This is a genomic window from Thiohalospira halophila DSM 15071 (genome assembly GCF_900112605.1).
GTDB classification, from domain to species: domain Bacteria; phylum Pseudomonadota; class Gammaproteobacteria; order Thiohalospirales; family Thiohalospiraceae; genus Thiohalospira; species Thiohalospira halophila.
Window position 1 is genome coordinate 1 of sequence record NZ_FOMJ01000012.1, and the last position, 46,749, is coordinate 46,749.

The following is a 46,749-nucleotide window of genomic DNA, read 5'->3' on the forward strand; positions in this document are numbered from 1 at the left end:
GGCAAGATCGTGCTGCCGGAAGAGGTCATCCACTACTCCGAGTGGGTGCACGTCATGCGCAACCGGATTGCCTCGGAGCTGCAGACCAAGGACATCTCGCACATCCGGGCGACGGTCCATGCGGCGTGCCACTACTACAAGATGGTGCACGAGGATGCCATCTACGACCCGGAGGTCATGGGCGGCAACCGCACCGCGCCGGGCTCCTCGCTGGTCCAGGCGATGGGTGCGCAGCTCATTGACTACTCCACGTGGTACGACTGCTGCGGTTTCGGATTCCGGCACATCATTTCCGAGCGCGAGTTCACGCGCAGCTTCACCATGGACCGCAAGATCCGGGTGGCGCGCGAGGAGGCGCAGGCGGACGTGATGCTGGGGATTGATACGGGTTGTATCACGACCATGGACAAGAACCAGTGGATCGGCAAGGCGCACGAGCAGGCGTACAGCATGCCCATCATGGCGGATGTGCAGTTTGCGGCGCTGGCGTGTGGTGCGGACCCGTTCAAGATTGTGCAGCTGCAGTGGCACGCCTCGCCGTGCGAGGAGCTCGTCGAGAAGATGGGCATCAGCTGGACGGACGCCAAGAAGGACTTCGAGGCGTATCTCAAAGAAGTTGAAGCGGGGAACATCGAATATCTATACAACCCCGAACTGGCGATTGGAGGCTAAGCGTGATGCAAGACACGGTTTTGGTGGTAGGTGGCGGCCCGGCGGGGCTGTCTGCGGCGTCCGGCGTGACCGCGGCGGGGAAGAAGGCCGTTCTGGTGGAGAAGGAGGACGTCCTTGGTGGCGCCCCCATCCTCTCCGGCTACGGCAAGCTGGTTCCCTCCGGCGAATGGGCGAGTGACGCGATTGGTCGCATGGTCAGCAATGTCGAGAACGACAACGGCGTGACCGTGCACAAGGGCACGAAGGTGTCCAAGCTCGACGGCGAGGCCGGCAGCTTCACGGCCACCCTGTCCAACGGCGAGACCGTTGAGGCCGGCTCCGTGGTTCTCGGTACCGGCTTTACCCACTTCGATTCCATCAACAAGCCGGAGTGGGGCTTTGGCACCTATGAGGACGTGATTACCACGACCCAGGCCGAGCAGATGATTACTGCCGGCAAGGTGTCCTGCCCCTCCGACGGCCGCGTGCCGGAGCGGGTCGCCATCCTGCTCTGCGTCGGTTCTCGTGATCGCCAGATCGGGCGGGAGTGGTGCTCCAAGATCTGCTGCACCGTCTCCACCAACCTGGCCATGGAGATCAAGGAGATCTCCCCGGAGACCGAGGTGTTCATCTACTACATGGACATCCGGACCTTCGGCCTCTACGAGGACAAGTTCTATTGGAAGTCCCAGGAGGAGTTCAAGACCAAGTTCGTGAAGGCGCGTATCGCCGAGGTGACGCGCTCCAACGACGGTCGTCTCCTGGTGAAGGGCGAGGACACGCTGGTCAAGCGGCCCATCGTCATCCCCTTCGACATCGTGGTTCACGCCATCGGCATGGATCCCAACGAGGAGAACCCCGAGATCAGTCGCGTCTTTGGTGTCGGCCTCGAGCGGCACGGCTACCTCGACCGCTCCGAGCACTACACCAACACCAACGGCTCGACGCGGCCGGGGATCTATGTGGCCGGCGCGGCCCTCGGCCCGGAGACCATCGACGATTCGATCTCCCAGGGCCGTTCGGCTGCCCTGCGTGCGGTTTCGGACCTGAATGCTCTGGTTCAACAGGCAAGCTAAGGGCAACGCCTCCGGCAAGGAGGTCGTCGAGCCGACTACCTTAGAGGTGTCGTTCGACGAGAACATCCTTGCCCTGAAGGTGGGGCAGCTGATGGAGGCCGTGAATGATCACGGCGGCCTCGAGGCCTTCGTAGAGGCCATCGAGACCAAGCATCAGCTCTTCGCCCGGGGGCTGACCCCGGAGGCGCTGGATACCATGGACGTGGCGGCGGTCACCACGCTGCTGGAGACCGTCTTCCCGTCCCGCCGCCGGCTGCGGCCGGTGGTGGCGTCCATGGACCAGGAGGCCCTGGTGGGCGCGGTCCGCGAGCTGATCCACGGCCGCGGCCAACTCGGCGACCGGATGGCGGCCTTCGTCGAGGCCTTCCCGGTTGCCGAGGACAAGAAGGCCCGCCGGGCGGCGGCGGATTTCGGCGCCGAGCTCCTGCACTTCCGCGACCCGGAACGCTATCCCCTGATGACCCGCTGGGTCTGGGATGTGAACACGGTTAGCGGATCGGCGCGGGAGTTCATCGCCGGCAACGACACCATGACGGAGATCCCGCTGGGCTCGGACCCGGGGACCTACGAGGGGATTCGTTCCGGCATCGCCGAACTGCTCACCGGCCAGGGCTTCTATCGCGACCTGCCCTACCTGGTGGACCTGGTGCTGGCCTGGGCCTACGCGGATTACATGCGGGCCATGTCGAGCTCCATGGGGCTGATGAAGTCCGAGTTCGGCGGGGATGATGACCCCACCGAGCCGGCGCGCAAGCTCCTGGGCATCGATGCGGGGCCCCAGCGCCAGGAACCGGAACAAAACGAGACCGTGCACTAAGACTGCACTTCGATCGCGGAGACAGACATGGCGATTCACGAGAAGTCACTGATCGATGACGATCGACTGCTGACCCACGACTCCCTGGTCGTGGACGGCGTCGATGTCTCGGGGCACTGGAACACCATGATTGCGCCCCGGACCCTGACGGACTACGACGACCAGTTCGAGGAGACCATCCAGGCCTACGCCGGGGGCGAGAACGTCCATCGGTGCTGGCAGTGCGGCTCCTGCACCAACTCCTGCTCGGTGTATGCGCTGAACACCGATTTCAATCCGCGCTACTGGATCTACCTGACCCGGCTCGGCCTCAAGGACGAGATCATCAAGGACAAGGAGATCATCTGGCAGTGCGTCTCCTGTAACAAGTGCACCAACATCTGCCCCAAGGACGTCCGCCCCGAGGGCGTGATGAAGGCCCTGGCGCACTGGATGGAGCACGAGGGGATCACCGAGGAGAAGCCCTCCACAACCTTCGACCACGTCTTCTGGGAGCAGATCGAGGAGCGTGGCCGGATCGAGGACACCCACGTCCTCATGGAATTCTTCAAGAAGACCAAGCAGTCCCTCTTCCAGGGCTGGGTCATCGAGTTCGGCAAGCGGCTGATGAAGCATCTGCCGGTGAAGATGGGCATCAACTCCGGCCTAAACATGGTCTTCCGGCCGAAGACCAAGTCCTGGGGCCGCACTGGTGACGTCCTCAAGCAGTACGTGCAGGAACAGAAGGAGGCCGCTCATGGCTAAGGTTGCTTACTATCCCGGCTGCGCCCTTGAGGGCACGGGCGGTCCCTACGATCGCTCCACCCGGGCGCTGGTCAAGAAGCTCGGCCTGGAGATGGAGGACGTCAGCGACTGGAACTGCTGCGGCGCCATGGAGGTGAAGAACGTTCACCCCATGCTGCAGACCTATCTCTCCTCGCGCGTCATGGCCATTGCGGCCGAGCAGCAGGGTTTCGATACCGTCATGGCCCCCTGCAACGGCTGCTATCACAACCTCAAGAAGGCCGAGTACGAGACCGCCACCTCCGACGAGACCATGAATACGGTCCAGGATCTGGCGAAGAAGTCCGACGACCCGGTCTACAAGGGTGATGTCCGTACGGTCCACCTGCTCGAGTGGCTCATGGAGGAACTCGGCCCCGAGGGTATCAAGGGCCGGATGAACAAGAGCCTCAACGGTATCAAGATCGCCAACTACTACGGCTGCATGTACACCCGGCCGCGGCAGATCTTCCCGGAGAAGGACCAGGGCGAGGGCTCCGAGTCCAGCTACCAGCCGCACTTCATGGACGATCTCCTGGGTGCCGCCGGCGCGGAGAATGTCGAGTTTCCGCTGAAGACCGCCTGCTGTGGCGGGGCGCACACCCTCTCCGATGCGGACACCTCGACCCAGCTGGTGCTGAACCTGCTGCAGGCCGCCGAGGATGCCGGCGCCGAGGTCATCGCCACGGAATGTCCGACCTGCCATACCGGGCTGGAGATGCACCAGGTGCGGGCCGAGACCGAATTCGGGATCCAGACCGGCGTGAAGGTGCTGTACTTCACCCAGCTCCTGGGCCTCGCCCTCGGCCTGTCTCCCCGGAAGCTCGGTATCCACGAGAACGTCAGCGACTCCATGGGTCTGCTCAAGGAGCGCGGCGTCGCCTAAGCGGAGGCCATCCGGGCGCCGGGGCCATTAGGCCCCGGCGAGGACCTGCAGTATCCGACAGGGGTAGGGGATGGAGTGCAACGGTTGCGAGTTCCGCCCGGAACTCTACTACGACGAGGGGTACCAGATCTGGGTTCGTCGAGAGGAGGACGGGACCCTGACGGTCGGTATGACCGACCTTTCGCAGACCATCGCCGGCAAGATCCTGACCCTTCGTGTTCGTCGTCCCGGTACCCGGCGTCCGTCGGGTAAGCCGGTTGCGACCATCGAGTCGGGGAAGTGGGCCGGCCCGGTCCCCAACGTCTTCGACTGCGAGATCCTCGAAGGGAACGAGGAGGCGCTGGAAGATCCGAGCCTGCTCAATATCGAGCCGTACGACGCCTGGATCGCCCGGGTCAATCCGGTCAACGGTCCCGACTCGGCGCTCGCCGACCTCAAGGTGGGCGAAGAAGCCCGAGAGGGCTACTGCCAGCGTGCCCGCGAAGAGGATATCCACTGTGAGCGGAATATCCGCTAGGGTCCCACGATGAACGAAGACCTCTATCTCGATAACGACGAGCAATCGGTCATCATCGTCATGACCAGCGGGCCGAGCACCCCCCAGCGGTGTGCGACCCCCTTCTACCTCGGTTCGATCCTCTCATCCATGGACGCGGAGGTTCGTATCTTCTTCACCATGGAAGGTGTCCGGCTCTGCCAGCGCGGTGTGCCGGAGAGTCTCCAGGCCATGGAGGGCGGGAAGTACGTCATCGAGTTCATGCGGGACGCCCGGAGTGCCGGGGTTGAGCTCCATCTCTGCAGCCCGGCCCTTCCGGGATATGAAATCGACCCGGAGAGGGATATCATCGACGAGGTGGACGAGGTTTCCGGTGGCGGCGTGCTCGCCGACCTGATCCTCTCCAGTGACAAGGTGATCACGTTCTAGAACACCGGACAATTTCAAAGCGTTAAACATTTAAGGAGGAAAGCAATGGGTGCCGTTCGCGGATGCGAGATTCCGGAGGACCTGCATTACAACATCGAGAACAACGTCTGGGTGCGTCGTGAGGACGACGGCACCGTGGCCGTTGGCATGACCTCGTACGCGGCCAACCTGGCCGGCGAGATCGTCTCCTACACCCCCAAGAAGGTCGGCAAGTCGGTGAAGCAGGACAAGTCCTGCGCCACCGTGGAGTCCGGCAAGTGGGTGGGTCCGGTGAAGACCCCCGTCGGCGGCGAGGTCACCGAGACCAACGAGGCGGTTGCCGGTAACCCGGGTCTGATCAACAAGGACCCCTATGGCGATGGCTGGCTGGTCAAGATCAAGCCGGACGACTGGGACGGCGAGAGCGGTGACCTGAAGACCGGTCAGGACGCCCTGGCGGGCTTCGAGTCCAAGATGGAAGCCGACGGCTTCGGCGGCTGCTAACTCCGCGTTGGCCCGCAGGCGGGAGCTGGCTCCGGCCAGCCCCGCCACGCCGACCGCAAGGGTCGGCCAACCGAATTCCTACGCGCGCGCCCGGGCAATTTTCGGGCGCGCGTTCTTCGACATAGGGTGGCCCCATGAGCGAGTGGATCGATACCGTTCGGCGCATCGAGGCGCTGGAAGACCTTTCCGTCGATGACGGGCTCATCGACGAGATGGCCGCGCGCTGGCAGCGTCTGCCCGGGCGCGAGGCCCACGGCATCAATTTCTACACGCCGACCTTCAAGGCCTACCAGACCTCCGAGATCGCCGATTGCGGCAAGAGCTCGTGGCCGGCCGTCTCCATCACCGGCGGCGACTGCAAGCTCCAGTGCGACCACTGCAAGGCCAAGATCCTCGAGCCGATGATCCCGGCCCGCACCCCCGAGGACCTCTGGCGCACGGTCAACGAGCTGGTGGAGGACGGCGCTCAGGGAATGCTCCTCACCGGTGGTTCCGACCACCAGAACGAGGTTCATTACGGCCCCTATTACGACACCATTCGCCGCATCAAGGACGAGTTCCCGGATTTCAGTATCGCCTGCCACACCGCGCTGGTGGACGAGGATGCCGCGAAGTGCATGGAGCAGTCCGGTATCGATGCGGCCATGATGGACGTCATCGGCGCCCAGGACACCATTACCCAGGTCTACCACCTGCGTCGCTCGGTGGACGACTTCGAGCAGACCCTCGAGACCCTGGTCAACAAGACCAACATGAAGGTGGTCCCCCATATCGTGGCCGGGCTCCACTACGGCCACCTGCTCGGCGAGTGGAACGCCCTGGAGATGCTCCAGCGCCATACGCCGGACGCCGTGGTGCTGGTCGTGGTCATGCCCTTCTACGCCCCGGACAGCCGCCCCTTCGTAACGCCGGATGCGGGTGCCGTGGGGAGCTTCTTCATGGACGCCCGGGAGGCGCTAGGCGAGACGCCCCTCCTGCTCGGCTGCGCCCGGCCGCCGGGGGAGACCAAGAGCCAGATCGACACCTACGCTGTCATGGCGGGCCTCAACGGCATCGCTCATCCGGCGGATGGCATGGTCGAGCTCGCCGCCCGGCTGGAGCGCCCGGTCCGCGTGACACCGGCCTGCTGTTCCATCGCTGTGGGTGACGAGGTCATGGCCCTGGAGAAGGATCCGGGGCTGGACATCGACGTTAACGCCGTCATCGAGCACGAGCGGCGTAGCCGCGAGCTGGCCCGCCAGGCCGGCAGCCTGGGCGGGATCCAGGTGGTCAACGCGGCCGGTGGTGGAGGAGGGTGCTGCGCATGAGCACCGAGACCTGGCGCGTCATCGACACCGGCGTCCGCCGGGCGGCGGAGAACATGGCGCTGGATCGTGCCATCCTCGAGGCGCACCAGGAGGGTGAGGCGCCGCACACCCTGCGGTTTCTGCAGTTCGAGCCCTCGGCGCTCCTCGGCTTCCACCAGAGCGTGGGCCAGGAGCTGCGCGAGGACTACTGTCGCGACAACGGCATCGAGATCCAGCGGCGGATCACCGGGGGTGGGGCGCTCTACTTCGACCAGACCCAGATCGGCTGGGAGCTCTTCCTGAACAAGCAGCGCCTGGGCACCGCCGACATGGGCGTCATTGCCGAGAAGATCTGCACCGCCGCCGCCGACGGGATGCGGCGGCTGGGCGTGGACGCCCACTTCCGGCCACGCAACGATATCGAGGTGGACGGCCGCAAGATCTCCGGGACCGGCGGCGCCTTCGATGGCGAGTCCATCATCTATCAGGGCACGCTCCTGGTGGACTTCGACGTCGAGCGGATGCTCCGCGTCCTCCAGATCCCGGCGGAGAAGCTCAGCGACAAGGCCATCGAGCACGCCCAGGACCGGGTCGCCAACCTCAAGACACTGCTGGGCGAGTCTCCCTCCATGGAGGCGGTGAAGTACCACCTCTCCAACGCCATTGGCGAGGCCTTCGACGTGGAGCTTCAGGAGACCGATATCCTGCTGCCCCGCGAGGACCAGCTCTATCGCGAGGCGCTGGCCGAGATCGACACCGACGACTGGGTCTACCAGACCGATCGCGCCACCGAGGATACCCCGACGGTGGAGGGGGTCTACCGCGGCGACGGCGGGCTCATGCGGGCGTCGGTCTGGGTGGACCGCCACCGGAACATGATCAAGCAGGTCTGGCTCACCGGGGACTTCTTCGTGAACCCCCGCCGCATGGTCCTGGACCTGGAAGGGGCGATGAAGGACACCCCGGTGGACCGCTTCGAACAGACGGTTTCGGAATTCTTTGACCGTTACCCGGTGGAGATGCTCCAGCTCCAGCGGGACGACTTCATCCGCGCCATTGGTCTTGCCCTCGAGCAGCTCGAGGACGAGGGCGGGGATACGGCCCGGGCTCAGGGGGAGTAATGCGGCAGGTGGACGTCCTGGTAATCGGTCTCGGTCCCGGGGGCGCCTCCGCGGCGGCCACGGCGGCCGAGGCCGGCCGGGAGGTCCTGGCCATCGAGCGCAACCGGGTCATCGGCGAGCCGGTCCAGTGCGCCGAGTTCATCCCGCGGCCCATGGGCCGCTACGCCCAGGGTGAAGGCGTCCTGCAACAGACCATCACCGGTATGAAGACCGCGCTGCCCTCCGGCGAGGTGGCAGAGTCGGAGTTCCCCGGCCTGATGATCGACCGGGCAGCCTTCGACCAGGCCATCGCCGAGCGCGCCCGGGCCGCCGGCGCCGAGCTGCGCTCGGCCACCCGCCTGGTCGACCTGGACCCGGCCAACCGGCGGGCCACCATCGCCGACGAGAGCGGCGAGACCGAGGTCGGCTTCGGCGTCCTGGTGGCCGCCGACGGCCCCCATTCCCCCAGCGCCAGATTTGCCGGCGTGCCGCCCCAGCGCACGGTGCAGACGCGCCAGTACACGGTGCCGCTGCTCTCGGAGTACCCGGACACCGATATCTGGCTCTCCGATGAATTCCCCGGGGGGTATGGCTGGCTCTTCCCGCGCGCCGGGGTCGCCAACATCGGGCTCGGGATCGATCGAGCCGTGGATCGCGATCTCAAGACGCCGCTGGAAGAGCTCCACGCCCATCTGGTGGAGCAGGGTCTGGTGGGCGAGGAGATCCTCGGCCGCACCGGTGGCGCCATCCCGGTGGGCGGGCTGCGCGAGCACCTGGTGCTCGACGGCCCGCTCCTCCTGGTGGGCGACGCCGCCGGCCTGACCCACCCCATTACCGGCGCCGGGATCGCGGCTGGGGTGGTCTCCGGCGAGCGGGCCGGCGAGGCCGCGGCCGCCTGGCTGGACGGGGACGACGAGGCGCTGGAGGATTACGAGGAAGATGTTCGGGACCAGTTCGAGACCAGCGTTGCGCGAGGGGTTGCGCGTCGCCAGGAGCTGGACCGGATCTGGCGAACTCCTGCGGCTTCGGAGGATGCCAACCTCCGTCGCGGCTGGATCGCCTTCGACGAGTATTTTGCCGCCTGAGGCGGCCGCCGGGACGTCCGCGCCCGGGATACGACCACGAACGGGATAGACCACAAGGGGATCAGGAGCATGAGCGTTCGAGCCGATGAAGCAGTTGCGCCGGTGAATTTCTACCGTCCCGACTACAACGTGAAGACCCCGGACATGCAGTCGCCGGAGTATGTGCAGATGTCCCAGGCGGCGGCCATCAGCCTGGGCCTGGTGCCGGGCCAGATGCACCGCACGGCCTGCACCCACTGCCTCAACCTCCTGGTCACCTACCAGGAGGGCTGCCGGGCCAACTGTGCCTACTGCGGCCTGGCGCGCCATCGCGAGGAGAACCGCGACTACGCCGATCGCAACTTCATCCGCGTCGACTGGCCCACCGCCCGGTACGACGAAATCATCGAGAAGGTGAAGAACGGCGAGGACAACGGCCAGTTCCAGCGGATGTGCATCTCCCAGATCACCCACCCCAAGTCCGACGGTGACACTTTCGAGCTGCTGGACAAGTGGGTGGCCGAGGTACCGCACATCCCGGTCTCCATCCTCTCCAACCCGACCACCCTCGGGTACGACGACCTGGTGGCACTGCGTGACCGTGGCGCCGACATCTTTACCGTCGCCCTGGACGCCGTGACCCCGGAGATCTTCGACCAGACCCGTGGCAAGGCGGTGGACAGCCCCCACACCTTCGCGGGCTACTGGCAGGCGCTGGAATGGGCCGCCGAGATCTTCGGCCCCGAGAAGTTCGGTGCCCACCTCATCTGCGGCATGGGCGAGACCGAGCGGGAGATCCTCGAGGTCTGCCAGCGCATCAAGGACATGGGCGGCCATAACCACATGTTCGCCTTCTTCCCCGAGCAGGGCTCCATGATGGAGGACTGGGAGCCGGTGGACCGCGGCCAGTGGCGCCGTGTCCAGCTCGGCCGCTTCATCATCGACTACGCCGGCGGCCACTTCGACCACATGGGCTTCAACGAAGAGGGCCAGATCGTCGACTACGGCATGCCCCAGGAGGAGGTCGAGGCGCTCATCAGCTCCGGCAAGCCCTTCCAGACCTCCGGCTGCCCCGGCAAGGACGACGAAGAGGTGTCCGCCTGCAATCGCCCCTACGGCGATTCCAGCCCCATGGACATCCTCTCCTTCCCCTTCGCCCTCAACAGCAAGGACGTGGGCTACGTCCGTCGCCAGATGGCCGGTGAGGACATTGGCACCCTCGATCCCGAGGTAGACCTGGACGACTGAGTCCAGGCGCTGACGGGCCCCCGCAGAGGGCCCGGATGGACAGCCCGACGCCCCCGACCCCGACCGGTCTCTTGCCGCTCGGGGTCGGGGGCGTCTTTCGTACGGCATTGGAAAATCGACCTCCCGACCGTCTTCTCGTAGGCGGCCTCCTACATGAGGATCAAGGATCCGGGAAAGCCTGCAGCCATTCCCTTTAATAATTGATCGGTAATGTTCTAAATTGCTGTTGTGCCGGGAAAATTTTCTTGACACCCAAAGCCACCTCCGCAATAGTCGGAATCGGCCCGAATATAACAACGTACTAACTTGTTTAAGTCGTGAACGGGCCCCCACGAATGCGAGAGGAGCATGCAAGATGGAAAAGAAAATGATGAAAGGGACCCTGAAGATCGGCAGCGTCGCCGCCGCCACGGCCGTCGCCCTGGCGCTACCGGCCACCGCCTCGGCCACCAACGGTTACCAGCTCATCGGCGTCGGCGCCTACCAGAAGGGGATGGCCGGTGCCGTCACTGCCGCTCCCAAGAGCGCCATGACCGCCATCAGTAACCCCGCCGGCATGGCCGCCATCGGCAGCCGCGCCGACTTCTCCATGGAAGCCTTCATGCCGGAGCGCACGGCGGACTTCACGAAGAACAAGATGGGTACCAGCCCGGAAAATGGTGAGGCCATTAAGAGTGAGGCCGAGCTTTACGGTGTTCCCGCCATCGGTTGGACGGCTCCGACCTCCGAGGGTTCCGACCTCTACTTCGGTGGTGGTATGTATGGCACGTCGGGCCTGGGCGTCGACTACGGCCGTGGCAATTTCGCCCCGGGCTCCGCAGCTGGGCATACAAATGTCGATTTTAGTGGGTACAGCGCCATCACTTTCTGGCAGATGGCGCCGTCCCTCGCTTGGCGCGCCAGCGACGACCTCAAGCTCGGTGCTTCCCTCAATATCGATTATCAGTCGGTTGGTTTCCAGCAGCGCATTACCGGCGATACAGGGACTGCGCCAGGTCCGCTAAATTCCAGCTTCCTGCTTGGCAGGACTGCCAATGCTTTTGGTTACGGGTTTACCCTCGGTGCTCTTTACGAGATCAACGACATGGTGACCGTAGGCGCAAATTACAAGAGTAAGCAATCGTTCGGCGATCTTGAATATCAGCTGCGTGATGGTGACATCTCCGCTTTCCCGGACGGCGCCGGTAACAGGGTTTACTCCAGAGACGGTACTTATAAACTCGGCCTGGACTTCCCGCAGCAGTTCGCGGTTGGTGTAAAGGTTCAACCGATGGAGGCCCTGACCGTTGCCGCCGACGTGAAGTGGATCAACTGGTCGGATACGATGGATGAACTTGCAGTGAAGGGGGACTTCAGGACGCGAGTCGGGGGCGATGCCGATGGGAATGCCGCCATGGATCCGGGTTGGGATGACCAGACCGTCTATGCCCTGGCCGTCGACTACGCGGTCAACTCCGATCTCGATGTGCGGGCCGGCTACAATTATGCTGAGGCACCCATTGGCGAGGAAGACGTCTTCTCGAACATCCTCCTTCCGGCGATGACTGAGTCGCACCTGACCCTCGGTGCGACCTATGAGTTTAATAATCGCTGGGAAGCGTCCTTCGCCTACATGAAGGCCGCCAACAACTCGGTGACCGGTAAGGGCGATATCCCGGAGTCTTACCAGGGTTCGTTCGGCGAGGATTCGCAAACCAAGATCGACCTCGAAGAGACCTCCTATAGCATCAACCTCGGCTATCGCTTCTAGGTAACCGAGCGGCCCGGGGCACCCCCGCCCCGGGCATTTCACCGTCGTCAACGAATATTCCGGAGTAGATTCCCATGCGCACGACCCTACGGCGCCTGGTGGCGCCCCTGCTCGTCGTCGGCCTTGGCAGCGTCAGTGCCACGGCCGCCGCCGAGGAGACCTATCTCAAGCCCTTCATCCTCGCCGATGGCGATGCCGGCCCGGTGGCCGAGGCCGCCGACAACGCCATCGCCGCGGTGGAGGAGGCCGGCTTCCGTGTCGCCGGCCGGTACAACCCCTATGGCGATACCCATGTCATCGCCGTGACCCATCCCGCGCTCCAGGAGGCGGCCGCAGCCACCGAGTACGGGGGTTATGCCGCCGCGCTGCGCATCGGCGTTGCCCCCACGGAGAACGGGACCCAGGTGAGCTATACCAACCCGGTCTACCTGGCCAACGCCTACCGCCTGGAGTCCGACCTCAGCGGCGCCGCCAGCAAGCTGGAAGAGGCCCTGGGCCGGGAGCAGACCTTCGGCTCCGAGCAGGAGCTTACCGCCGAGGACCTGCGCGAGTACCACTACATGGCCTTCATGCCCTACTTCGATGATGCGTGGGAGCTGGGCGAGTTCGACAGCCACCAGCAGGCCGTGGATGCCGTGGCCGCCGGGTTGGCTGCCGGCGCCGGCGACACCAGCGAGGTCTATCGCATCGACCTGCCCGGCCGGGACCAGGTCCTCTTCGGCGTCGCCCTCGGCGAGGGTGCCGGAAAGGGCGGCGACGCCTACGTCATGGACAAGATCGACTTCGCCGAACTCAAGCACACGCCCCATCTGCCCTACGAGGTGCTGGTGAACGAGGGTGAGGTGATGGCGCTGCACGCCAAGTTCCGCATCGCCATGAACTTCCCCGACCTCTCCATGATGGGGGACAACAGCTTCATGGCCATCCGGCCCGCGCCGGGCGCCATCGAGGAGGCGCTGACCGCGGTGGTCGAGCACGGCGAGTAGGCGCTCGCTCCGCCGGTGCCAGCCGGCGGTTCCGACCCGGGGCCGCTCCCGGGTCGGTCCTTCCTGCTCCGAGAGGGGGAATCCCGCCCCTTCCATTTCCGACCAATTTTCTCCAGAATTCGGGCCATCGTGAATCAGGCGGGCATCGCCCGTTCAGGAGGCCCCATGAAGTCCGTGAAGCTCACCGACGTCGGCGACATCAAGAACGAGCTCAACAAGTACCGCAAGGGCAAGAAGTTCGATATCAACCAGTTCAACCAGGTGGCGCGGCTGGCCTGGCTGGGCAAGCTCACCATCCAGCCCCTGGACCCGCTGGACGAGGATACCAAGTCCTTCCTGGTCCACTGCGACTTCCCCGAGCCGCTGGCCGAGAAGGTCATGACCTTCGATACCGATGGCTCCGGCATGGACATCCTCGGCGCCATCCACATCGTCGATTCCGAGCAGGGCGAGGCGCTCATCCGGATCATGGAAGAGGGCTTTCAGGAGCGCGTGGCCTTCTACCAGGCCCTCAACGAGCGCGACTTCTACTTCTCCAAGTTCTACAAGCCCAAGGACGGCGAGGAGCAGGCCAGCGGCGACCAGGGCTGACGCCGGCGCCGTTCGCTGCCCATGAGCCGAGGGCGCTGGCTGGAACTGGGCGCGCTGGAGCCCGCGGCCCTGCACGCCGCCTACGCCGGCCTCGCCCGGGCCCAGCCGGCAGGAGGGGCACCGTTCGTGGTCCGGGCCGATGCGGCCAGCGGCCACCTCTCCCTGGGTGCGACTCAGGCGGCCGGGGAGGCCGACCTTGCCGCCTGCCGTCGCCATGGCCGGGGCCCCTGGCGCCGGCCCCTGGGTGGGGGCGCCGTCTGGGTGGACGGCCATCAACACCCGGTCTTCATCGGCCTCCCGGGCGGCGATAGCCACCGGGCTGAAGCGGAGCAGGCCATTCTCGAGGCCCTGGCGGCCACTCACCGCGCCTTCGGTCTGCCGGCCGAGGTGGTGGGACGGGATGTCTGGGTAGCCGGGCGAAAGGTCGTCGGCACCGGCAGTGCCACCCTCGGCAGAACCTGGATCCTCGGCGCCGCCCTGCTCTGGCGGCTGCCGGTTCGCCGCTTTGCGCGCGCCGTGGCTGCCCCCTCCGCCGGCTACCGCCGCTGGCTCGCCCGGGAGCTGGCCGCCGGGCTGAGTACCTGGGAGGACCACGCCCCGCGCCCGCCCGCGACCGAGGCCGATGCCGTGCTTGCGCGGGAGCTGGGGCGATGTCTCGGGGTGGCGTGGGTGGCCGACAACCCCACCTCGGCCGAACAGGACGACATCCGGGAGGAAGAGGAGGAGGTCCGCGCCGAGGCGGACGACCTCGACCCCGACGAACCCTCCCGCCTGCCCGGGGGCATCAAGGTGAACCATCGCACCTACCTGGTAGAGGCCGGAGGCGTGCGGTTGGTCCTGCGGGACGGCCTCATCGCCCGCGCTGCGTCCACCGCCGACGAGCAGCCGTTGCCGGCCTGGGAGGGGAAGGCCCCGAGCGCCTCCGTATTGCCCGGTGAGCGATCACTCACCCGGGCCGCCCAGGCCGCCGCCGAGCCGGTCTTCCGGCTGGCGGGGTGGGAGCGGTAACCCGGGCAGGGAAGTTACGTCGTTCCCGCGCAGGCGGGAACCTCGATGGCCTCGCCACCGGAGCGTGAAGTCGCCCCGGGGTCTGTAACCGGATAGAGGAGAGCACCATGCCCGAACCGACCATCGAGGAGCGCTTGCAGAAGCGCTACATCCTCATGACCACCGACGACACCCTAGTGGAGGCGGCACGCGCCGTCACCCCGGAAGACTGGCAACCGGTCCCGGTGAGCGACCTGGAGCAGGTGGGGGAGTGGAATGACATCCTGCTGCACCGCTTCCTGATCCTCGACGCCGACGAGGCGGCCGCCTTCGACCCGGTGGAGACCGTTCGACTGCTACGGCGGGAGTATATGGTCAATGTCCCGGTCATCGCGCTGGGGGGCGATCGGGGTCTGCAGGACGAGCTGAAGATGGAGCGGGCGGACCGCTTCTTCGAGCGGGATCAGGTGGGGGAGGTGGTCTCCGCCTTCACCGGCCAGTACGACTGGGGATAGTGAAGGCGGCGGGAGCGCCGGGTCGGGTTACCCGAGCCCGATCAGCCGATCCAGGCGTACTCCTCGACATCCAGGCGGATGTCGCGGGTCTCGGTGGCGCCGTTGGCCTCGACCACCAGCGAGCCGATGCGGGTGCCGGCCTCGTCGAAGCTCACCTGGCAGTCGAACTTGCCGGGGAGGGAGACGGTCTTCTCGCACTTGACCTCGCCGCCGACCTCGAACTGCGCCTTGGCGGTACCGGAGCCCTCGAGCCGGGCCTGGATGCGGAAGTTCTCGCCCACCGGCCGGCGATAGACCTGCGGGTCGCGGTTGGCGTTGTATTCCAGGTTGTTCACGCTGACGAGCTTGATGATGCTGGACATGTCCACTCCTGCCTTGGAACGCGCTTGTGCGTCTCGTTGGTGGCTTTGCGGGGCCGGGCAGCCGGGAGGGGTCCCGGGGAGCCCTGCCCGACTCCCGGCCCCGGCGGACCGCTAGGGTCCATCCCGGCTATCCCCGACCTTTGCGGTAGAGTATAATCGCATTCCAATATACACCAATCCCGCGGCCGGCGGATACCCGCAGCGGGCGCCACGAAGCGGTCTAACGAATCGCAGTGACGGGGTGGGGTGGCCCCTGGCGGGGCCTCGACAGCAGGGATGCTGTCGTGGAGCCTACATGGACGTATGTACGGCGTCCCCGCCAGGGGGCACCCCACCCCGTCACCCCGAACAAGGCCCCCAATCTCCAGGGAGCACCATGGATTCCGAAACCTTTACCGAACGTCTGGAAGGCATCGACGAGACTATCGCCGAGCTGGAAGAGCGCATCAACGAGGATGCGGACCTGGATGTCGCCGAGGTCCTGCCCAGCGCCATGGACGTGGTGGAGGAGCTGCTGCGCTCCTATGCCGCCCGGGAGGGCAAGGAACTCCCGGAGGACGGCGAACTCCTGGACATCCAGAAGGCCTTCGTGAAGGGCGAGCCCTCCCTGAACGCCGTCCGCGACAACGTCCGCGAACTCATCTATTACCATAACTGCCTCGAAATGGACCGCCGCGACGCCCTGCCCGAGAAAGCGGGCCGCATGGCGGTGCGCACCGCGCGCCACCTCTATCTCTACCTGCGCAGCCGGGCCGAGCAGGCCGGCTACCTGGTCTGAGCGGCGAGCCAGCCAAAGGAGATCCGGAATGAAGCAGATCATCGACCGCCTCCGCGGCGTCGAGCGTGACGCCGTGCAGAAGCCGGGCGAGGAGGGCGACGCCCCCTTCTACGCCGTCCAGGGCGGGGAGGAGCGCGTCTTCCGCGCCGCCTGGGAAAAGCGCCTGCCGGTGATGCTCAAGGGCCCCACCGGCTGCGGCAAGACCCGTTTCCTGGAGTACATGGCCAACCAGCTCGGCCGCCCCCTGGTCACCGTCGCCTGCCACGAGGATCTCACCAGCTCCGACCTGGTGGGCCGCTTCCTGCTGGAGGGCGAGGAAACGGTCTGGCAGGACGGCCCGCTGACCCGCGCGGTGAAGGAGGGCGCCATCTGCTACCTGGACGAGATCGTCGAGGCGCGCACCGACACCACGGTGGTCATCCACCCGCTCACCGACCACCGCCGCGAGCTGCCGCTGGACAAGAAGTCCCAGGTCATCACCGCGCACCCCGACTTCATGCTGGTAATCTCCTACAACCCGGGCTACCAGACCGTCCTCAAGGACCTGAAACCCTCCACCAAGCAGCGCTTCATCGGGCTGGAGTTCGACTACCCCAGCGAAGCCGTGGAATGCGAGATCGTGGAGAAGGAGGCCGGCGTGGACCGCACCATGGCCGAGCGGCTGGTGGCCGCCGGCCGGCGCGCCCGTACCCTCAAGGACCACGGCCTGGAAGAGGCCACCTCCACCCGGGCGCTCACTTACGCCGGCCAGCTCATCAGCGCCGGCCTGGAGCCGGTGGAGGCCTGCCGCGTGGCCATGGTCTCCCCGGTGACCGACGACCCCGAGCTGGCCGCCGCCCTGGAGGAGATCCTCAACGCCCACTTCGACGACGGCGCCACCGAGGGCCATGGCTGAGATCCCTGATCCCCGGACCGAGGAGGACGCCCTCCTCCAGGTCCAGGAGATCCTCGCCCACCTGGAGGACATCTCCTTCGTCGCCCACCGCGACAGCAAGGAGGCCCTCCCGGCGGTGGAGCCGTACGGCCCCTTCGTCCAGTGTCGCTGGCTGGAGGCGGCGCGGGAGCTCTTCTTCCACGATCGCGACGCCGGCAAGGCCTTCATCCGCAACACCCCGACGGTGGTGGAGCAGGCCGGCTGCGTCGACGAGTGGGTGGAGCAGGCGCGGATCTTCACCCGCTGGCGCGGCGCCTGGAAGGCCCTGGAGGGCTTCATGGGGCAGGTGGGCGCGGTCTTCGCCGCCTGGGGCCGCGAGGGCGAGGCCAGCTGGTTCGACCTGGGCCACACCTGGCTGGAGCGCCACGTGGACAGCGGCGTGGCCTACTTCACCACCGACTTCCGCACCCTGGCCGGGGAGGGCGGGCCCGCCGGTATCCACGCCCTGATGGCGCCGGCCGAGGCGCTCTTTGCCGAGCGCCGCATGGCCCTGGGGAGCTACCTGGAGGGGGCGCTCAAGGTCCGCGACCTCATCGGCGTTGACGGCGTCCACGAGTGGGCCCGGCGCGGCGCCGACGTCCTCCAGGCCGGGCGCCAGCGCGGCGAGTCCTGGTTCCGGCTGGACAGCGAGGAGTCCCGGGCCATGCTGCTGGAGGTGGTCCCCGGCGAGCGCATCCGCGACCACCTGCGCCTCTACCAGCTCCTGGCCCAGGGCTGGTTCGGCGAGGAGCTCCTCATCGAGGACAGCGGCTGGCGCCCCGGCGATCCCAATCCCGGCGCCGAGACCGACGGCGCCCGGCTCTACCTGCCGGCGGTCATGGCCGACCACGAGGCCGCCATCCTCGCCGTGGAGCACGTTACCGGCCACCTCGCCTTCGGCACCTACGACTACGACGCCATCCAGGCGCTCTTCCAGCGCCGCGGCACCGAACACCCGCCGGTGGACGACCACCAGCGGATCACCTGGCGGCCCCTGTTCGCGGAGTTTGGCGATGACCTGGTCCGCTTCGGCGTCCTCTTCGACCTCTGCGAGGACCTCCGGGTGGATGCCCGCATCGATTCCATCATCCCCAACTACCGCCGCCGCCTGCTGCGCCGGGCGAAGCGTGCCGAGGCCCCGGCGGGGCCGGCCGGCCCCTGGTTCGAGTACGCCCGCGCCACCCTGGCCGCCAGCCTGGGCGAGGGGGAGCTGGACCCGCGGCTGGCGGCGCTCCTGGCGCCCGGGGCCAGCCTGGTGGACAGCTTTGACACCGCCCTGGCCCTCTACGGCGAGCTGGATGACGAACGGTTGCCGCCGCTGACCCTGCAGCAGCGCCCCCACGCCTACCTCCCCGGCCGCGCGCCCAACGCCGCCCGGCCGGTCTATCCCCGGGTCCCCGGCGCCGAGGAGGACGACTCCGACGGCGCCGAGGCCACCGAGGAGGCCAAGGAGAAGCAGGAGCAGCGCGAGGCGGAGACCCCCAAGGAGGGCTCTGGCGACCCGGACCTCGACATCGCCCCGGAGGAGACCTCCGGCACCGGCGGGCGCATCGGCGTCGGGATCCCGCAGCCGGCCCACGTGGTCGGCCGCGGCCTGGCGCGGGAGGCGGAGTTCGGCGGCCGCGCCTACCCCGAGTGGGACTACCGCGAGAACCGCTACAAGGTGGACTGGGCCCGGGTCCACGAGCGCGACCTGGAGCCCGGGGACGAGGCCGACATCGCCCCGCTCATGGCGCGCCACGACAACGTCCTCAAGCGCCTGCGCCGTGCCCTCCAACTCCAGCGGCCCCAGCGGCCGGCACCCTTGCGCCGCCAGTTCGACGGTGACGAGCTGGACCTGGAGGCGACCCTGCAGTACGTCAGCGAGAAGCGCGCCGGCATGTCGCCCCGGCCCCACGTCTACCAGCGCCGGGCCCCGCAGCACCGGGATACCGCCGTCCTGCTCCTGGCCGATCTCTCCACCTCCATCATGGCCAACACCAGCGACGGCGAGGGGCGGGTGGTGGACCGGCTGCGCGCCGGCACCCTCATCTTCGCCGAGGCGCTGGCCGAGGTGGGGGACCCCTGCGCCATCGCCGGCTTCGCCTCCAAGAACCGGGATGCGGTGAGCTACTACCCCATCAAGGGCTTCGAGGATCCCCTGAACGCCGGGGTCCGCGCCCGCCTGGCCGGCCTCTCCGGGCGCCTGGCCACGCGTATGGGGGCGGCCATCCGCCACGCCGTGCGCGCCTTCGACGGCGCCAGCGCTCGGCGGCGGCTGCTGCTCATCCTCTCCGACGGCCGCCCGGCGGACTACGACGACGGCGGCGACCCGCGCTACCTCCACGAGGACACCCGCATGGCGGTGAAGGAGGCGGTGGATGCCGGCATCCACCCCTTCTGCATCACCCTCGACCCCGCCGGGGGCGAGTACCTGCCCACCATCTTCGGCCCCGGCCACTACCTGATCATCGACTACGTCGATGACCTGCCGGCGCGGCTGCCGGAGATCTACCTGCGGCTGCGCAAGTGACCATGGCGGCAAGCGGCGAACCCATTCCGGCGGGGAAGGCCACGCTCATCGGGGCGGCGCGCTATCGCCGTTTCTCCTACGGCGACAACCACCCCCTGGGGATCCCGCGGGTCTCCCTGACCATCGACCTCATCCAGGCCTACGGCGCCCTGGACGAGGAGCGGGAGTACCTCATCGGTCGCAAGGCCTCGGACCGGGAGCTCACCGGCTTCCACACCCGGGATTACATCCTCGCCCTGCAGCGCTGCGAGGCCCTGGGCAAGGTGCCCCACCGCTTCCGCGAGCAGCACAACCTGGGCAACTTCGAGAACCCCTGGTTCCCCGGCTTCTTCTCCACCCCCGCGGTGGCCACCGGCTCCAGTATCCAGGGGGCGGAGGAGGTCCTGGCCGGGCGCATGGCCTTCAACCCCGCCGGCGGCATGCACCACGCCCGCCCCGACCAGGCGCGCGGCTTCTGCTACCTCAATGACCCGGTCATGGGGATCCAGCGGCTGCGCCGGGCGGGGAAGCGGGTGCTCTATATCGACATCGACGCCCATCACGGCGACGGCGTGGAGATGGCCTTTGCCGACGACCCCGAGGTGGTCACCTGCTCCCTGCACATGGATACCGGCTACGCCTATCCCTTCGCCGGCGGCCAGGCGACGGATACCGGCGTCCACGGCAACGCCGTGAACCTGCCGCTGCCGCGGGAGCTCAACGACACCGAATACCGCCACGCCTTCCACACCCTCTGGCCGCGGGTGGTGGAGGCCGCCGCGCCGGACGCGGTGGTCCTCCAGGCGGGGACCGACATCCTGCGTCCCGATCCGCTGGGCAAGTTCACCGTCTCCACCCAGACCTTCCTGGAGGCGGTGACCGCCATCCGCGATGCCAGCCCGCGCCACCCGGACGGCACGCCGAAGCTGCTGGCCCTGGGTGGCGGCGGCTACCACCCGCTGGTGCTGGCGCGCTGCTGGGCGGGGGTCTGGGCCATCCTCAGCGGCCGCGAGCTGCCCGAGGCGCTGCCGGAATCCGGGCGCGAGCTGCTGGCCGAGGTGGACTGGGACATGGACGAGGACGAGGAGTGGTATCCGGGGCTCTTCGAGAGCCGCCTGGACCCGGACCTCTCCGGCCCCCTACGGCCCGAGGTCGAGGCCGCCGTGGAGGGCCTGCTGCGCGATCATCCGCTGCTGCGCGGGGCGTAGCGGCCGCGGAACTGCCCGACAAGAACGAGGAGGAGCGAACATGACCGAGACCGCGCCCATTCCGGGACACGCCACCCCCCAGGGCACCCGCGACTACGCCGAGGCCCGGGCCGACGACGTGGCCGAGGGCCACTTCAGCGACCTGCTGAAGACGAAGATCCAGCTCTCCTCCCTGGGCGTGGGGACCTTCCCCGGTGCCGCCGATGCGGCCACCGACGCCGCCGTGGCGACCCTCGTCGCCCAGGCGCTCGGTGGTGGCATCAACGTCGTCGACACCGGCGCCCACTACCGCTACGGCCGCGCCCTGGCGGCGGTGGGCGCCGGGATCCGGCAGGCCAACCTGGCCGGGATCCCGCGCGAGGCCATGTTCCTGGTGAGCAAGGGCGGTTTCTTGACCTTCCGGGGTGGCCCGCCGGAGGACCGCGACGCCTGGATCCAGGAGGAGATCGTCGGCCCCGGTCGCGGCCGGGCGGAGGACATTGCCGAACAGACCCCCCACTGCCTGAGCCCGGAGTACATCGAGTACCAGCTCGACCTCTCCCGCAACCTCATGGGGGTGGAGACCCTGGACGCCTTCATGGTGGACCAGCCCGAGGTCCACATCCCCGAGATCGGCAAGGAGCAGGTCAACCAGAAGCTTGAGAAGGTCTTCGAGGTCCTGGAGTGGGCGGTGGCCGAGGGGCGGCTGCGCTACTACGGGATCTCCACCTTCGAGGGCTTCCGGGTGGAGACCGACCACCAGCTCTTCCAGTCCCTGACCTCGCTGCAGGGGCTGGCGGAGAAGGCGTATCAGGCGGTGACCGGCGCCGATGATACCCGCCACCACTTCCTCATCGCCCAGATGCCCTTCAACCAGGTCATGCTGGAGGGCTTCACCCGCTTCAACCAGGCCACCGGCCAGGGCAACGTCGCCTCGACCCTGCAGGCCGCCCACCAGCTCGGCGTCTACATGATGAGCAGCCACACCATGCTCAAGGGCCACCTGGGGCAGCAGTCGGTGGACGTGGTCACCCAGGCCCTGGCGGAGCTGCCCAACCCGGCCCAGCGCGCGCTCCAGTTCAACCGCTCCACCCCCGGCCTGGGCACCAGCCTGGTGGGCATGAGCAACCCGGAACACCTGGCCGACATGCTCGCCGTCGCCGCCCGCCCCCCCATGGAGCGCTCCGGCTTCCTGGGCCTCTTCCAGAAGGCCGAGTAGGCGCTACAGGTTCTCCGAGGCGAAGTCGGCCAGGCGGGAGCGTTCGCCGCGCTCTAGGGTGACGTGGCCGGCGTGCTCCCAGTCCTTGAAGCGGTCCACCACGTAGGTGAGCCCCGAGGTGGTCTCGGTGAGGTAGGGGGTGTCGATCTGGGCGACGTTGCCCAGGCAGACCATCTTGGTCCCCGGCCCGGCGCGGGTGATGAGGGTCTTCATCTGCTTCGAGGTGAGGTTTTGCGCCTCGTCGATGATGACGAACTTGTTCAGGAAGGTCCGCCCGCGCATGAAGTTCAGGGAGTGGACCCGGATGCGGTTCATGAGGACGTCGTTGGTCGCCTGGCGTCCCCAGCTGCCGCCGTCGTTGCCCTCGGAGAGGACCTCCAGATTGTCCCGCAGCGCCCCCATCCAGGGGCCCATCTTCTCCTCCTCGGTCCCGGGGAGGAAGCCGATGTCCTCGCCCACCGGGATGGTCACCCGGGTCATGATGACCTCGGAGTAGCGGCTCTCGTCCAGGGTCTGGGTGAGGGCGGCGGCCAGCGTCAGCAGGGTCTTGCCGGTCCCCGCCTGGCCCACCAGGGAGACGAAGTCGATCTCCGGGTCCATGAGCAGGTTCAGGGCGTGGTTCTGGCCGCGATTGCGCGCCCGGATCCCCCAGACCGGCGTATGGCCGTGGTCCTGGACCAGCTCGAACTCCACCGTCTCGCCCTCGACCCGGCGGACGACCCCCTCCGGGCCCTCCTCGCCGGGGGACCAGATGAACTGGTTGGGGTGGAGCTCCCGGGCCACGGGGTGGGTGACGCGGTAGAGGGTGCGCCCCTCCTCCTGCCAGGAGGCCAGCTCGCGGCCGGACTGCTGCGACCAGAAGTCGGCGGGCAGCTCCTTCTGACCGCTGTAGAGCAGGTCCACATCCTCCAGGACCTGGTCGTTGAAGTAGTCCTCGGCGCGCAGGCCGAGCACCGCCGCCTTGATGCGGAGGTTGATGTCCTTGGAGACGACGGTGATATCGGCGTCGGGGAGATCCTCGCACAGCGCCAGGGTCACGCCGAGGATGTCGTTGTCCGGCTTGTTGCCGGGCAGCTTCTCCGGTAGCGGATTGGCGCGGACCTCGGTCTGAAAGTAGAGGTGGCCGTGGCCGCCGCCGGTGGCGTCGGGCTCGCCGTTGGCCCCGCGCGGGCGGATGGCGTCCAGGCTGATCCCCTCGGCCATGTCGCCGTCGGCGGCGCCCATGAGTTCGTCCAGGAAGCGGCTGGCCTGGCGGGCGTTGCGCGAGACCTCGGAGTGGCCGCGCTTGTGGTTGTCCAGCTCCTCCAGCACCACCATGGGCAGGAAGATATCGTGCTCATCGAAGCGGAAGAGGCTGGTCGGGTCGTGCATCAGGACATTGGTGTCCAGCACGAACAGCCGCCGGCCCTCGGACTCGTGTCGGGTCAAGATCGCACCTTCACTGGCCGGCCCCGGAGGGGCGTGATGGATAGGAGGTCCTAGAGCGCCTTCAGCGCCTCGAGCACCGCGTCGGCGTGGCCGTCCACCTTCACCTTGCGCCACTCCTGGCGGATGGTGCCCTCGGGATCGATGAGGAAGGTGGAGCGCTCGATACCCATGACCTTCTTGCCGAACATGGTCTTCTGCTTGAGCACGCCGAAGGCGTTGCAAAGCTCCTCGTTACCGTCGGAGAGCAGGTCGAAGGGTATATCGTGCTTGGCGCGGAAGTTCTCGTGGGAGCGTACGCCGTCCCGGGAGCAGCCCAGGATCACGGCGCCGGCATTGCGGAACTCGTCGTGCAGCCGGGTAAAGTCCTTGGACTCGCTGGTACAGCCCGGGGTGCTGTCCTTGGGGTAGAAGTAGAGCACCACCGTCTGCCCGCGGAAATCGGCCAGGGAGAGCTCCTGGTCGCCGGTGGCGGGCAGGCGGATGTCGGGGGCGGTATCGCCGACGGTGAGGGGGTCGCTCATCTTGCTGGGTCTCCTAGATCTTCACCGGTTCGATGACGGCATCGAGGTTGAGGGAGTCGCACATGTCGAAGAACTCTTCGCGCAGGCCGGCGATGCGGATGTCCGAGGGGATGTTGATGGTCATCCGGGCGACGAACATCGGCGTACCGGTGTGGGCGGCGGCGTAGCGCTCGGTGGTCAGGTCGTAGATATTGATCCCGCGCCGGGAGAAGAAGGTCGCCAGGTCGTAGACGATGCCCGGCTGGTCGATGGAGATGACCTCCACGGTGTAGGAGACCATCTGGCCTTCCTTTTCCCGCAGATTGGTCCGCTTGGTATTGACGAGAAGCTCCAGCTTCTCGGCGATGCCGGGCGCGGCATCCTCCAGCTTGGCAATGGAGTTCCAGGGGCCAGAGACCAGCAGCAGTACGGCGAACTCCCCGCCGAGGACGGTCATGCGGCTGTCGTTGATGTTGCAGCCGGTATCCATGACCGCCCGGGCGAGGTCGTCGACGATCCCGGGATGGTCCGCGCCTACGGCGGAGATGACCAGGTAGTTTTCCATCGCTTGCGCTCACGCCGTTGCCTGAAGGGAGATTCGAGTGTAGCGCCTTTCAGGCGCGGCGGAAAACGGCCCCGGCGGACCCATCCGGGGCCCTTCCTTGTCACCCGAAGGGCGGCTCGCTACCATGCCGGGATTCGGCGCCAAGCGGGAGAGATCGGATGTTCCACGGCAGCATGGTCGCGCTGGTCACGCCCATGGCGGACGACGGGTCGGTGGACTACGCCGCCCTGGAGCGGCTGGTCGCGTTCCACCTGGACAACGGCACCGATGCCATTGTCGCCGTGGGCACCACCGGCGAGTCGGCCACCCTGGACTTCGACGAGCACTGCCAGGTGGTCCGCCGAGTGGTGGAGCTGGTGCGCGGCCGGATCCCCGTGATCGCCGGCACCGGCGCCAACTCCACCCAGGAGGCCATCGAGCTCACCCGCTGCGGCATGGAGGCCGGCGCCGACGCCTGCCTGCTGGTGACCCCCTACTACAACAAGCCGCCGCAGGAAGGGCTCTACCAGCACTTCCGCGCCATCGCCGAAGCGGTTCCGGTCCCCCAGATCCTGTACAACGTCCCCGGCCGCACCGGCGTGGACATGACCACCGACACGGTGGAGCGGCTGGCCCCCTTCGGCAATATCATCGGCCTCAAGGACGCCCATGGCAGCCAGGAGCGGGTGCAGGAGCTGGTGGAACGGGTCGGCGACCGGCTGGAACTCTATTCCGGCGAGGACGGTGCCGCCTGCGAGGCGATGATCGCCGGCTACCACGGCGACATCTCGGTGACCGCCAACGTCGCCCCGGCGCTGATGCACGAGATGTGCGAGGCGGCCCGCAACGGCGAGGCCGAGCGTGCCCGGGATCTGGATGGCCGGCTGCGGCCGCTGCACCAGGCACTCTTCTGCCAGACCAGTCCCATCCCGGTGAAGTGGGCCCTCTACGAGATGGGCCTCATGGGTGAGGCCATTCGCCTGCCCCTGGTGCCCCTGGCCCACGAGTACCACGACACGGTCCGCGCGGCCCTGCGCGAAACCGGCGTTCTCTGAACATGTTCCGGATCCTTCCCCTGCTGATGCTGGTCGTGGCGACCCTGGTCACCGCCTGCGGCGGCGACCGCCGCCTGACCGAACACACGAAGGCCGAGCCCGCGCCGCCGCTGGATCTCCCTGCCGGTCTGGAGCGTCCCGAGGCGGAGTCGGAGTATGAGCTGCTCCAGGTCGCCCGGGCCGAGAAGCTGGATGCCGAGGCCGTGCGCCAGCTCCAGCTCCCGCCCGAGCCCCGGGGCGAGCCCGCCGACGACACCGCCGACCGTGCTGATGGCCCCCGCCTCACCGCCGAGGAGCCGCCGCGCCTGCGCATCGACGATGATCGCGCCGCTGTCTGGTCGCGGCTCACCGCTGCCCTGGCCGCTGGCGGCTTCACCGTGATCCAGCGGGATCGGGTGGAGCGGGTCATCCGCATTCGCGAGGTCGAGGGCGGAGCCGAGGACGGCGAGGGCGAGCGCCGGCTGGTTCTGGAGGGCAGCGAGCCGGTCTTCCTGCGGGTGACCGACGCCGACGGCAACCCTCTGACCACCGACGAGACCCGCCGCATCCTCGGCATCCTGGGGGATCGCCTCTGAGATGCGTGTCGCCTCCCTGGGTAGCGGCAGCAGCGGCAACGCCACCCTGGTGGAGGCGGGGCGGACCCGGGTCCTGGTGGACTGCGGCTTCTCCGTGCGCGAGGTGGAGCGCCGCCTGGGCCGGCTGGGGCTGGAGGCCAGCGACCTCGATGCCATTCTGGTCACCCACGAGCACGGCGATCACATTCGCGGCGTGGGCCCCCTGGCCCGGCGCCACAACCTCACCGTCCGCATGACCCCCGGCACCGCCCGCGACCACGGCCAGGGAGAGCTGCCGCACCTGGAGACCTTCTCCTGCCACGCGCCGCTGACCATCGGCGACCTGCGCGTGGAGCCCTATCCCGTCCCCCACGACGCCCGCGAGCCGGCGCAGTTCGTCTTCACCGACGGCGACCACCGCCTGGGGCTGCTCACCGACGCCGGCCACGGGACCCCGCACATCCGCTCCATGCTGGGCGGGGTCCACGCCCTGCTGCTGGAGTGCAATCACGACCCGGAGATGCTGCGCCAGGGGAGCTATCCGCCCCCGCTCAAGGCGCGGGTGGGGGGCGAGCAGGGCCACCTCGCCAACGAGCAGGCGGCGGCGATCCTCGCCGACCTCGACCGTTCCCGGCTGAATACCGTGGCGGCCATGCACCTCTCCGACAGGAACAACCGTCCGGAACTCGCCCGGGCGGCCCTGGGGCGGGTGACCGGCGACGAGGAGGCCATCCACATCGCCGATCAGGAGAGCGGGCTGGACTGGCTCACCGTGGCCTGACGCCCGCATACTCATACCATCAGCGGAGACCCCGAGCGGGGAAGACCATGGAAAAGCGCGAAGAACTCTATGCCGGCAAGGCCAAGACGGTCTACGCCACCGAGGACCCCGACCGCCTGGTGCTGCAGTTCCGGGACGATGCCAGCGCCTTCGACGGCACCAAGCGCGAGGCGCTGGCGCGCAAGGGAGAGGTGAACAATCGCTTCAATGCCCACCTCATGCGCCACCTGGCTGCCGCCGGTGTTCCCAACCACTTCGAGAGCCTCAACGGCGCCGACGAGTCCGTGGTCAAGCGCCTGGAGATGCTCCCCGTGGAGTGCGTGGTGCGCAACCGGGCCGCCGGCAGCCTCTGCCGCCGGCTGGGCATCGCCCCCGGCCGCGAGCTGGACCCGCCGATCTTCGAGTTCTTCCTCAAGGACGACGAGCTGGGCGACCCCATGATCAACGAGTCCCACATCGTCACCTTCGGCTGGGCCGAGGCCGACGAGATCGAGCCCATGAAGGCGATCTCGCGCCAGGTGAACGACGTGCTCACCGGGCTGTTCGCCGACGCCAGCATCACCCTGGTGGACTACAAGCTGGAGTTCGGCCGCTTCCACGGCGAGCTGCTGCTGGGGGACGAGTTCTCCCCCGACGGCTGCCGCCTGTGGGATGCCAGGAGCGGCGAGAGTCTGGACAAGGACCGCTTCAGGCAGGATCTTGGGGGCGTCATCGAGGCCTACGAGGAGGTGGCCCGGCGCCTGGCCATCCCCCTCGGCGAGGAGGCGCGCTAGCGCGGGAGCCCTAAAGTTCCATCATCAGCCGCCGATTCCCAATATAACGAAAAGACCGTCGTCGCGGCTGGAAGAAAAATACCACAAGGGGGAGAAGGTATGCGCGATCTGCTATCGAGGATGCGGGTTCGCCACAAGCTCTGGGGAGGGTTCGGCATCGTCCTGCTGATCCTCTTCGCCGTGGGCTCGGTGAGCCTGGTGAACTTCTGGCGCACCGAGAGCCAGGTTACCCAGGTGGTGGACCGGGCCCAGCCGGTGGTCATCGCCTCCCTGGGCCTCAAGGACCATCTGGACAAGGCCAACAGCGCCCTGGGGTTCTACCTCCTCTCCGGTGAGCAGCGCTTCCGCGACGACTTCGACAAGGCGGTGGAGACCGTCCAGCGGGACCTCGCGGAGCTCAAGGGCATGGATGCGGTTAACGGGGACGAGGAGCTCTCCCAGCGCATCGCGACCATCGAGTCGGCCTTCCAGGAGTACCTGAGCTATCGCGAGCAGCTGCTGGCCCTGCCCGACGACAACGCGGCCAACTTCCCCGGCGTTGCCTACGCCGCGCAGAACATCAACCCCCTCTCCCAGCAGATGCTCCAGAACCTCTCCGAGGCCATCCAGTCGGAGGAGAGCCAGCCCGTGACCGAGCGTCGGCGCCGGTTCCTCATGGAGCTGGAGACGCTGCGCTACCAGTGGGCCAACGTCATGAACGGCGTGCGCGCCTTCCTCGCCTTCCGCGGCGACAGCGCCCGCCAGGAGATCCAGCTCTACATGGACGGGACCGGGAGCAAGCTCGAGGACCTGGAGGCCTACTCCGACCTCTACACCTTCGAGCAGGAGATCGCCCTGGACGAGTTCCGCCGCCTGCGCGAGGAATTCGCCAATAACCTCCAGGAGATGCTGGCCATCCAGGGCGGGGATGCCTGGCGGACGGACGTCCGGATCCTGCGCGAGGAGCTCAGCCCGATCCTCGAGCGCATCGACGAGCAGACCCAGGCACTGGTGGACAACCAGCAGCGGCGGATCGAGTCTATCAGCGGCGAGCTGCGCTCCGAGGTGGCGGCCGTGGGCGGCTTCGTCCTCATCATGGTCCTCATCGGGCTCATCGCCGGTGTCGGGGTGGCCTGGTTCTCCGGCCGCGCCATTAGCCGGCCGCTGCAGAAGACCGCCAAGGCCATGAACGACGTCGCCCAGGGCGAGGGGGACCTCTCCGCCCGGCTGGAGGTCCACTCCCGGGACGAGGTGGGCGAGCTGGCCCAGGCGTTCAACGCCTTCACGGGCCGGATCCAGGAGCTGGTGCAGCGCGTGGCCGGCGCCGTGGACCGCCTGGCCGCCACCGCGCAGCAGACCTCCGAGGTGGCCCAGCGCACCGACCAGGGCGTGCAGCAGCAGAAGAGCCAGACCGACCAGGTGGCTACCGCCATGAACGAGATGGCCACCACCGTCCAGGAGGTCTCGCGCAACGCCACCCAGGCCGCCGAGGCGGCCACCGAGGCCGATGGCGAGGCCGGTAACGGCCGCCAGGTGGTGGGCGACTCCATGGAGGCCATCCGCAAGCTGGCCGACGAGGTGAACAGTTCCGCCGAGGTCATGCAGCGGCTGGAGCAGGACAGCGAATCCATCGGGAGCGTGCTGGACGTCATCCGCGACATCGCCGAGCAGACCAACCTCCTGGCGCTCAATGCCGCCATCGAGGCGGCGCGGGCCGGGGAGGCCGGTCGCGGCTTCGCCGTGGTGGCCGACGAGGTGCGCACCCTGGCCACCCGGACCCACGACTCCACCCAGGAGATCCGGGAGACGGTGGAGAAGCTGCAGAACGCCGCGCGGGAGGCCGCCGGCTCCATGCAGGAGACCCGCGAGGGGGCCAACAACACCGTGGCCAAGGCCGGCGAGGCCGAGGCCAGCCTGGGCCGGATCACCCAGTCGGTTTCGAAGATCAACGGCATGAACGACCAGATCGCCTCCTCCGCCGAGGAGCAGACCGCCGTGGCCGAGGACATCAACCGCAACGTCACCGAGATCGCCAGCATCGCCGACCGCTCCTCCGAGGATGCCAGCCAGCTCACCGCCTCCGCCGAGGAGCTGGGCCGACTGGTGGATGAACTCAAGGAACTGGTGGGCCACTTCCGCACCGGCGGTCGCGGCTGAACCCCCCGTCGTTCCGGATGGCGCGCCAGCGCCAGTCCGGAACCTCGAGAACAGGTCCGCGGAGATGGTTCGGGCTCCGGTGGCCCGGTTTTCGAGGTTCCCGCCTTCGCGGGAACGACGGTGTTTCCAGTCCCTGCGTTCCGGGGCGCCCTTGCCGTCGCGGACCGTTCTCGCTAGCCTGCAGCCTTCTTCGCGCCCACGGGGATCGCAACCATGGCCAGCCACGGCGACTACACCGCCGATTCCATCGAGGTGCTCAAGGGCCTCGACCCGGTGCGCAAGCGCCCGGGTATGTATACCCAGACCGAGCGCCCCGACCACCTCGCCCAGGAGGTCATCGACAACTCCGTGGACGAGGCGGTGGCCGGCCATGCCGATCGCATCCGCGTGGAGGTCCTGAACGACGGCGGCATGGCCGTCACCGACAACGGCCGCGGCATGCCGGTGGATCTCCACCCGGAGGAGGGTGTCCCGGCGGTGGAGGTCATCCTCACCCGGCTCCACGCCGGCGGGAAGTTCTCCCACAAGTCCTACACCTTCTCCGGCGGCCTCCACGGCGTCGGCGTCTCCGTGGTCAACGCCCTCTCCACCCGGCTGGAGGTGGAGGTCGTGCGCGGCAGCAAGCGCTGGTTCCAGGCCTTCGCCGGCGGCGCACCGGAGGGCCCCCTGGAGGATCGCGGCAAGGCCCCGGCCAAGCAGCACGGCACCACCCTGCGCTTCTGGCCCGACCCGCAGTACTTCGACCACCCCCGCTTCGGCCCCGCCCGCCTCAAGCACCTGCTGCGGGCCAAGGCGGTCCTCTGCCCCGGCCTCACCGTGGAGCTGGTGGACCACACCACCGGCGAGGAGATCACCTGGTTCTACGAGCAGGGGCTGGTGGACTACCTCGCCACCACCCTGGGCGAGGCGGAGTACACCCCGGCGCCGCCCTTCCACGACGGCCTGGCCGGCGAGCACGAGACCGTGGACTGGGCGGTGACCTGGGTCCCCGAGGGCGGCGAGCCGGTGGGGGAGAGCTACGTGAATCTCATCCCCACGCCCCAGGGCGGCACCCACGTCAACGGCCTGCGTGCCGGCCTCACCGAGGCCCTGCGCGAGTTCTGCGAGTTCCGCAACCTGCTGCCGCGCGGGGTGAAGCTCACCCCCGATGACGTCTGGGAGCGCTGCGCCTACATCCTCTCGGTGAAGATGCGCGAGCCCCAGTTCTCCGGCCAGACCAAGGAGCGCCTCTCCGCCCGGGAGACCGCCGCCTTCGTCTCCGGCGTGGTCAAGGACGCCTTCTCGCTCTGGCTCAACCAGCACCCGGAGAGCGGCGAGGCTATCGCCGGCCTGGCCATCAGCCGGGCCCAGGCGCGCCTCAAGGCGAGCAAGAAGGTCGCCCGCAAGAAGGTCACCCAGGGGCCGGCGCTGCCGGGCAAGCTGGCCGACTGCACCGGCCAGGACCCGGCCCGGGGGGAGCTCTTCCTGGTGGAGGGAGACTCCGCCGGCGGCTCCGCCAAGCAGGCGCGGGACCGCGAGTTCCAGGCCATCATGCCCCTGCGCGGCAAGATCCTGAATACCTGGGAGGTGGACCCGGCCCAGGTGCTGGGCTCCCAGGAGGTCCACGACATCGCCGTGGCCCTGGGCGTCGACCCCGGTTCCGGCGACCTCACCGGCCTGCGCTACGACAAGGTCTGCGTCCTCGCCGATGCCGACTCCGACGGCGCCCACATCGCCACGCTGCTCTGTGCCCTGTTCGTGCGCCACTTCCGGCCGCTGGTGGAGGCGGGCCACGTCTACATGGCCATGCCGCCGCTCTACCGCGTGGACGTGGGCAAGGAGGTCTTCTACGCCCTGGACGAGGACGAGAAGGAGGGCCTGCTGGACCGCATCGGCGCCGAGAAGCGCAAGGGGAAGGTGGCCGTGACCCGCTTCAAGGGCCTGGGCGAGATGAACCCCCAGCAGCTGCGGGAGACCACCCTGGCGCCGGAGACCCGCCGCCTGGTCCAGCTCACCGTGGAGCCCGGCGACGAGACCGAATCCATCATGGACATGCTCCTGGGCAAGAAGCGCGCCGCCGACCGCCGCGAATGGCTGGAAGGCAAGGGCGACCGCGCCGAGGTCCTGGAATGACCCCGACCCCCTGCGCCGGAGGGCCCATGGACCGTCGTGAACACTGGCAGAACGTCTACACCCAGCGCTCGCCCCTGGAGGTGAGCTGGTACCAGCGCGAGCCAACCACCTCCCTGAACCTCATCGAGGCCGCCGGGGCGACGGCCGAGGCCGGCATCATCGACGTGGGCGGCGGCGCCTCCACCCTGGTGGACCACCTCCTGGGCCGCGGCTATACCGACCTCACCGTGCTGGACCTGGCCGGCAGCGCCCTGGCCACCGCGGCGGAGCGGCTGGGCGAGCACGGCGAGGTGGTGGACTGGCTGGAGGCCGACGTCACCGCCTGGCAGCCGGCGCGCACCTTCGACCTCTGGCACGACCGGGCCGTCTTCCACTTCCTGGTGGACCCCACCGACCGTGCCCGCTACCGCGCCGCCGCCGAGGCGGCCCTGCCCACCGGGGCGCACCTCATCATCGCCACCTTCGCCCCCGAGGGGCCGGAGAAGTGCAGCGGCCTGCCGGTGGCCCGCTACGATGCCCCCTCCCTGGCCACCGAGCTGGGCGAGGGCTTCCACCGGCTGGAATCGCGCCACGAGATCCACCAGACGCCGGGCGGGGCCGAGCAGGCCTTCGGCTTCCACCTCTTCCAGCGGGTCTGAGGTGGAGTGCCGACCCGGCTGCGGCGCCTGCTGCGTCGCCATCTCCATCGCCGCCCCCATCCCCGGCCTGCCCGACGGCAAGCCGGCGGGGACCCCGTGCCCCCACCTCACCGACGACCGCCTCTGCGCGCTGTTCGGTGACCCCCGCCGCCCGGCCATCTGCGGCGAATTCAGCGCCACCCCGGAACTCTGCGGCGAGTACCGCGGCGAGGCCCTGGTCCGCATCGCCGACCTCGAGGCGGCCACCCGGCCCGACTGAACCCACCGGTATGGGCAAACGCCCACCAGTGGGTAGAATGCGGCGAGCGCCATCATCCAGCCCGGAGACCCCATGTCCCGTGACACCGAGATCAGCTACGAGGGCGTCGAGCATCGCCCCCTGAGCGACTTCACCGAGAAGGCGTACCTGGACTACTCCATGTACGTCATCCTCGACCGCGCCCTGCCGCACATCGCCGACGGCCTCAAGCCGGTGCAGCGACGGATCATCTACGCCATGTCCGAGCTGGGGCTCTCCGCCGCCTCCAAGCCCAAGAAGTCGGCGCGCACGGTGGGCGACGTCCTGGGCAAGTACCACCCCCACGGCGACACCGCCTGCTACGAGGCCATGGTCCTCATGGCGCAGCCCTTCTCCTACCGCTACCCGCTGGTGGACGGGCAGGGCAACTGGGGCTCCGCTGACGACCCGCGCTCCTTCGCCGCCATGCGCTACACCGAGGCGCGCCTGGCCGCCTTCTCCGACCTGCTCCTGCGCGAGGCCGATCAGGGCACCGTGGACTGGACCGCCAACTTCGACGGCAGCCTGCGCGAGCCGGAGCTGCTGCCGGCGCGCGTCCCCCACGTCCTGCTCAACGGCACCACCGGCATCGCCGTGGGCATGGCCACCGACATCCCGCCGCACAACCTGCGCGAAGTGGCCAGCGCCTGCATCCACCTGCTGGACGACCCGGAGGCCGACGCCGCCGCGCTCACCCAGCATGTGCGCGGGCCGGACTACCCCACCGAGGCGGAGGTCATCACCCCCGCCGCGGAGCTGCACAAGATCTACACCACCGGCCACGGCAGCATCCGCGCCCGCGCCGCCTGGCGGGTGGAGGAGGGCAACATCGTCATCGACGCCCTCCCGCACCAGGCCTCCGGCGCCCGCGTCCTGGAGCAGATCGCCGGCCAGATGCAGGCGAAGAAGCTGCCCATGGTCACCGACCTGCGCGACGAGTCCGACCACGAATCGCCGGTGCGCTTCGTCATCGAGCCCAAGAGCAACCGCGTCGACCGCGAACGGCTCATGGACCACCTCTTCGCCACCACCGACCTGGAGAAGCAGTACCGGGTCAATCTCAACGTCATCGGCCTGGACGGTCGGCCGCGGGTGAAGGACCTGCGGGAGATGCTCACCGAGTGGCTGCAGTACCGGCGCAACGTCGTCCAGCGCCGCCTGGAGCACCGCCTGGAGAAGGTGCGCGACCGCCTCCACGTCCTGGAGGGGCTGCTCACCGCCTTCCTGAACATCGACGAGGTCATCGCCATCATCCGCGAGGAGGATGAGCCCAAGCCCGTCCTCATGGAGCGCTTCGGCCTCGCCGAGCGCCAGGCCGAGGCCATCCTGGAGCTGCGCCTGCGCCACCTGGCCAAGCTCGAAGAGATGAAGCTGCGCGGCGAGAAGGACGAGCTGGAGAACGAGCGCGCCGAGCTGGAGGCCACCCTGGCCTCCGCCGACAAGCTCACCGCCCTCATCCGCTCCGAGCTGGAGCAGGACGCCGAGCGCTTCGGCGACGACCGCCGCAGCCCCCTGGTGGAGCGCGGCGCCGCCCGCGCCCTGGAGGCCAGCGAGGTAGTGGCCGCCGAGCCCATCACCGTCATCCTCTCCGAGAAGGGCTGGATCCGGCAGGCCAAGGGCCACGACGTCGACCCCGAGGGCCTCTCCTTCCGCGCCGGGGACGGCTTCCGCGCCGCCGCCGCCGGCCGCAGCAACGAGCCGGCCATCTTCCTGGACTCCACCGGCCGGACCTACGCCATCCCCGCCCACGAGCTACCCTCCGCCCGCGGTCACGGCGAGCCCCTGGCCAGCCGCGTGAACCCGCCGGACGGCGCCACCTTCACTGGCGTCCTCATGGGCCCGGCGGAGAGCGAGTGGCTACTCGCCACCGACGCCGGCTTCGGCTTCCGCATGCCCCTGGGCGAGATGCGCTCGCGCAACCGCAGCGGCAAGGCCGTGCTCACCGTCCCCAAGGGGGCCGAGGTCATGCTCCCCGCCCGCCTGGGGGACCCGGAGACCGACCGCATTGCCCTGGCCACCAGCGCCGGCCGCCTGCTCATCGTCCCGGCCGGCGAGATCCCGCAGATGACCCGCGGCAAGGGCCAGAAGCTCGTCGGCATCCCGCCCAAGGAGTACCAGGCCGGCAGCGAACGGCTGGTCGCCACCGCCACCATCCCCCAGGGCGGCGGCCTCACCGTCTACGCCGGCCAGCGCCACCTCACCCTCACCGGCAACGACCTCGCCGCCTACACCGCCGAACGCGGCAAGCGCGGCCAGACCCTGCCCAAGGGATTCCAGAAGGTGAAGGGGATTGCGGCGGGGTAGCCTGGTGGTCCTCCATTGGGCCGGACGCGGGCTACCTTAAGGTGGGAACAGTTACTAAGAAGGACCTATGCATCAAAAACTGACGCTTCCTCGCCTTGAAAGTCTGCTCCTCCAGGCGTGCGATGATCTTCGCGGCAGCATGGACGCCAGCGAATACAAGGAATATGTGTTCGGCATGCTGTTCCTCAAGCGGGCCAGCGACCTGTTCGACGAGCGCCGCGAGGCGCTGCGCCAGCAGTTCGCGGCGCAGGGCATGACCAAAGATGACATCGCCGTCGAGCTCGAGGACCCGGATCACTATTCCGGCCAGTACTTTTACGTGCCGCCGCGCGCCCGGTGGAACGAGCCGTGGCAGGAGGAGGTGGTTGAGGACGGCGAGAAGAAGATTGTCGACCAGCCGGCCCTCAAACACGTTAAGGAAAATGTCGGCACCACCCTGAACAAGGCCCTGGCGGCCATTGAGGATGCCAATCCAGATGCCCTTCAGGATGTGCTCAGTGGCATCAACTTCAACCGCAAGATCGGCCAGCAAACGCTAGACGACGACACCCTGGCCGACTTCGTGCAGAACTTCGACAGGATCCCGCTGCGCGACGAGGACTTCGAGTTTCCGGACCTGCTGGGGGCGGCCTACGAGTGGTTGATCAAGTACTTCGCAGACTCTGCCGGCAAGAAGGCCGGGGAGTTCTACACCCCCTGGGAAGTGGTCCGGCTCTGCGTCGAGGTCTGTGACCCGGAAGAGTCCATGAGTGTCTACGACCCCACCGCGGGGTCCGGTGGCATGCTGATCCAGATGCGCGATTTTCTCCGCGAGAAGGGCGGCGACGCCTCGGAGCTGCCGCTCTATGGCCAGGAGCGGATCGGTACCACCTGGTCCATCTGCAAGATGAACATGCTGCTGCACGGCATCTCCCACGCCGACATCCGCCAGGAAGATACCATCCGCGAGCCGCAGCACCGGAACGAGAACAATGAACTCAAGCGGTTCGATCGCGTGGTCGCGAATCCTCCTTTCAGCCAGAACTACATCAAGAAGGACCTGAAATCCCCCGGCCGCTTCCCAGTGATGATGCCGGAGAAGGGCAAGAAGGCGGATCTGATGTTCGTCCAGCACATGCTGGCCGTGCTCAAGCATGATGGCCGCATGGCCACTGTCATGCCCCACGGGGTGCTGTTCCGGGGTAGCGAGGAGCGCGAGGCGCGCAAGTACTTCATCGAGCAGGGCTACCTGGAGGCAGTCATCGGCCTGCCCGGCAATCTGTTCTACGGTACCGGCATCCCCGCCTGCATCCTGGTGCTAAACAAGGCCGGCGCCCGGGATCGCGACAGCGTGCTGTTCATCAACGCCGACCGCGAATACCGCGAAGGCAAGGCCCAGAACCACCTGCGCCCGGAGGACATCGACAAGATCGTCTACGCCTACCGCCAGGGCGAGGAAATCCCCGCCTATGCCCGCCCGGTGCCGGTTAAGGAGATTCGCGCAGAGGATTACAACTGCAACATCCGCCGCTACGTGGACAACGCCCCGCCGCCGGAGCCCCACGACGTGCGCGCCCACCTGCACGGCGGCGTGCCCGTGGCCGAGATCGACAGCCTGGAGCGCTACTGGACCAACTACAGCGGCCTGAAGGACGCCCTATTCGTACCCCGGGATGCGGAGTATTGGGATTTCGCCCCAGCGCTCACGGATAAGCGCGATATCGCCGCCGTGATCAACGACCACCCCGGCGTGGCGGCGGCCAACCAGGCCGTCATGGATCGGCTCGACGCCTGGTGGCAGGACAACCTGCCCGTGGTCGAGGCCCTGGCGCCCGATGCCGCCAATCAGCAGGCCCGGCCCCGCAACGTCTACGTCATGCGCACCCAGTTGCTGGCGAGCATGGAGGCCGCCATGGCGGACAACGGCCTGCTCACCACCTTCCAGGTGCGCGGCGCCCTGGCCAGCTTCTTCGACAGCCTCAAGGCCGACTTCAAGTCCATCGCTGCCAGCGGCTGGGGCCCGGAGCTGATCCCGGAGGACGACATCCTGCAAAGCCAGTTCCCCGAGGTGCTGGAAGAGCAGGAACAGGCCCAGGCCCGGCTGGCCGAGCTGCAGGCGCTGTTCGCCGCCGCCGACGAGGAGAATTTCGAGGACAGTGACGACACCGGGGTGCTGCCCGGCGACGAGGTCAAGAGCAAGCGCGACGAGCTCAAGGCCGCCAATGCGGAGTGGAAGCAGCAGCTCAAGACGATCAAAGAGCTGGCCGCGAACCTCTACGCCGATCTGAAGGTCGCCGAGCAACTGCCCCAGGGAAGCAAGAAGGGCTATTACTGCACCGAGGGGCTGACCCAAAAAGACGCCGAGTTCCAGAACGGCCTACGCATCGTCGAGCTGGCCGAACAGCTTGGCTTTGATAGCGAGTGGATCGGGCCCTTGCGCGAGGCGGTGGCCCAGGGGCAACAGGCCCGGAATACCGCGCAGAGCATTGAGAACCAACTGGCCCGCCACAAGGCCCTGGAGGACGAGGCCAAGGAGCTCAAGGCTGCCCTCAAGGCCATTGAGAACAAACGCGACGCGCTGGTGACGAGCGCCCGCGAGAAAATCTCCGAGGACGAGGCCCGCACCGTGATCATCGACCGGCTCAAGTCCCTGCTGCTGAACACCTACCAGGGCTACCTGCGCGCCGAGCAGCGCGCCTGCATCCGCGCGGTGAAAAACCTCTGGGCAAAGTACGCCGTCACCGCCCGCCAGATCGAGGCGGAGCGGGACGAGGTGTCACGGCAGTTGGAGGAGTTTCTGGTGGGGTTGGGTTATGAGTGAGTGGGCCGAACTCCCACTTGAAGAGCTGGCGGAGATCTCGAGTGGGGGTACCCCATCTCGCACCAATATCTCCTTTTGGGGTGGCGATATACCTTGGGTTACGCCCTCAGACATAACAGCATCAGAAACCAACTATATCTTCGATACCTACGAGACCATAACCGAAGAGGGGCTTGCTTCATCGTCCGCGAAACTTCTTCCGGCGGGCGCACTTCTCCTGACATCAAGAGCAACAATAGGGGAAATCAGGATCGCGGCGAGACCTTTGGCGACGAACCAAGGCTTCAAGAATGTGGTTCCTAAGTCGGGCACTGATGGGGTGTTTTTGTTTTACCAACTGTCCTGGCTAAAGGGGCATTTTGAACGGTATGCAGCTGGTAGCACTTTCCTGGAGATCAATCGCAAGGATACCGGCCGAATAATCGTCCCTTTGCCCAAGGAAGAGCGTGAACAGCAGAAAATCGCCCGCATCGTGCAAACCATTGACCGGGCCATCGAAAAGACCGAGGCGCTGATCGACAAGTATCAGCAGATCAAGGCCGGGCTGATGCACGACCTCTTTACCCGCGGCATCGGCCCCGACGGCCAACTCCGCCCGCCCCGCGAACAGGCCCCGGAGCTGTATCAGGAAACGCCGATTGGGTGGCTTCCGAAGGAGTGGTCGATTGTTAGGCTGAATGAAATAGTTAATCCCGCGCGCCCAATTGTCTACGGAATACTTATGCCGGGATACGGCCATGAGGGCGGCGTGCCTGTAGTCAAGGTGAAAGACATAAATGACCGAATGGTTAATTTGGAAAGCTTGCTCCTAACATCGCCAGAGATTGATCAGGAGTACCAGAGATCAAGGCTGAAATCTGGAGATATTCTAATCACGATCAGGGGGAGCGTCGGGAGAATTTGTATAGTTCCTAATGATCTGGATGGGGCAAACATCACTCAAGACACGGCACGAATAGATGTTTCGGCTGGCTCTAATAGGTTTTACAGCTACTACTTGGAAAGTGAATCCGCTCGTCGCCACTATGATGTTAATACGCTGGGTGTGGCCGTTCAGGGAATCAATCTTGGCGAAATTCGGAAGCTACCAGCAGTGAAACCCGATGAAGATGAACAACAAAAAATTGCAGATCTTCTGGAATGCGCGGTCTCAAGGATTGAGGCCGAAAAGAAAAATCTAGAAAAACTGCAAAAACAAAAATCCGGCCTGATGCACGACCTCCTAACCGGCAAGCTCCCGGTCCAGGCCGAGCCGGAGGACGAAGCCGAGGCCGCGCATGTCTGAGTTCACGGAAGTCGAGCAGCCTTTTCTTGAGCAGCTTCAGGGGCTGGGCTGGGACATCATTGACCAGGGCCCGGAGATTCCGGCCGACCCGGCCCGGAGCCGCCGCGCGACTTTCCGCCAATGGCTGCTGCCGGAGGTGTTCAACCAAGCGGTGGCGGCGATCAATCCCGGCGGGGGCTGCGGCACCTAGCTGACGGACAAGCAGTTGCTGGACCTGCAGGAACAGGTGCTGCGCCAGCCCAATCGCACCCTACTGGAGGCCAACGAGGCGGTGCAGAAGCTGCTTCTGTAGGCCCAGGTGGACGTGAACGAGGAGACCGGCGAGCAGGACCCGGTGGTGCGGCTGGTCGACTTCGATGCGACGGGTAATACGTATCTGAGGTTGCCCACGTCTTAATACACGGAAGTAAAGGAGGAGGGGTTAACCATGCCATCCATAAAAGATCAAAAGCTACTTTACCACCTGACGAGCCTGGCCAATGTTGGGGCGATTCTGGATAGCGGCCTTCAGCCACGAGCAGCTTTGGACAACTTCCGCGATGTCGCTGATGCAGAAATTTTGGCCGGGCGTGGCGAGCATGATCTGGATGGCTATGTTCCTTTCCACTGGTTTTCGCGTAACCCCTTCGACGGGCGTGTGCAAAATGATCAGCCGCACGAGGATTTCGTCTTGGTAACGGTGCACCGCACTCTCGCCGAAGAGAGAAACTGGAAGATTATACCTAGCCACCCTTTAGGCAGGCAGGGGTTTGAAATATACGATTATCAAGAAGGCTTTGAGATTATTGACTGGGATCTGATGGATTTAAGAGATTACCACGACCCTGACTGCAAGAGTGTCTGTGTGGCTGAGTGTTTATCACCTGAACCTGTCAGTGTTTCTGATTTTTTCAAGATCTTTGTTTCAACGGAGCAGGTAAGAGACCTAGTATTAAGTGAAGCTTCAGCGCGTGGGCAATCGCTTGAGGTGGTAGCAAATCCGAATATGTTTCGCCAATGAGATATAAGAATCTGAATCCCAGCAAGGCTCTGATATGGCGGATTACCCACCGTCAGAACCTGCCGTGGATTTTGGCCAACGGGTTGCATGCGGGTAACGGTGGTGCGCGTTCACCCAACTGGGTGACTATTGGCAATCAGGAGCTGATCGATCGCCGTGCCCATCGAGAGGTGCCCCTGCCACCGGGAGGTGTGCTGAACGACTATGTGCCTTTCTACTTTACGCCCTTTTCGCCCATGTTGTACAACATTTACACCGGCCGGGGCGGTGTTGCGACTGTGGCAAACGAAGATATTGTGATCCTGGTCTCCAGCTTGCACAAGGTGGAAGAAATGGGTTTGCCCTATGTCTTTACCGACCGCCACGCATACACCGTGACCGCGAACTACTACAATGACCTCCAACACCTGAACGCCATCGACTGGCCAATCCTGCAACAGCGGAACTTTCAACGTGATCCAAACGACCCGGAAAAGGTTGAACGCTACCAAGCCGAGGCACTGATCCATGCGCATGTGCCCATTCAGGCCTTGCGGGGGGCGGTATGCTACACCGCAGAGGTACAGAGTGAATTACTAGAACACGCGGCCGGACTGGGTGTCGAACTGGACGTACACCACATGCCGCAGTGGTATTTTTGAGGAGAATGCCATGATCACCTACACAACGGGTAACCTCCTTGATGCCGACGTAGAGGCACTGGTGAACACCGTGAACACGGTTGGGGTGATGGGCAAGGGCATTGCGCTGATGTTCAAGGAACGCTTTCCCGCTAACACAGCCGCCTATGTCCAGGCTTGCAAGGCGGGAGAGGTGCAGACCGGTAGGGTGTTTGTGACCGAGACAGGCGAACTGATGGGGCCGCGCTGGATTGTCAACTTCCCCACTAAGCGGCACTGGCGTTCCAAATCCCGAATGGAATGGATCATTGAGGGCCTTGCCGATCTGCGTCGGTTCGTTGAGCAGCATCACGTGCGTTCCATTGCCATCCCACCTCTGGGGGCCGGGAATGGCGGCCTGGACTGGGCATCGGTCAAACCGCATATAGAACAGGCCTTGGGCGATCTAGAGGGGGTGCGTGTAGTGGTGTATGAGCCCACCACGCAGTATCAGAATGTCGCAAAAGCCAAGGGCGTGGAAAAGCTTACACCCGCCCGCGCCCTGATTGCCGAACTGGTGCGCCGCTATTGGGTACTGGGCATGGAGTGCAGCCTACTGGAAATACAGAAGCTAGCCTGGTTTCTGGAGCGGGCGATTGAGGCCGAAGGGCTTGAGCCTCTGGACTTGCGATTTGTCGCCAACAACTACGGGCCCTATGCCGACCGGTTGCGCCATCTATTGGATTCGCTGGATGGTGGCTATCTGAAATGCGACAAACGTATCAGTGACTGCGAGCCGCTGGATACTATTTGGTTTAACGATTCCAAACGCGACAAGGTGGAGCTGTACCTCAAAACCGAGGCAAATGCCTATTTGCCCGCTTTGGAGAAAGCCACCAAGCTGATTGATGGCTTCGAGTCCCCTTATGGCTTGGAACTGTTATCTACTGTGGATTGGTTGCTGGCCCAGGAACAAGTGGCGCCCGAACCCCAAGCCTTACTGGAAGGTGTCCGTCACTGGCCAGCGGGAGAGCGTTGGGCCCGCCGTAAGCTCGAATTATTTGACATGGGAAAACTGGAACTGGCTCTGGATCGCCTGCGGCAGGTTCCTTTGCAGGCGGCAAGCTGATGAATGTATTGGAAGACCATCAATGAGTGAGTACACGGAGGTTGAGCAGCCATTTATGCGCCAGTTGCAGGGATTGGGCTGGCACGTTATCGACCAGGGGCAGGAGATACCGTCCGACCCGGCCCGGAGCCGCCGCGCGTCTTTCCGCCAGTGGCTCCTGCCAGAAATGTTCACCCAGGCAGTGGCCGCGATTAATCCCGGTGCGGGTAGCGGAACCTGGCTTACGGACAAGCAGTTGTTGGACCTGCAGGAGCAGGTGCTGCGCCAGCCCAACCGCACCCTGCTAGAGGCCAACGAGGCGGTGCAGAAGCTGCTGCTCAAGGCCCAAGTGGACGTGAATGAGGAGACCGGCGAGGAAGAGCCGGTGGTTAAGCTGATCGATTTCGACACGCCGGAGAATAACCATTTCCTGGCTATTAACCAGTTCCGCATCGACACCCCCGGCTGCGTGAAGCAGTTTATTATCCCGGACATCGTGCTGTTCGTGAACGGCATCCCCCTGGCGGTGGTGGAGTGCAAGAAGGGCGGGCCCACCTGTGCCAACCCTATGGAAGAGGCCTTCCACCAGTTGCAGCGCTACATGAACCGCCGCGAGGATACGGCCAGGCAGGGATTTAAGGAGGGCGAGCCGCGGCTGTTCCACAGCAATATGCTGCTGATCCGCAGCAGCGGCGCGGAGGCGGATTACGGCACCATCACCTCTGGTGAGGAGCATTTCTACCCTTGGAAGACCCTCTGGCCCCGGGACGACAGCGAGGCCGAGGGCCTGAGCCCGCACCGGCGGCTGATCGCCGGCATGTTGAACAAGCCGAACCTGCTCAAACTCCTGCGGACTTGTTCGGTGTTCATGGACACCGACGCGGGGCCACGCATCAAAGTGGTGGGGCGCTACCAGCAGTTCCGTTCCGCCGGACGCATCCTCGAACGCCTGCGCCATGGTCATACGGCCGAGGAGAAAAGTGGCGTTATCTGGCACACCCAGGGCTCGGGCAAGAGCCTGACCATGGTGTTCGTCGCGCGCATGCTGCGCGCCTCGAATGATCTGAACGACTACAAGATCGTTCTGGTCAATGACCGGGTGGACCTGGAGGACCAACTGGCCAAGACTGCCACCCTGATTGGGGGGCGGGTGAACGTGGTCGACAGCCGTGAGTCGCTGCGCCGGGACCTGGCCACGGACCAGTCCGACATCAACATGGTGATGGCGCACAAGTTTCAGGTGGCGGATGAGAGTCTGCCGACCGCTGTGGCCGAGGCGCTGGGTACCTATCAGGCCATGCCGGGCAAGGACACCTTCGGGGTGGTCAATCCCTCGTCGCGCATCGTGCTGATGATCGACGAGGCCCACCGCACCCAGAGCTCGGATCTCGGTGAGAACATCTTCGAGGCCTTCCCCAACGCTGCGCGCATCGCCTTCACCGGCACGCCGTTGATCACCGAGCGCCACGGCGAGAAGCGCACCGTGAAGCGCTTCGGTGAGTATATCGACCAGTACAAGTTGATGGATGCAGTGGAGGATGGCACCACGCTGCAGATCCTCTACGAGGGACGTACTGCCGATGCGGCGCTGAATGAAAAGGCGGATTTCGAGAACAAGTTCGAGGATCTGTTCCGTGAGCGCAGCGAGGAAGAACTGCTGGCGATCAAGAAGAAGTATGGCGCCACGGGCGACATCCTGGAGGCCGAGCAGCGCATCGAGGCCATTGCGAAGGACATGGTCCAGCACTACCTGGAGCATATCTTTCCCAACGGCTTCAAGGCGCAGGTGGTGTGCCAATCCAAGCTGGCGGCGGTGCGTTACCAGCAGGCCATCCACCGGGCGCTGGCCGATACAGTGGCGGCCATGCGCGCCGAGCCGGAACCGGACGAGGAGGAGATCCGCCGCATCGAGCTTCTGAAAGCGGCGGTGGTGATTTCCGGTGACGGCACCAATGAGGCCGCCTGGGTGACCGAAGCCCGCAAGCAGGCCCGGGCCTGGAACGCGGTGGGGAACTTCTGCAAGCCCTTCGCCTTTGACGATCCCGACCAGCCCTACAGCGGTATTGCCTTTCTGGTGGTCTGCGACATGCTGATGACCGGCTTCGATGCGCCCATCGAACAGGTGATGTATCTGGACAAGAAGATCCGCGAGCACACGCTTTTGCAGGCCATCGCCCGCACCAACCGGGTGAAGAAGGGCAAGCAGCGCGGTTATGTGGTGGACTATATCGGCCTGACCCACAAGCTCACGGAGGCGCTGACCCTGTACGCGGCCACCGACGAGCAGCAGGAGCTGGCTGAGGGGTTAAAGAACATCACGTCCGAGGTGCCGGTGCTGCAGGAGCGCTATCAGCGCTTGCTGCAGTTATTTTCCGAGCACAAGGTCCGGCAGATTCAGGATTTCGCGGAAGGCAAGCTGTCCGATGTTGAGGCTGATGCGGCGGTGGTCCACGAGGCGGTCAGGCTGCTCAAGGACGAGAAGATCCGGGCGGATTTCGATGTCTACCTGAAGAAGTTCCTGGCTAGCCTGGACATCATCCTGCCGCATGCCGCTGGGCAATCGTATCGGGTACCGGCCAGACGCCTGGGTTACATCCAGCGGGTGGCAAAAGAGCGCTACAAGGACGACACCCTGAACCTGGGCGATGCCGGTGAGAAGGTACGGGGTCTGATCAACGAGCACCTGATCAGCCTCGGTATCAATCCCAAGGTGCCGCCGGTGGAGCTTTTATCCGATGATTTTATGGAAAAGCTCAATGAGCATGCGGACGGCGATGCAGAGGCCAAGGCCAGCGAGATGGAGCACGCCATCCGCAAGCACTGCACGGTGCATCACGACGAAGACCCGGCTTTTTACAAGAGCTTGTCCGAAAAGGTCGAGCACCTCATCGACCAGTACCAGGGTCAGTGGGAAAAGCTGGCCGAGGAATTAGAAAGTCTGCGCGAGGAAGCGGCGGAAGGCAGGCAGCACGGGGAAGAAGGGATGGGCCGGGAGGCCACCACCTTCTACGAGCACATCGCCAATGAGGCCTTCGAGGGCGGCGAGGTGCCGGCAGAAGCCAAGCCGAAGATGAAGACCTTGATGGCGACGATAATCGACACCTTGCAGCAAAGCATCGGGAGCATCGACTTCTGGCAAAACAGCGACAAGCAGAAGCGGACTCGCAGCGAGATCAAGACGGCCCTGACCCTCACGGAGATCCCTGAACTGAAAAGGAACCGGGAGCGAATCGCGGTGGAGATCGTGAAACTGGCAAAAAACCGGCATGAGGCCTTGCTTAAGGACCGGGAAACTGAGAAGTAGCCCAATGACACCTCGTCGCGTGAGAGGCATTGAGTATCAATTGCTCCCTGGAGAACAACGCAAGACCACGGACATCGTGATCGAACGCGATGGCAAAGTGGTGGTGCGACCGCCAGCGGGATTTACCCCGGAGCAGGTGGATGCGGTAGTAGATAACAAACGCATGTGGATCTACCGCAACTTGGCCGAATGGAAGGATCTGAATGCCACGGCGGTGACCCGAGAGTGGGTCAATGGCGAAACCTTCCTCTATCTCGGCGGTGCTTATCGGTTGGCGTTGGTATCCGGGCAGGATAGGCCGTTAAAGCTGAAGGATGGGCGCTTCTGCCTCAGTCGGGAAGTGATCGAGCGGGGTGGTACTGAAGCAGCCAGGGAGGCGTTCAAGCAGTTCTATGTCGATAAGGGGCAGCAACGCTTTGCCGACCGAGTGGCCCACCTCGCCCCCAAGGTAGGCGTGGAGGTCTCCAGTATCCGGGTCAAGGACATGGGGTATCGTTGGGCCAGTTGCGGGCGCAGTGGCGTGGTGAATTTCCACTGGAAGTGCATGATGGCCCCACCGAAAGTCATTGACTACATTGCCGCGCACGAACTTTGCCACTTCCACCATCGCAATCACACTGACGCCTTTTGGAACGAGGTGGACAAAGTGATGCCGGATTGGCGCGACAGGAAGGCTTGGTTGCGCAAGCAAGGTGCCAGTTTGGACCTCTGAGGCTTTGGGAGGGTGCTTCGGCCCTGCCTGATGACGCGATGGGCTCGCGCAACCCCGGTTGGACCCTGCCCAAGGGATTCCAGAAGGTGAAGGGGATTGCAGGGGGTTGATGGGAAGTTTTTGGATTGATTGATCTGAGCTTTCTCGCACAGCTTGGAGATGAAGGAAAAACATGGCCGAGGCCGAACAACCCGCACTGCCTTCGCAAGAGGAACGCGCCCAACTGGCCTACATGGTCCTGACCCTGATGCGGCGCTGGGGTCTGGAGGATAGCCAGAAGCTCACCCTGTTGGGGCTATCGCCCCGCGACAAAAAGGCGCTCCAGGCCCACAAGAAGGGGCGGCCCCTGGAGCCCGACCCCGAAACCCTGGGCCGGACCAGCGGCATGCTCGTGATCCACCAGCGCCTCGTCGACCGCTACCCCGACGACGAGGAACAGCGCACTGAAGTGGACCCCGATTTTCGGACCAGGTGAGAAGTAAAGATTGGCAGGCTATCCTCGGCTCAAGCAGAGGAGCCTTCCCATGTCCCGAGGACGAGGCAAACGACTCAGTGCCGACCTCAAGGCCCGCGTGGCCCTGGAGGCCGCCAAGGGCCACAAGACGGCCAGCGAGATCGCCCAGGAGTACCAGGTTCACCCGACCCAGATCAGCCAGTGGAAGCGGCAGTTGCTCGACGGCCTGCCGGACCTGTTCGAGGCCGGGCAGAGCCGCAAGGAGCCGACCACCGAGGAGGTGACGGCACCGCTGTATGAGGAGATCG

44 protein-coding genes and 1 pseudogene are annotated in these 46,749 nt (G+C 66.0%); 41 read left to right on the forward strand and 4 right to left on the reverse strand.

The genetic code is table 11. The features are described from left to right. From BM272_RS12640 to BM272_RS12720, 17 genes are all read left to right on the forward strand, one after another. The coding region (locus BM272_RS12640; RefSeq protein WP_275886943.1) for a heterodisulfide reductase-related iron-sulfur binding cluster at nt 1-672 on the forward strand (672 nt) is incomplete at its 5' end. Nucleotides 673-677: 5 nt separating this feature from the next. After that, nucleotides 678-1,727, forward strand: coding sequence for a CoB--CoM heterodisulfide reductase iron-sulfur subunit A family protein (locus BM272_RS12645; protein WP_093429164.1), 1,050 nt, complete (start codon nt 678-680; stop codon nt 1,725-1,727). Beyond that, entirely contained in the window at nt 1,702-2,544 is an 843-nt protein-coding gene (locus BM272_RS12650) for a hypothetical protein (protein WP_143613285.1), read from the forward strand. Before BM272_RS12645 ends, BM272_RS12650 begins: the two co-directional genes overlap by 26 nt. Before the next feature lie 27 nt (nt 2,545-2,571). After that, nucleotides 2,572-3,288, forward strand: coding sequence for a 4Fe-4S dicluster domain-containing protein (locus tag BM272_RS12655; RefSeq protein WP_093429166.1), 717 nt, complete (start codon nt 2,572-2,574; stop codon nt 3,286-3,288). Continuing rightward, a complete protein-coding gene (locus BM272_RS12660) occupies nt 3,281-4,192 on the forward strand; it encodes a CoB--CoM heterodisulfide reductase iron-sulfur subunit B family protein (RefSeq protein WP_093429167.1) in 912 nt (303 codons plus the stop codon). The genes BM272_RS12655 and BM272_RS12660 overlap by 8 nt, the downstream gene beginning before the upstream one ends. 70 nt (nt 4,193-4,262) lie before the next feature. After that, nucleotides 4,263-4,709: a biotin/lipoyl attachment domain-containing protein gene (locus BM272_RS12665; RefSeq protein ID WP_093429168.1), complete on the forward strand. Its 447-nt coding sequence runs from the start codon at nt 4,263-4,265 to the stop codon at nt 4,707-4,709. A gap of 9 nt (nt 4,710-4,718) precedes the next feature. Continuing rightward, nucleotides 4,719-5,117, forward strand: coding sequence for a DsrE family protein (locus BM272_RS12670; RefSeq protein ID WP_093429169.1), 399 nt, complete (start codon nt 4,719-4,721; stop codon nt 5,115-5,117). A gap of 45 nt (nt 5,118-5,162) precedes the next feature. Beyond that, on the forward strand, nt 5,163-5,600 hold the full coding sequence (locus tag BM272_RS12675) for a glycine cleavage system protein H (protein ID WP_093429170.1): 438 nt from the start codon (nt 5,163-5,165) through the stop codon (nt 5,598-5,600). A gap of 134 nt (nt 5,601-5,734) precedes the next feature. After that, the gene (locus tag BM272_RS12680; RefSeq protein ID WP_093429171.1) at nt 5,735-6,907 is read left to right on the forward strand and encodes a radical SAM protein; all 1,173 of its coding nucleotides are present in this window, start codon (nt 5,735-5,737) and stop codon (nt 6,905-6,907) included. Continuing rightward, nucleotides 6,904-8,007: a lipoate--protein ligase family protein gene (locus BM272_RS12685; RefSeq protein ID WP_093429172.1), complete on the forward strand. Its 1,104-nt coding sequence runs from the start codon at nt 6,904-6,906 to the stop codon at nt 8,005-8,007. Before BM272_RS12680 ends, BM272_RS12685 begins: the two co-directional genes overlap by 4 nt. Continuing rightward, nucleotides 8,007-9,071 carry a geranylgeranyl reductase family protein gene (locus tag BM272_RS12690; protein ID WP_093429173.1) on the forward strand — a complete coding sequence of 355 codons (1,065 nt, stop codon included), beginning with the start codon at nt 8,007-8,009 and terminating at the stop codon, nt 9,069-9,071. Before BM272_RS12685 ends, BM272_RS12690 begins: the two co-directional genes overlap by 1 nt. Nucleotides 9,072-9,140: 69 nt before the next feature. Continuing rightward, complete coding sequence (locus BM272_RS12695) at nt 9,141-10,298, forward strand: radical SAM protein (RefSeq protein ID WP_093429174.1); 1,158 nt, start codon at nt 9,141-9,143, stop codon at nt 10,296-10,298. Between the two features lie 355 nt (nt 10,299-10,653). After that, nucleotides 10,654-12,048: an OmpP1/FadL family transporter gene (locus BM272_RS12700; protein ID WP_093429175.1), complete on the forward strand. Its 1,395-nt coding sequence runs from the start codon at nt 10,654-10,656 to the stop codon at nt 12,046-12,048. 74 nt (nt 12,049-12,122) lie between these two features. Continuing rightward, nucleotides 12,123-13,034, forward strand: coding sequence for a hypothetical protein (locus BM272_RS12705; RefSeq protein WP_093429176.1), 912 nt, complete (start codon nt 12,123-12,125; stop codon nt 13,032-13,034). Nucleotides 13,035-13,199: 165 nt separating this feature from the next. Next, nucleotides 13,200-13,625: a hypothetical protein gene (locus tag BM272_RS12710; RefSeq protein WP_093429177.1), complete on the forward strand. Its 426-nt coding sequence runs from the start codon at nt 13,200-13,202 to the stop codon at nt 13,623-13,625. A gap of 21 nt (nt 13,626-13,646) precedes the next feature. Further along, nucleotides 13,647-14,633: a lipoyl protein ligase domain-containing protein gene (locus BM272_RS12715; protein WP_093429178.1), complete on the forward strand. Its 987-nt coding sequence runs from the start codon at nt 13,647-13,649 to the stop codon at nt 14,631-14,633. 107 nt (nt 14,634-14,740) lie between these two features. Beyond that, nucleotides 14,741-15,127, forward strand: coding sequence for a hypothetical protein (locus BM272_RS12720; protein WP_093429179.1), 387 nt, complete (start codon nt 14,741-14,743; stop codon nt 15,125-15,127). Nucleotides 15,128-15,168: 41 nt separating this feature from the next. Here the strand turns inward: BM272_RS12720 and BM272_RS12725 are convergent, their stop codons facing one another. Then, the gene (locus tag BM272_RS12725; protein WP_093429180.1) at nt 15,169-15,489 is read right to left on the reverse strand and encodes a hypothetical protein; all 321 of its coding nucleotides are present in this window, start codon (nt 15,487-15,489) and stop codon (nt 15,169-15,171) included. A gap of 376 nt (nt 15,490-15,865) precedes the next feature. Between BM272_RS12725 and BM272_RS12730 the strand changes: the two genes are divergently transcribed. From BM272_RS12730 to BM272_RS12750, 5 genes are read left to right on the forward strand one after another with little or no spacing between them, the layout of a single operon-like run. Beyond that, on the forward strand, nt 15,866-16,267 hold the full coding sequence (locus BM272_RS12730) for a hypothetical protein (RefSeq protein ID WP_093429181.1): 402 nt from the start codon (nt 15,866-15,868) through the stop codon (nt 16,265-16,267). 28 nt (nt 16,268-16,295) lie between these two features. Further along, nucleotides 16,296-17,162, forward strand: coding sequence for a CbbQ/NirQ/NorQ/GpvN family protein (locus BM272_RS12735; RefSeq protein WP_093429182.1), 867 nt, complete (start codon nt 16,296-16,298; stop codon nt 17,160-17,162). 1 nt (nt 17,163) lies between these two features. After that, nucleotides 17,164-19,692, forward strand: coding sequence for a nitric oxide reductase activation protein NorD (locus BM272_RS12740; protein WP_399349889.1), 2,529 nt, complete (start codon nt 17,164-17,166; stop codon nt 19,690-19,692). Between the two features lie 2 nt (nt 19,693-19,694). Further along, the gene (locus BM272_RS12745; protein ID WP_093429184.1) at nt 19,695-20,879 is read left to right on the forward strand and encodes an acetoin utilization protein AcuC; all 1,185 of its coding nucleotides are present in this window, start codon (nt 19,695-19,697) and stop codon (nt 20,877-20,879) included. A 40-nt stretch (nt 20,880-20,919) separates the two neighbouring features. Beyond that, a complete protein-coding gene (locus tag BM272_RS12750; RefSeq protein WP_093429185.1) occupies nt 20,920-22,077 on the forward strand; it encodes an aldo/keto reductase in 1,158 nt (385 codons plus the stop codon). A 3-nt stretch (nt 22,078-22,080) separates the two neighbouring features. Here the strand turns inward: BM272_RS12750 and BM272_RS12755 are convergent, their stop codons facing one another. Genes BM272_RS12755 through BM272_RS12765 form a run of 3 tightly spaced genes read right to left on the reverse strand, consistent with a single transcriptional unit; the run spans nt 22,081 to nt 24,570 of the window. Next, nucleotides 22,081-23,505: a PhoH family protein gene (locus BM272_RS12755; RefSeq protein WP_093429186.1), complete on the reverse strand. Its 1,425-nt coding sequence runs from the start codon at nt 23,503-23,505 to the stop codon at nt 22,081-22,083. 50 nt (nt 23,506-23,555) lie between these two features. Continuing rightward, nucleotides 23,556-24,026 (reverse strand): peroxiredoxin, encoded by a 471-nt coding sequence (locus tag BM272_RS12760; protein ID WP_093429187.1) that lies wholly within the window; start codon nt 24,024-24,026, stop codon nt 23,556-23,558. 13 nt (nt 24,027-24,039) lie between these two features. Next, the gene (locus BM272_RS12765) at nt 24,040-24,570 is read right to left on the reverse strand and encodes a glycine cleavage system transcriptional repressor (RefSeq protein WP_093429188.1); all 531 of its coding nucleotides are present in this window, start codon (nt 24,568-24,570) and stop codon (nt 24,040-24,042) included. A 158-nt stretch (nt 24,571-24,728) separates the two neighbouring features. On the opposite strand from BM272_RS12765, the gene dapA reads away from it, so the two are divergent. From dapA to BM272_RS12865, 19 genes and pseudogenes are all read left to right on the forward strand, one after another. Next, nucleotides 24,729-25,604, forward strand: coding sequence for a 4-hydroxy-tetrahydrodipicolinate synthase (dapA, locus tag BM272_RS12770; RefSeq protein WP_093429189.1), 876 nt, complete (start codon nt 24,729-24,731; stop codon nt 25,602-25,604). Nucleotides 25,605-25,606: 2 nt separating this feature from the next. Beyond that, nucleotides 25,607-26,179 carry a hypothetical protein gene (locus tag BM272_RS12775; RefSeq protein ID WP_093429190.1) on the forward strand — a complete coding sequence of 191 codons (573 nt, stop codon included), beginning with the start codon at nt 25,607-25,609 and terminating at the stop codon, nt 26,177-26,179. 1 nt (nt 26,180) lies between these two features. Next, complete coding sequence (locus BM272_RS12780; RefSeq protein WP_093429191.1) at nt 26,181-26,939, forward strand: MBL fold metallo-hydrolase; 759 nt, start codon at nt 26,181-26,183, stop codon at nt 26,937-26,939. A gap of 47 nt (nt 26,940-26,986) precedes the next feature. Further along, nucleotides 26,987-27,712 carry a phosphoribosylaminoimidazolesuccinocarboxamide synthase gene (purC, locus tag BM272_RS12785; protein ID WP_093429192.1) on the forward strand — a complete coding sequence of 242 codons (726 nt, stop codon included), beginning with the start codon at nt 26,987-26,989 and terminating at the stop codon, nt 27,710-27,712. A gap of 99 nt (nt 27,713-27,811) precedes the next feature. Beyond that, nucleotides 27,812-29,848, forward strand: coding sequence for a HAMP domain-containing methyl-accepting chemotaxis protein (locus tag BM272_RS12790; RefSeq protein WP_093429193.1), 2,037 nt, complete (start codon nt 27,812-27,814; stop codon nt 29,846-29,848). Nucleotides 29,849-30,061: 213 nt separating this feature from the next. After that, complete coding sequence (gene parE, locus BM272_RS12795; RefSeq protein ID WP_093429194.1) at nt 30,062-31,960, forward strand: DNA topoisomerase IV subunit B; 1,899 nt, start codon at nt 30,062-30,064, stop codon at nt 31,958-31,960. Nucleotides 31,961-31,986: 26 nt separating this feature from the next. Then, entirely contained in the window at nt 31,987-32,598 is a 612-nt protein-coding gene (locus BM272_RS12800) for a class I SAM-dependent methyltransferase (RefSeq protein WP_093429195.1), read from the forward strand. A 1-nt stretch (nt 32,599) separates the two neighbouring features. After that, the gene (locus BM272_RS12805; RefSeq protein WP_093429196.1) at nt 32,600-32,857 is read left to right on the forward strand and encodes a YkgJ family cysteine cluster protein; all 258 of its coding nucleotides are present in this window, start codon (nt 32,600-32,602) and stop codon (nt 32,855-32,857) included. A gap of 72 nt (nt 32,858-32,929) precedes the next feature. Further along, nucleotides 32,930-35,179 carry a DNA topoisomerase IV subunit A gene (parC, locus tag BM272_RS12810; RefSeq protein WP_093429197.1) on the forward strand — a complete coding sequence of 750 codons (2,250 nt, stop codon included), beginning with the start codon at nt 32,930-32,932 and terminating at the stop codon, nt 35,177-35,179. A gap of 67 nt (nt 35,180-35,246) precedes the next feature. Beyond that, the gene (locus tag BM272_RS12815) at nt 35,247-37,979 is read left to right on the forward strand and encodes a type I restriction-modification system subunit M (RefSeq protein WP_093429198.1); all 2,733 of its coding nucleotides are present in this window, start codon (nt 35,247-35,249) and stop codon (nt 37,977-37,979) included. Beyond that, on the forward strand, nt 37,972-39,264 hold the full coding sequence (locus BM272_RS13645; protein ID WP_143613287.1) for a restriction endonuclease subunit S: 1,293 nt from the start codon (nt 37,972-37,974) through the stop codon (nt 39,262-39,264). The genes BM272_RS12815 and BM272_RS13645 overlap by 8 nt, the downstream gene beginning before the upstream one ends. Further along, a pseudogene (locus BM272_RS14250) lies at nt 39,257-39,640 on the forward strand (type I restriction endonuclease); the annotation flags it as partial. The gene BM272_RS13645 and the pseudogene BM272_RS14250, both read left to right, overlap by 8 nt. 51 nt (nt 39,641-39,691) lie before the next feature. Beyond that, a complete protein-coding gene (locus BM272_RS12835) occupies nt 39,692-40,264 on the forward strand; it encodes a DarT ssDNA thymidine ADP-ribosyltransferase family protein (RefSeq protein ID WP_093429200.1) in 573 nt (190 codons plus the stop codon). Continuing rightward, on the forward strand, nt 40,261-40,905 hold the full coding sequence (gene darT, locus BM272_RS12840) for a type II toxin-antitoxin system toxin DNA ADP-ribosyl transferase DarT (RefSeq protein WP_093429201.1): 645 nt from the start codon (nt 40,261-40,263) through the stop codon (nt 40,903-40,905). Before BM272_RS12835 ends, darT begins: the two co-directional genes overlap by 4 nt. Before the next feature lie 10 nt (nt 40,906-40,915). After that, nucleotides 40,916-41,992 carry a type II toxin-antitoxin system antitoxin DNA ADP-ribosyl glycohydrolase DarG gene (gene darG, locus BM272_RS12845; protein WP_093429202.1) on the forward strand — a complete coding sequence of 359 codons (1,077 nt, stop codon included), beginning with the start codon at nt 40,916-40,918 and terminating at the stop codon, nt 41,990-41,992. A gap of 22 nt (nt 41,993-42,014) precedes the next feature. Then, nucleotides 42,015-45,275, forward strand: coding sequence for a type I restriction endonuclease subunit R (locus BM272_RS12850; protein ID WP_093429203.1), 3,261 nt, complete (start codon nt 42,015-42,017; stop codon nt 45,273-45,275). A gap of 4 nt (nt 45,276-45,279) precedes the next feature. Next, nucleotides 45,280-45,987, forward strand: coding sequence for a M48 family metallopeptidase (locus BM272_RS12855; protein WP_093429204.1), 708 nt, complete (start codon nt 45,280-45,282; stop codon nt 45,985-45,987). 172 nt (nt 45,988-46,159) lie between these two features. Further along, nucleotides 46,160-46,462, forward strand: a complete 303-nt coding sequence (locus BM272_RS12860; protein ID WP_093429205.1) for a hypothetical protein — start codon at nt 46,160-46,162, stop codon at nt 46,460-46,462. A gap of 49 nt (nt 46,463-46,511) precedes the next feature. Beyond that, the coding region (locus BM272_RS12865) for a helix-turn-helix domain-containing protein (protein WP_143613289.1) at nt 46,512-46,749 on the forward strand (238 nt) is incomplete at its 3' end.

What these genes read in the sequence shown, in the direction of transcription:
- BM272_RS12645 (WP_093429164.1), top strand. Translation starts at nt 678, where the DNA reads ATGCAAGACACGGTTTTGGTGGTAGGTGGCGGCCCGGCGGGGCTGTCT.
- BM272_RS12650 (WP_143613285.1), top strand. Translation starts at nt 1,702, where the DNA reads ATGCTCTGGTTCAACAGGCAAGCTAAGGGCAACGCCTCCGGCAAGGAG.
- BM272_RS12655 (WP_093429166.1), top strand. Translation starts at nt 2,572, where the DNA reads ATGGCGATTCACGAGAAGTCACTGATCGATGACGATCGACTGCTGACC.
- BM272_RS12660 (WP_093429167.1), top strand. Translation starts at nt 3,281, where the DNA reads ATGGCTAAGGTTGCTTACTATCCCGGCTGCGCCCTTGAGGGCACGGGC.
- BM272_RS12665 (WP_093429168.1), top strand. Translation starts at nt 4,263, where the DNA reads ATGGAGTGCAACGGTTGCGAGTTCCGCCCGGAACTCTACTACGACGAG.
- BM272_RS12670 (WP_093429169.1), top strand. Translation starts at nt 4,719, where the DNA reads ATGAACGAAGACCTCTATCTCGATAACGACGAGCAATCGGTCATCATC.
- BM272_RS12675 (WP_093429170.1), top strand. Translation starts at nt 5,163, where the DNA reads ATGGGTGCCGTTCGCGGATGCGAGATTCCGGAGGACCTGCATTACAAC.
- BM272_RS12680 (WP_093429171.1), top strand. Translation starts at nt 5,735, where the DNA reads ATGAGCGAGTGGATCGATACCGTTCGGCGCATCGAGGCGCTGGAAGAC.
- BM272_RS12685 (WP_093429172.1), top strand. Translation starts at nt 6,904, where the DNA reads ATGAGCACCGAGACCTGGCGCGTCATCGACACCGGCGTCCGCCGGGCG.
- BM272_RS12690 (WP_093429173.1), top strand. Translation starts at nt 8,007, where the DNA reads ATGCGGCAGGTGGACGTCCTGGTAATCGGTCTCGGTCCCGGGGGCGCC.
- BM272_RS12695 (WP_093429174.1), top strand. Translation starts at nt 9,141, where the DNA reads ATGAGCGTTCGAGCCGATGAAGCAGTTGCGCCGGTGAATTTCTACCGT.
- BM272_RS12700 (WP_093429175.1), top strand. Translation starts at nt 10,654, where the DNA reads ATGGAAAAGAAAATGATGAAAGGGACCCTGAAGATCGGCAGCGTCGCC.
- BM272_RS12705 (WP_093429176.1), top strand. Translation starts at nt 12,123, where the DNA reads ATGCGCACGACCCTACGGCGCCTGGTGGCGCCCCTGCTCGTCGTCGGC.
- BM272_RS12710 (WP_093429177.1), top strand. Translation starts at nt 13,200, where the DNA reads ATGAAGTCCGTGAAGCTCACCGACGTCGGCGACATCAAGAACGAGCTC.
- BM272_RS12715 (WP_093429178.1), top strand. Translation starts at nt 13,647, where the DNA reads ATGAGCCGAGGGCGCTGGCTGGAACTGGGCGCGCTGGAGCCCGCGGCC.
- BM272_RS12720 (WP_093429179.1), top strand. Translation starts at nt 14,741, where the DNA reads ATGCCCGAACCGACCATCGAGGAGCGCTTGCAGAAGCGCTACATCCTC.
- BM272_RS12725 (WP_093429180.1), bottom strand. Translation starts at nt 15,489, where the DNA reads ATGTCCAGCATCATCAAGCTCGTCAGCGTGAACAACCTGGAATACAAC.
- BM272_RS12730 (WP_093429181.1), top strand. Translation starts at nt 15,866, where the DNA reads ATGGATTCCGAAACCTTTACCGAACGTCTGGAAGGCATCGACGAGACT.
- BM272_RS12735 (WP_093429182.1), top strand. Translation starts at nt 16,296, where the DNA reads ATGAAGCAGATCATCGACCGCCTCCGCGGCGTCGAGCGTGACGCCGTG.
- BM272_RS12745 (WP_093429184.1), top strand. Translation starts at nt 19,695, where the DNA reads ATGGCGGCAAGCGGCGAACCCATTCCGGCGGGGAAGGCCACGCTCATC.
- BM272_RS12750 (WP_093429185.1), top strand. Translation starts at nt 20,920, where the DNA reads ATGACCGAGACCGCGCCCATTCCGGGACACGCCACCCCCCAGGGCACC.
- BM272_RS12760 (WP_093429187.1), bottom strand. Translation starts at nt 24,026, where the DNA reads ATGAGCGACCCCCTCACCGTCGGCGATACCGCCCCCGACATCCGCCTG.
- BM272_RS12765 (WP_093429188.1), bottom strand. Translation starts at nt 24,570, where the DNA reads ATGGAAAACTACCTGGTCATCTCCGCCGTAGGCGCGGACCATCCCGGG.
- dapA (WP_093429189.1), top strand. Translation starts at nt 24,729, where the DNA reads ATGTTCCACGGCAGCATGGTCGCGCTGGTCACGCCCATGGCGGACGAC.
- BM272_RS12775 (WP_093429190.1), top strand. Translation starts at nt 25,607, where the DNA reads ATGTTCCGGATCCTTCCCCTGCTGATGCTGGTCGTGGCGACCCTGGTC.
- BM272_RS12780 (WP_093429191.1), top strand. Translation starts at nt 26,181, where the DNA reads ATGCGTGTCGCCTCCCTGGGTAGCGGCAGCAGCGGCAACGCCACCCTG.
- purC (WP_093429192.1), top strand. Translation starts at nt 26,987, where the DNA reads ATGGAAAAGCGCGAAGAACTCTATGCCGGCAAGGCCAAGACGGTCTAC.
- BM272_RS12790 (WP_093429193.1), top strand. Translation starts at nt 27,812, where the DNA reads ATGCGCGATCTGCTATCGAGGATGCGGGTTCGCCACAAGCTCTGGGGA.
- parE (WP_093429194.1), top strand. Translation starts at nt 30,062, where the DNA reads ATGGCCAGCCACGGCGACTACACCGCCGATTCCATCGAGGTGCTCAAG.
- BM272_RS12800 (WP_093429195.1), top strand. Translation starts at nt 31,987, where the DNA reads ATGGACCGTCGTGAACACTGGCAGAACGTCTACACCCAGCGCTCGCCC.
- parC (WP_093429197.1), top strand. Translation starts at nt 32,930, where the DNA reads ATGTCCCGTGACACCGAGATCAGCTACGAGGGCGTCGAGCATCGCCCC.
- BM272_RS12815 (WP_093429198.1), top strand. Translation starts at nt 35,247, where the DNA reads ATGCATCAAAAACTGACGCTTCCTCGCCTTGAAAGTCTGCTCCTCCAG.
- BM272_RS13645 (WP_143613287.1), top strand. Translation starts at nt 37,972, where the DNA reads ATGAGTGAGTGGGCCGAACTCCCACTTGAAGAGCTGGCGGAGATCTCG.
- BM272_RS12835 (WP_093429200.1), top strand. Translation starts at nt 39,692, where the DNA reads ATGCCATCCATAAAAGATCAAAAGCTACTTTACCACCTGACGAGCCTG.
- darT (WP_093429201.1), top strand. Translation starts at nt 40,261, where the DNA reads ATGAGATATAAGAATCTGAATCCCAGCAAGGCTCTGATATGGCGGATT.
- darG (WP_093429202.1), top strand. Translation starts at nt 40,916, where the DNA reads ATGATCACCTACACAACGGGTAACCTCCTTGATGCCGACGTAGAGGCA.
- BM272_RS12850 (WP_093429203.1), top strand. Translation starts at nt 42,015, where the DNA reads ATGAGTGAGTACACGGAGGTTGAGCAGCCATTTATGCGCCAGTTGCAG.
- BM272_RS12855 (WP_093429204.1), top strand. Translation starts at nt 45,280, where the DNA reads ATGACACCTCGTCGCGTGAGAGGCATTGAGTATCAATTGCTCCCTGGA.
- BM272_RS12860 (WP_093429205.1), top strand. Translation starts at nt 46,160, where the DNA reads ATGGCCGAGGCCGAACAACCCGCACTGCCTTCGCAAGAGGAACGCGCC.